The organism is Candidatus Pelagibacter sp. uisw_138 (genome assembly GCF_059512485.2).
The window spans coordinates 738,358-796,028 of the sequence record NZ_CM183453.2 but is presented as its reverse complement, the minus strand read 5'-3'; the positions used below and the strand labels follow the sequence as shown (position 1 = coordinate 796,028).

Here is a 57,671-nt window from a genome sequence, read left to right as displayed (position 1 = left end):
GATTATTCGGAATCTAAACAAACAAAATATAAGTGTGCTGAAGATATATTAAAAAATAATTACCCTGACGTAGCTGGTATTAAACAAGGTGACGCAATTATAGATATTAAAAAAGATTTAGTAGAAGAGTCAATTTTAGTAGTTAAAAAATTAAACTCTTCATTTTTGTTAGTACAAGGTCCGCCGGGCTCTGGAAAAACTTACACATCTGCTAAAATTATTTTAAGTTTACTTAAAGATAATAAAAAAGTTGGAATTACCAGTAATTCACATAAAGCGATTAATAATCTTTTAACTCAAATAGAAGATTTAGCTGAAGAAGAAAATTTTACATTTAAAGGTTTAAAAAAATCAAGCAAAGAAGAGCAAAGGTTAAATGGTAAAATCATTGAAGATGTAAGCGGTAGAATGAAAGAGTTTCCTAAAGATTATTTATTACATGCTGGAACAGCTTGGCTATTCTCAGACCCAAGATACGATTTAAAAATGGATTATTTATTTGTAGATGAAGCAGGTCAAGTAGCTCTTGCCAATACATTGGCTATTGCAACAAGTACAAAAAATATTATTCTTATTGGGGATCAAATGCAATTATCACAACCAATCCAAGGAATTCATTCTGGTAATTCAGGAAAGAGTGCTTTAGATTTTTTACTTGAAGGTGAAGACACCATACCAGTTTCTAGAGGTATATTTTTAAGTGAAACTAGAAGACTAAATAAAAATATTTGTGATTATATTTCATCAAGTTTTTACGATTTTCGTCTTAAGCCACACCCAGTAACTAGTGAAAGATCTTTAGAGTTAGATTTAAAAAATATTAAGAATGAAGGTATAGTTTTTCTTCCAACAGACCACAAAGACTGTACTCAAAAATCTGATGAAGAAGCAAAAATAATCAAAGATTATTATTCCAAGATTATTGGAAAGGATTCAATTGATGTTGGAAAAAATAAGAAAATAACTCAAGATGATATTATGGTTGTAACCCCATTTAATATGCAGGTTAATAACTTGAAAAAAATAATAAATCAAAATGAAGCAAAAATTGGTACAATAGACAAGTTCCAAGGACAGCAATCAAAAGTTGTGTTTATATCAATGACTTCGTCAGATCCTGAAAATTTACCAAGACATAAGGAATTTTTTTTTAGTAGAAATAGATTAAATGTTGGCATATCGCGTGCCCAGAGCTTAGCCATTATTCTATTTAACCCGAGTCTTTTACTCGCTAATTGCCAAAAAATAAATGAGATGAGACTAGTTAATAATTTTTGCAAACTTTTAAAATATAAAATTCAATAAATAATTATGACTGCTTTTTATTTTGATAAAATAGAAAATTTTCTTAAGAAAAATAATCTAGAGATAGTAGGAATTTTATCAGAAAAACAAACAAGAATTTTAGATTTAAATCCAAAAGAAATTAGCCACGGAAACTTCAAAATAAAAACTTAAATAAAGAATAAAAATTAAATCTTTAATTTGGGTAATCTTTTTACAAGTTCATTCGTTTCTAGTGAAACAGTAATTACTTTTTGTATTAGTTCTAATGGATAAGCAGGATTTTTCATAGTTTCATTAGCATAATCGTTAGGATCATTTATAATTCCAGTATCATCATCACGCATTATCATTTGTTTATCCATAACCCATTCAACAGCAGATTTTCCATTAATTTCATAATCATATGTGTCTAATGGAATATTTTCTAAAGTAATTAGATTATTATAAATTATTACTGTTCTATCAGTTACCTTTTTAACTTTTTTAAAATGCATTTTATTAACTCGAAATAGACTTTTTTTGTCTTTTATGTCCTTATCAAAGTTAACTATTTTACAAGGGTATTTTTTTTGGTTTTCAAAATTAATATGTAATTCTGAAAGTTTTTTGCCAATTTTAACAAAATTTTTAAAATCATCTAATATTTTAACATATAGTATACGAATACTTTTTTTTTTTAGATTGTTTGAAAAGTCATTAATAAATTCTTTTGAATGAAGTAAGCCATAAATGTAATAAAATATATCATGTTTACTTATTGTTTTATCTGAATAGAACTTTTTTACAAAAATAAGTTCTTTTTCATTAATATTATCTACTTTTTCAAAATTTGAGTGTTTTTCAAATTGATTGGAGAACAAGCCATCCTCTAAATTATTGTCGTTATAAGTATTTAATGAATAACATTGACTATTAAACATAACTTGAAAGTCTGGTAAATCATTTATCATTAATGCAGAAAAATCATTTTTATTTCCACTCCCTGCACAAGCAATAATGGGATTTAATTTATCATGTTTGTTAAAAATTTTGCCCAACTGATACTGAACTTCGTTTAAATCTTTATCAAAATACACATAAGTTTTTATAAATGGTCTATATTGAGAAATCATTATTTTACTTTCATCAAATATTAATCTTTTCTTTTTTTGAATTTTTTGAAATAAACCTCTTGACCAGCTTATTTTTTTTTTGTCATTACTTACCTCATTTTTAATCTGCTCTATATTTAAATTTTTATTTATAATTTTATTTAATTGTTGGTTGTAAAAATTAATAGTCAACTCTATGTTTTGTTTCAATTTTGTCTTTGAAAAATTATAACACCACTTATCTCTACTTGTAACTACTCCTGAGGATGTTATCTCAAAAATTTTATTTTTTTCATTTTTATCTTTAGATGATAAAAGTTTCAAATTATCATATTTATCATTCCCTTTATTTAACCAATCATTATTTTTATTAGGAATTATATTTTCAAATTTATTATTCTCTACAATAGTTTTGATACTTGAAAATTGTTTTATTTTGTTTAATTTTTGTTTTCGATCAAAATAATCTCCAATATCGTAATAAAATATTTCTCCCTTTTTTTTTGATTTGCTATTCTTTATTAAAAAAGTAATCGCTATAGGTGTTCTGCTACCAGACCCAAATATATTTCCACCTTCTTTTTTCCTTAATTCACCAGCTGTTCTAGCATTGCCTCTTAAATTTATTACATATATAGATGAAAATTCTTCAAATAAAGTTTTTCTAAAACCATCAGTAGCTTTATTATCTATCCAACTTGCATTAGTAATGTATGCAATTATTCCATCATCTGACAGTCTATCCGATGCCCAACGAAAACTTCTTATATAACTATCATATAAAGCACTTTGTCTTACAGCTTGGGAGTTTTTACCGTATGTGCTTCTAATTTTTTCATCCAAATTTAGATATTTTATATTTTGAGCATTATCATTTTCTGACTTCTGCCCAATAGAATACGGTGGATTAGATATAATTATTTTAATAGGACTTTTTTTTTGTCTTGTTCTTTTTTTTGAGTTATCTGGCAACAAGTCAGCAATTAAATCTCTTTCTTGTTCGTATAATTGAAAAGTATCTGTCAGTACAGATCCATTAAACGGTTGGTATTGATTACTTTTTATAATTGAATGATAAGTAGACTCAATATTTATTGTAGCAATATAATATGCCAAAAGAATTATTTCATTTGCATGAATTTCATTTTCATATTTATATTTTAGTTGAGTTGGATTGAAAATTTCAGAACTAAGCAGTCTATTTATGAAAGTTCCAGTTCCAGTAAATGGATCAAGAATGCTAACTTTTTTATCACTTAATTTCTTATTAAATTCAACATCTAATAGATATTGTGTTGATGAAATCATAAAATCTACAATCTCAATAGGGGTATAAACTATTCCAAGTTTTTGAGTAGTTAGTGGAAAAGCATTTTTAAAAAATCTCTCATAAAGTTCGTTAATTAATTTTGATTTACCCTTAGAAGTAATAATTCCACTTGATCGTCTTTTTACACTTTCATAAAAATTATTTAAAGTTGAGTCTTTTCCAACATCACCAGGTGAATATATTTTATCTACTGTAAATTGAATAGCTCTTGATATTGAATTTTCTTTGGTAAACTCGTTACCATCAAAGAGAATATCAAAGACAGGTTTAGTAATTATGTGTTGAGCAAGCATTTCAACAGCATCATTTTCAGAAATTTCTGGATTTAAATCATCTCTAATTTCTTTTAAAAAACTATCAAATACTTTTTTTTCTTTTGAATTTGATTTAACAATTATTGAATTAATATTATTAATATGTTCTTTGGCTATCTTAGCTATATCAGAAGACCAGTTTTCCCAATAGTCTCTAGTTCCACATTTTTGAACTATTTTAGCTTTTATAGCTTGTGATAAATCGTCAAGTTCAAATGACATTTGGTCTTCTGCTGAAGTTTTATCATCCTCTTGTTTTTCATCATTTTGATCAATATTAATAATTACATCCTCTTCTTTGTCTTTTTTTTGTTTTTTCTTTTTAACATCATCAACTTTTGCAGTGGTAGCATCTTGTTCTGCTGACATAGTTACAATTTCGATTTTATCTGATATGTCTTCGCCCAAACTCAACATATTTACTTTTCCATCTAATCTCTCGTCATGCGTTCGAAGTGCATTAACAATTTGCCAGACAACTTTATATTTTTCATTATCATTTAAAGCTTTTTCTGGTGAAACCCCAGGTGCTACGGTTACTGGGATAATTACATATCCTAATTTTTTACCCTCAGCCTTTCTCATTACTCTGCCAACTGCCTGTACTACATCAATCTGACTTTTTTTAGGATGTAAAAACATTATTGCATCAAGACTAGGAACATCCACACCTTCAGATAAACATTTTACATTTGAAAGAATCCTGCAGATATTATTTTCTGTGTCATCTTTTAACCAATTAAGATTATTATTTCTTTGATCTGCATTAAAAGTACCATCAATATGTTGAACCTCTACATTTAGATCGACTTTACTTTGTTCTTTAATATTTTCATTTTTTACATATTCACTAATTACTCTTGAAAATTCTTTTTGAAATATTTTTGAAATTTCTATACTTTGAGTAAAGGCAATAGCTTTCTTAATTGGTTTTAATTTTTCATTTTCATTTTTATCAAATCCTACTTTTGCTAAAGCTTTGTATACACCAATAATTTTTGTAGCATCAGTTAGATTAAGTTCACTTCCATCTTCTAGTGATTTTTGTAAATTTGAACTTACTAGACCTTCATCAACAGCAAGAATAACAACTTTATAATCACTTAAAAGGTTATTTTCTACAGCCCAATTAAACCCCCTATTAAAGAATTCCTTTCCATACTTATCTGGATCATCCATTGATGCAAGTTCAACTCTACCTTCATCTGCTTTTTTCTTTGCCTTATTACCAAATATTCTGGGTGTTGCTGTCATATATAATCTTTTTTTGCCCTCTACATATTTATCTTCATGAATTTTAACAAAATGTGACTCTTCCTGATCTTCAAATGTTGCACCAGTAGTTCTATGTGCCTCATCACAAATTATAAGATCAAACGAATTCATATTAAATTTTTTTTGAGCATCTGATATTACTTCGATTGATTGATACGTAGAAAAGACAACTATCATTTTATTTTTTTCAACGTTTAAAATTTCTTCTGCTAATTTTTTAGAGTCTGTAGTAGCTGGTATTGCTAATTCATTTAACTTTACTTGAATTAGATCGTTATCATTTTTTACCTTTCCAATTTTTTTGTCAGAACATGCAGAAAAAGCTATAAAATCTTCCTCACAATCATTTTTCCACTCTCTAATAGTTTGCGACATTAGAGCTAGTGAAGGAACCATATATAAAATAAATTTTTTATTAGCAATTGTCTCAGCAATTTTTAAGCTAGTGTAGGTTTTACCTGTTCCACACGCCATAATCATTTTTCCTCTAGAATTTGATGAATAATATTTTTTTGCTTCCTCAATAGCCTTTATTTGATGATCTCTAGGTTCTTTTTTATTTGATAAAATAATTTTATCGTTCTCAATATACTCCAACCAATCTATTCTAGAGTTTTCTAAATCATATTTTTGTATTCTTTGATATGTTTTGTTTAAGTTGTCGATCATACTTTTGGCATTAGGTCCAAGATCTTCATTTGAAGTATCAATTAGAATTAGCCTGGTAAAGATTTCACTAGACGATGCAGAAACAAAGGAGTCCAAATCTTCTTTTGTAATTTGATGGTCAGATCTAAAAAATTTACACTGAATTGCAGCAAGACCTTTATCATTTTTTAGTTCTCCAACGAGATCAATACCAATGTCAGTTTTTGAGAAGTTGAGATTTTCTTTAGCCCAGTCTTTATAGTGCCAAATTTTATTAAATTGTTGTTTTTGAATATCATCATTTTCAAAATATATTTTTGAGAGTTTTTCAAAAGCAGAACCTTGTTCAACTGTATTAGAAGATTTAGCTCTTATTTTTTCTAATGTTTTGTTAAAAATTGAAGACATATAAAAAAATAACACAAACTTTTTTAGTTTACTATTAGTTATTTAAATTCATAAACTCAACATTATTAGAGCAAATTTTAAACATACATCAATGATCTAAATAGAATCATGCATTGGATTTCATTCCTTTTTTTGCGTTTACGTTTTTTTTCCTTATATTCCTCTTTACGTAAACCTCTTGATATGAGAAGGGGTGAAACCATTACAAACTACAAATTACTTTCCCTTAAAAATACAACCAACAATAGGAGTTTTGATATATGGAAATAAACGGTATTAATAAATACTGTCATGTAAGCGCTTACATTGCTTATGATAACTGCAGCCCAGTTTACAAACAAACCTTCAAGTTTGAACTCAGTCCCAGCACCCATAACAGCATCATTTGGGAGAAAATAATCAAAATACTCAAGAAAAACGGAATAAATGTGGAGCTTAAATCATGAAGCGGTTCTTAATTTTTGTATCAGCTCACTTGTTTTTGTTTCTATTAGTCATTGCCTATCAAGCTCAAGCAGATCATGAAGAATGGACCATCGATCAATTTAACAGCTTAGCCTATGCCAGAGTATCAGGTGAAATTACTCATGGGGATTCATTGAATTTTTTTATTTCATCTGAAGATGATTGTGAAAAAGTTTATAATAACTTTACTTTTTATACCTATGAAAAACCTGGAGATATTAAGCAATTAATAGACAAAAACATTCCGATAAAGATTAACGGTGTAGATGTAACAGCAAATGTTATTAGTGTTTCACCTTTTTTAATGGGATACAGGGTATCGTTTAGTTTGGGTACATTTCCTATTAAAGAATACATGCATTTTTTAAAAGAATTCTATGATGAATTTCAGAAGTATGAAATTGAGATAGTAGATGGGGTCGATTTTAAAGCAGCTAAGTATTTTGACATAACAACTAATAACTGGAAATTAGATAAGCTTGTTCCATCCGTCTTAGAGGCCAATAAGCTATGTAAAACTCTTAATGATTTGGATAGTTAGATAATGTTAAGAATTATTTTACTAATCTTACTATTATTACCAACAACCTCTAACGCTGATCAAGGTTTGAAAATCTCATGCCTTGATATGAAATATGTAGTCATTGGAAGAAAGCATGACCCTTTAAAATTTACAATGCAAGCTGTAGGGCTTGAATACTTTGATAAAGAGAAGGGTGAATTTGTCATGATTGAAGCTAATAAATTAGATATTGGTGAAAACCAGATAACTGCAAGGTTTGCAGATTATGAGTTAGGGTTTCAAATGATTTTGCTTGATGGAGATACAAAACCTAGCATGACATTATCAAAGTATGATTATAAAAATAATAGGTTCTTAGAACATTATAAATGTGATGTTGAAACTACAAATATAGAATAAAAATAAATAAAAAAATTATTAAAAATCCCACGTTATCTTATTTAATTTTATAAAGTCCTATAGTCTCCCATGTAGTCCTATAAAATTTTGACATTTTTATTAAAAAAAATTGGTTATTAGTTTTTTTTTCTTACGTTCTATAAACGTTCTGTTGAATATTAAAGACAATAGGATATAAAGAAGTTCTTAGCGTTTTGCTATGCGCCCCGAATAAATATTATTCATAGAGGCAGTGCTTAAATAATTACTTATCTCACAAATAAGACCCATAAATTAAGGAAAAAAAATATGGCGTCATCCAAGCAAACTCTTGCTAATAAAAATAATGCAAGAAGGTCTACTGGACCTAAAACAAAGTTAGGTAAAGAAAAAGTATCAATGAATGCAATAAAACTTGGCATTTATGCAGAACATCATGTGATGGTTGGTGAAGATACAGAGCAATACAAAGGTTATGTAGATCTTATGTTTAAAACTTTTGAGGTCTTTGATGCAATCAGTGGCTTAATTATACAACAAATCATTAGTATAGGGTGGAGGTTACAACGAATACCTCAAATTGAATGTGGGGTGTTTGGTATAGAAATGTCTGAATATCATAGGAGTTATAACAGCCCTAGCTTTGTTAAAATTAAGCATAAGGAGTTTCATCAAACCATTAAAAAGGATCTAGATCGCAGAAGTGAATTAATGGGTGCAGCTTATGTTAAAGATTGCAGCGGTGGTGATCGGATGATGAAATTAAATACAATGGAGGGAAGATTGTTAAGCAGGCAATCAAACTTAATTAATCAGTATTTAAGATATAAAAAATCTAAAGGAAAGGAGACCTAATGGTAAAACGTAATACACCTGATTGGCAAATATCAGCTTTTGATAAAGATAATAATTCTTGTGTCAAAACAAAGCCATTTAATGAAAAGATAAAAGAACTGGAAGCGGCTTATGCAAAATCAGAAGAAACAAAGGCAAAAGTTGAAGATATTGATACGTCTACTTTTTATTTAAAAGATGAGCCTGTAAAAGAAGAGAAAGATGACAAGGTTGATGAACTTAAAGAATATCAAGAAATGAGAGACCGTCAGAGAAAAGAAGAGCTAGAAAAGTTGAGAAGAGATGAGAACAAGGTTGTCTTTACAAGCGTTCCTAGAAAAGATCCCAATCGAGGAATGCACTTTGTGAGTTGTTCTGAACCTATAAATAAAGGGAAACTTGGCTCATCTAGGTCTTTTATTAAAAAAAAAGATAAGGAATATTACTAAAAATAGAGTCGGTACATGAAGTTAACCGAGACTACCGTTAAGATAATAACGAGTAAGTAGAGAGATATATAATCTTTTGGAGTTAACATGATTTATAAATACTCTTATTGCTATGAACTTGCTAGTTTCTTTTTAGGATCGTAGAAAGGTTTTTCAGCAACCGTTGCTTTAATGATTTTGTCGTTCATTTTAACATCAAGTACCGTTCCAATTTCTGAATTGTTAATTGAAACCATTGCAAGGGCTATGTTTTGTTTTAATCTCGGTGAATAAACGGCAGAAGTAATTTTACCAACTTGTTGTTTGTCTTTTAAGATTTCCCAAAAGGTAGTGTTAGGTCCAGTTAAAGGATCACAGTCTAAGATCATTCCAACTTGTTTTCTTTTAATGCCATCTTGGTTTATTTTTTTTAAAGCATCTTTACCAATAAAATTTATACCAGTATCAAGGTTAACTAGTCTTCCTAAATTTAGTTCATAAGGGTTCGTGTTAATATCAGCATCTGCATGGTACGATAACATTCCACCTTCAATACGTCTAATCGATGATGTGTGACCTGGTTTTAATCCGTGAGGTTTACCAGCTGACATTATTTTTTCCCAAAGTTCATCTCCTTTAGAGCCATCTCTTAAATATAATTCGTAACCTAGTTCACTTGACCAACCTGTTCGAGAGACGACTAAAGGAATACCGTCTAAATCTAATTCACGTAACCAATAATATTTAAGATCATTAATACTTTCACCAAATAAAGCTTCCATAATTTTTCCAGAGTTTGGTCCTTGTAATTGAAGAGGGGAGACATCAGGTTCGATAATTTTAACATCAAGATTTGAATTTACCGCAACGCCTTGTGCCCATAATAAAACATCACTATCTGCAAGGGATAACCAATAATGGTTTTCTTTTAGCCTTAATAAAACTGGATCATTTAAAATTCCACCTTCATTATTAACTATTAAAACATATTTACATTGTCCAACTGAAAGTTTTGATAAATCCCTTGGTGTTAACAGTTGAATAAATTTTGTAGCATCTGGTCCAGTAATCTCTACTTGTCGCTCAACTGCAACATCACATAAAATTGCTTCATTAACTAAATTCCAAAAGTTTTGTTCAGGGGATCCAAAGTCACGAGGAATGTACATGTGATTATAAACTGAAAAACCCGTTGCACCCCATTTAACAGTTGAATTAAAGTAAGGAGATTTTCTAATCTGTGTTCCAAAGTTAAGATTTTTTTTATACACACTTAAATTCTATAAAAAAATTTTACATATATAAAGATGTTATTTATTACCCTCACACTCAATTGTAGCGAACTCTGTAAGTTGTTGAATTTCATCAGGCTCTTTACTGAAGACTTCATCTATTTCTTCGTCATTGAATTTTGCACTTAATTTATCAATTGTGCACTGGCAGTATATTTTAGCGCCATCTGTACCAAGGTATTGCTTAGAGTTAGTGTAGCAACCAATGTACAATTCTTTCTCATATTCAGGGCTTAGTGCGTAACTTTTAGAGGTAAAAAGAAGGATTAAGATTAGTAAATATTTATATTTTTTGATCATACTCGCCAACTTTTCCAGTTTTTTGTAAAAGGTCATCAATGAAATCAAAGATCTTTTTCTTTCTCTCATTCGATGTTGGGCTTTCAGTTACAATAACAAGAGATGGCTTATTTGATGAAGCTCTAATTAATCCCCATGAACCATCTTTAAAAGAAAATCTGATACCATTAACAGTTAGTACTTCGCTAATCTCCTGATCATCAATTTTAGTTTTATTATCTTTAATTACATTTACTTGCTTAACTAATTCTTCAACCACTTGATATTTCTCTTCATCTTTACAAAAGGGTGCCATCGTTGGTGTTTGAAAAGTGTTAGGGAGTTCTTTTATAATTTCATGCATAGATTTATTTTGGTTATCTAGTAAATGACACACATGAATTGCTGAATTAATTCCATCATCAAAACCAAAACCTAAAGGTTGATTAAAGAAAAAGTGTCCACTTTTCTCAAATCCAGCTAAAGCTTTTTCAGTATTAACTTTTCTTTTAATATGAGAGTGACCTGTCTTCCAGTAAATAGTTTCACAGTCATTTTTCGCTAAAACTTTATCAGTTGCGTACAATCCAGTTGATTTTACATCAACGATAAATTTTGAGCCTTTATGAGTTTTAGATAAATTTCTTGCAATCAATAATCCAATTTTATCTGAAAATATTTCTTCCCCTGTATTATCAATTACACCAACTCTATCGCCATCACCATCAAAACCAAAACCAATATCAGCATTATTATCTTTTACAGCTTTTGCTATTGCATGTAACATCTCTAAATCTTCTGGATTTGGATTGTATTTTGGAAAAGTCCAATCAAGATCACAATCAAGCTCTATTACTTCACAACCAATTCCTCTTAAAATTTCAGGGGCAAATATTCCAGCAGTACCATTACCGCATGCAACAACTGCTTTAATTTTTTTTGTTATTTTATTTTTATTTATTAAATCATCTTTATAAATTTGTTGAAAACCTTCTATTTGTTTTTCACTACCTTCACCTTTAATAAAATTTTCATTTAAAGTAATGTCTTTTAATTCTTTCATCTCTTCTGGTGCATGGGTTAAACCTTTTTTGATACCCATTTTAACTCCAGTCCAACCATTTTCGTTGTGACTAGCGGTTACCATTGCAACAGCATCTGCATCTAAATTAAATTGTGCAAAATAAACAGTAGGAGATAGAGATAAACCTATGTCTTCAATATTACATCCCGTTGAAAGCAGTCCTTTTTTAAGAGCAGATTTTATTTCTTCACTATAAGATCTATAATCATGACCCACAATTACTCTTGGATTCGTTTTTTTTGTATGTTTTATAATTTGAGTGCCCAAACCTTTACCTAGATTCTCTATTCCGAGTTGGTTTATGTCCTTCTCATACAACCACCTTGCGTCATACTCCCTGAAGCCATATGGATCTATTTTTAAATTTGTTGTCATTGCTAACCTTTCTTACATTCATTTTATTTTTTTATTGATATTTTTTTTCTATGTTCTATAAATGTTCTGTTGAATAACTATTTATATGGTGTATCAATGCTTTCAGCATACAACATGTAGTTGTTTTGTAAAAAAAAACTTATAAAATATTAAAATATGAACAAAATACTATCACAGGCACTTAAGAAAGCTGTCTCCGAATATAGCCCTGATAATAGCGAACTTTCAAAAAATAAAGGACCAGATTTATTTTCACTTAGTAATGACACTGAACTTTTTCAAAATGAAAAAGGCATCATTATTAAAATTGACAGAACAAGAGATTCTAAATTAACAGATTTTGGCAGAGCAACTTTAAAAGATAGATACTTAGGAAATAACGAATCTTACCAAGATTTATTTGCACGTGTTGCAAGTTCATATGCTGATGACAATTTACATGCACAAAGAATTTATAACTACATTAGTAATTTATGGTTCATGCCAGCAACTCCAGTTTTATCAAATGGTGGAACTAAAAGAGGTTTACCAATTTCATGTTTTTTAAATGAAGCATCAGACAGCTTAAATGGAATACTTGATCTATGGAGTGAGAACGTTTGGTTAGCTGCTAAGGGTGGTGGGATTGGAAGTTACTGGGGTAACCTTAGATCTATTGGAGAAAAAATTGGTAAAGTAGGTAAGACATCAGGAATTATTCCTTTCATTAAAGTAATGGACTCGTTGACGATGGCAATTAGCCAAGGTTCATTAAGAAGAGGATCTGCTGCTTGTTATCTTCCAATTGATCATCCTGAAATTGAAGAATTTATTGAAATGAGAAGACCAACAGGTGGAGATCCAAACAGAAAAGCTTTGAACCTTCATCATGGTATTTTAGTATCAGATGCATTCATGAGAGCTGTTGAAACAGATGAACAGTGGGCATTAAAAAGTCCTGCTGATGGAACTGTACAACAAACCATCTCTGCAAGAAATTTATGGATTAGATTGTTAACTGCAAGAATTGAAACAGGTGAACCTTATATTATCTATATCGATACAGTTAACAGACAAATTCCACAACACCACAAACTTGCTAACTTAACTGTTAAAACTTCTAATCTTTGTAGTGAGATAACATTACCTACTGGAATAGATAAAAATGGAAGAGATAGAACTGCTGTTTGTTGTTTGTCATCTTTAAATTTAGAAAAGTATGATGAGTGGAAAGACGATAACGTTATGATCAATGATGTTATGAGATTTTTAGATAATGTATTAACTGATTTTATTGAAAGAGCCCCAGAGCAATTTGATGATGCAAAATATTCTGCTGAAAAAGAAAGAAGTGTTGGCCTAGGTGTTATGGGTTTCCATTCTTATTTGCAGAAACACAGTATTCCACTTGAATCTGTTATGAGTAAAGTTTGGAATAAAAAGATATTTAAACATATTCAAGAACATGTAGATCAAGCCTCAAAAGATTTGGCTGATGAAAGAGGAGCTTGTCCAGATGCTGCTGATTATGGTTTTAATGAAAGGTTTTCAAATAAAACTGCTATTGCACCAACTGCATCGATTTCAATTATATGTGGTGGAGCGTCCCCTGGAGTAGAGCCAGTTGCAGCTAATAGCTACACTCACAAAACTCTTTCAGGATCTTTCAACGTTAGAAATAGATATTTAGTAAAATTATTAGAAAAACATGGGAAAAATAATGATGATGTTTGGTCTGGTATTACAACAAACGAAGGGTCTGTTTCTCATTTAGATTTTTTAACTGATTTAGAAAAAGATGTTTTTAAAACTGCCTTTGAGTTAGATCAAAAATGGATTATTGAATTAAGTGGAGATAGAACGCCTTTTATATCTCAAGCTCAATCAATTAACCTATTTGTACCAGCAGATATTCACAAAAGAGAACTACATAAAATTCATTTTGATGCTTGGAAAAAAGGTTTAAAGAGCCTTTATTACTGTAGATCAAAATCGATTCAACGTGCGGAAAATGTTAATGATACTAAAGCAACAGATGTTACTGCGAACGTTTACAAATCAAAACCACAAACAACCGAACAACCAGAATACGAGGAGTGCCTATCATGTCAGTAGAAAAAATGAATACTAAAATTATTCAACCACCAAAAGAAGAAATAGTTCAACCGCAAAAAATGGGACTATTAGTTGAAAACCCAGTTTACAAACCTTTCAGATATCCATGGTGTTATGATGCATGGTTAACTCAACAAAGAATTCATTGGCTACCAGAGGAAGTGCCACTTGGTGATGATGTTAGAGATTGGCAGAAAAATTTAACTCAGTCTGAAAAAAACTTATTAACGCAAATTTTTAGATTTTTTACTCAAGCTGATGTTGAAGTACAAAATTGTTATTTAAGACATTATACAACTGTATTCAAACCTACAGAAGTTTTGATGATGATGACTGCTTTTGCTTCAATGGAAACAGTTCACATAGCTGCTTACTCTCATTTACTTGATACTATTGGAATGCCTGAATCAGAATATTCTGCATTCATGAAATATAAAGAGATGAAAGATAAATACGACTACATGCAAAATTTTGACATGAGTTCAAAAAAAGATATTGCATTAACTGTAGCTGTATTTAGTGCATTCACTGAAGGCTTACAATTATTTGCAAGTTTTGCAATCTTACTTAACTTCCCAAGACACAACAAGATGAAGGGAATGGGCCAAATTGTTACTTGGTCAGTAAGAGATGAAACGTTGCACTGTAATTCTATGATTAGATTGTTTAAAGAGTTCATTCATGAGAACCCAGAAATCTGGAACCCTGAATTAAAAAAAGAACTTTATAAAGCATGTAGAACAATCATTGAGCATGAAGACGCTTTTATTGATTTAGCTTTTGAAATGGGTCCTATGGAAGGTCTTACAGCGCAAGATGTAAAACTTTACATAAGATTTATCGCTAACAGAAGATTGTCTCAACTTGGATTAGAGCCAATTTACGATGTGCAAAAAAATCCACTTACTTGGTTAGATTCTATGTTGAATGCAGTTGAACATATGAACTTCTTTGAAGGTCGTTCTACTGAATATTCTAAAGCATCTACGCAAGGAACTTGGACTGAAGCTTTTAGCTAGGTCACATTTTATCAAATTAAAATTTAAAAAAGGGATAGTTTTTACTGTCCCTTTTTTTTATCTGTATGAAAAATTAAATAGTCTTGAGATAAGTTTTTTAAAATTATCTTTGATTTAATTGAATAACTTTTCTGTGCTTACTACCTTTATAACTAGCAAGAGGTCTAATCAATTTATTAGCAGCATGCTGCTCCATAATATGAGCTGACCAACCAGTAATTCTTGAAATTACAAATATAGGTGTAAAGAAATCTGTATCAAAACCCATTAAATGGTAAGTTGGTCCAGTAGGGTAATCTACATTTGGGTAAATATTTTTTTCTTTAATCATTACCTTTTCAACAATGTCGTATATTTTTTCAAATGTTTTATCTTTTTTGATAATGGCAACTCTTTTGAAATACTCTCTCATTGTCGGAACTCTAGAGTCTCCACTTTTGTAAACTCTATGACCAAACCCCATTACAACATCTTTATTTTTCAAAGCGTTATTAATCCATTTTAAAGCATTTTCAGGTTTTTTAATTTTTTTCATCATGTGCATTACTTCTTCATTAGCACCACCATGAAGAGGCCCCTTTAGACTTGCAATAGCACCTGTTATTGCTCCATGAATATCAGATAAACTACTAGTAATTGTTCTGGCGGTAAAAGTTGATACGTTAAAACTATGTTCCGCGTATAAAATTAATGACACATCAAAAGCTTTTACAATTTCTTTATTTGGAACTTTTCCAAAACACATATGAAAAAAGTTCTCAGAAAAATTAAATTTTTTCTTTGGTGCTATGATTTTTTTCCCTTTTCTTAGTCTGTAAAAAGCAGCTAATGCAGTAGGTGTTTTTGCAAAAATTCTAATTGCTTTTCTTAAATTTGCTTTTGGAGAATTATCTTTAGTTTCTTTATCTTCAAGACCCATGACGCTAACAACAGTTCTTGCAACGTCCATCGGATGAGAATTTTTAGGTATTTTTTTTAAAATACTAATTAAATTTTTAGATAGATTTATTTCCTTAGATAATTCTTTCTTAAATTCTTTTATTTGTTTTTTATTAGGTAATTCTTTATTTAAAATTAAGTATGCAACCTCTTCAAAATCACATCTCGCACATAAATCTTGAGCTGCATAACCTCTATAAGTTAGAGAATTAATTTCAGGCATAACTTTTGAAATTTCAGTCTCATCGACAATTATCCCCAGTAAACCTTTTTTGATATCATCACTCATTATTCATGTCCTTCCGTACTAAAGTTATAAATCTTTTCATCTAACGAATTATATTTCTCATACTCAACTAACTCGTAAAGTCTTTTTCTAGTTTGCATTTTATCAATAATATTGTTCTGATGTCCATCCACAAAGATGTCTCTAAGGCCATCTTCTACATTTTTCATGGCTAATCTTTGTGTTGTTACTGGATAAATCACAATATTATATCCAAAATTTTCTAACTCTTTATAATTGAATAGCTTAGATTTTCCAAACTCAGTCATATTAGCTAACAAATAACACGACAGTTCTTTTCTAACTTTTTCAAAATCTTTTTCATCTTGTAAAGCTTCTGGAAAAATTATTTCAGCTCCAGCATCAATATACGCCTTACATCTATCAATCATTTTATCTATTCCCTCAACTCCTTTAGCATCAGATCTTGCTATAATTTTAAAATTTTCATCTTGTTTAGCTGCTACGCATTCTTTAATTTTCTTAACCATTTCTTCAGTTGAAATTAATTCTTTGTTATCTAAGTGACCACATCTTTTACGCTCTACTTGGTCTTCTAAGTGTACAGCTGACACACCAAACTCTTCAAAAGTTTTAATAGTCTCCTCACAAGACTTAAAGCCAGTGTCTATATCAACAATTGTTGGTAAACTTGTTACTCTTGATATTAAATAAGATCTAGTACTAACATCTTGAAGGGTAGTTAAACCGATATCTGGAAACCCCAAGTCATTTGCCATAACTCCACCTGATACGTAAACAGCGTCATAACCAATTTCTTCAATTAATTTTGCAGTTAGTGGATTATAAGCACCCGGAACTCTTAAAATTTTATTTGATTTTAGTTTACTGACAAAGTCAGCTCTTTTTTGACCGGGCTCTTTATCTACAAAATGCACTAAAAAATTCCTTGTTTTGTATTTTTCTTTATTTGACTTCTTTTAACCTGGATATTTAATTTATTTAACTCACCAGCTTTCAATTTTTGAAGGTTTTGAATAACTTTTAAGAAACGAGCACTTTCCTTCTTATCTAAAATACCATCTGTTAAGGTTAGGAACTTATTTATATAATTCTGTCTTTTAAATGGACGTGCTCCATATGGATGAGCATCGGCTCTATCTAATTGTTCCATAATTTTATTGCCATTATTTAAAGTAACTATAACTTTTGCACCAAATGATTTATTTTTTGGATTAGGATCGTGATATTTTTTAGTCCATTTTTTATCTTCAAAAGTAGTAATTGATTTCCAAATTTTTATAGTACTTTTTTTATTAGCTCTTTGTTTTGTATATGATTTAATATGGTGCCAATCAGCATCCTCAAGTGCTACTGCAAAAATATACATAATAGAGTGATCTAGTGTTTCTCTACTTGCATTAGGATCCATTTTTTGTGGATCATTTGCACCAGTACCGATTACGTAATGAGTGTGATGACTTGTGTGAATATCAATTTTTTTGATTTGATTTAAATTTGGAATTTTTTTATTAAGTTTTTTAGCAATATCTATTAGTGCCTGGGACTGGTATTCTGCTGAGTATTCTTTTGTATAGGTCTCTAGTATCGCTTTCTTAGATTCTTTTTTCTTTGGAAGAGGCACATTATATAAAGCTTTCTTACCATCTAATATTCTAGCTATAACACTGTCTTCACCTTCATAAATTGGACTTGGAGCACCTTCACCACGCATTGCTCTATCAACTGCTTCGATTGCAAGTTTACCAGCATGAGCAGGGGCGTAAGCTTTCCAGCTAGAGATTTCACCCTTTCTAGATTGTCTTGTAGAAACTGTTGTATGTAATGCTTGTTGAACTGCTTGGTAAATTGTTTCAGTATTTAACTTTAACATTGTTCCTAAACCTGCTGCTACACTTGGTCCTAAGTGTGCAATGTGATCAATCTTATGTTTATGTAAACAAATTCCTTTAACTAAATTAACTTGAACTTCATAACCTGTAATAATTCCTCTTAATAAATCTAGCCCACTTTTTTTAGTTTGTTGAGCAACACTTAAAATAGGTGGAATATTATCTCCAGGGTGACTGTAGTCTTCTGCTAAGAAAGTATCATGGAAATCAAGCTCTCTAACAGCCGTTCCATTTGACCAAGCAGCCCACTCACAATCAAATTTTAATTTTGAATCAATACCAAATAAATTTGCACCATTTTTTCTAGGGTGTTTTAGTGCCATTTCTCTTGAAGAGATAACAGCTTTTCTATTTAATGAAGCAATAGCAACTGAAGCGTTATCAATTATTCTATTAATAACCATTTCAATAGCTGGCTTATCTAATTTTGCATTATCAGAAGCTATTTCAGCAATTTTCCACGCTAATTGATTTTTTTTAGGTAGATGAATTTTTGATGGGTAAACTTTAACTTTGTGCGAAATCATTAGGCCTCCTTAATTATGCAGCCCTATTAATAGTAAGAAAAAAAATTAAATCAATCTTTTAAGTAAATTGAAACTATCTTTTCAACACCAATAAAGTCTTTTATCAAATGATTATGGTAAATTTCATTGGAATTTTTTTCTGTATAACCATTTTCTAATAAAATAACAGGAACAGAGGCAGCTTTTGCAGCATTTGCATCAGTTTCACTATCACCAACCATTAGAGATTTTTTTACATCACCACCGATGATTTCAATTATACTTGTTATGTGTCTTGGATCAGGTTTGCAGTAATCAAAAGTATCTGATCCAGCAACATACTCAAAGTAATCATAAATCCCAATTTTTTTTAAAAGGTCGATTGCTAAGTGCTCTTGTTTGTTAGTACAAACTGCCATTGAAATTTTTTTTTCTTTACACCACTTTAAAAACTCTTTTACACCATTAATAAGTGTGCTTTCTTTAATAATATTTTTTCCATAGAAATTAACAAAATCCTTAACCATTTCAGCTTTAACTTTTTGATCATCAATCTTACCAAACTCTTTTTTAGCCTGTCCCCATATAGACCTACCAATCATTGCCCCAGCTCCTTGTCCAACTAGATTTCGAATATCTGCAGTAGATTTTGTTGGATAGCCATATTTTTTCATTACATGATTATGGGCATTCATTAAATCAGGTGCGGTATCGACCAATGTTCCATCTAGGTCAAATAAAATTGAGTATTTTTGAGTCATTAATAAAGTATTTTTAAGAAATAAATTGTGAATTAAGTTATCTATACACTTAATATAAAAATATTTCTAGATGAAACAAATAAATTCTAATATTGACCAAGAAAAATTACGTAAATTTTTTGTAAAGTCAGGTGTAAAAATGATTGGACCAGAAACTATTTTTTTTTCAAAAGATACAAAGATTGGAAAAAATGTTACCATTAATCCATATGTTGTCATTGGGCCAAAAGTTAAGATTGGTAATAATGTAATTGTAAATTCGTTTTCTCATCTAGAAGATTGCAAAATAAGAAATAAAGTTGAAGTAGGTCCTTATGCAAGGTTAAGACCAGGTACCATTCTTGAAGAAGGATCAAAAATTGGAAACTTTGTTGAAGTTAAGAAAAGCACAATTGGGAAAAAATCAAAAGTTAATCATTTATCATATATTGGTGATAGTCAATTAGGAAGAAATGTTAATGTTGGAGCTGGAACAATTACTTGTAATTATGACGGTGTTAATAAAAATAAAACAAAAATCAAAGATAATGTATTTATAGGATCTAATTCATCACTAGTTGCACCCATTACTCTTGAAGAGAATAGTATTGTTGGTGCTGGTTCAGTGATTACAAGAAAAGTTAAAAAAAATTCATTGGCTTTAACTAGAAGTTCTCAAAATGAAGTTAAAAATTATAAAAGAAAAATAAAATAATATGTGTGGAATTATAGGGATAGTTAGTAATAAATCAGTGTCATCTGCAATCATGAACTCTCTTAGAAAGTTAGAGTATAGAGGGTATGACTCTTCAGGAATTGCTACACTATCAAATGGAATTGTAAGTGAGGCAAAATCAGAGGGAAGAGTAGATGTTTTGGAAAAAAACCTTGCTGTTAAGAATATGTCAGGCGTAATTGGAATTGGACATGTTAGATGGGCAACTCACGGTATTCCAAATACTATTAATGCACATCCTCATTCATCAGAAAGTGTATCTGTAGTACACAATGGTATTATTGAGAATTCTACCATTCTAAAAAAGCATTTAATTAACAAAGGTCATGTATTTAAATCTCAGACAGATACAGAGGTAATTGTTCATTTAATAACAGAATATTTAAAAGAACTTAATTTAAAAGATGCAATTATTAAAACCCTTAAACAGCTCCATGGAAGTTTTGCTTTAGGTATAATCTTTAAAGATCAACCCGATCTTATAGTGGGCGCAAGAAGAGGATCGCCATTAGCGGTTGGTTATGGTCCTAACGAAAATTATCTAGGATCAGACTCTTATGCTTTAAAATCTATGACTAATAAAATTTCATATTTAAATGATGGAGAATTTTGCATTATAAAAAAAGACCAAGTTGAGTTTTTTGATCAAGAGGGCTTAAAAGTTAATAAAAAAGTTTTAGAATTATCTTCTAAAGAACAAAATTATGACAAAGGTGATTTTAAACACTTTATGGCTAAAGAAATTGAAGAGCAGCCAACAACGTTAAAGAACTGCATAAACGAGTATGTTGATACAATTAACAACGATATTAATATCTATAATTTCCCCTGGGATATAAAAGAGATTTCCTCTGTTACCTTAATCGGTTGTGGAACAGCTTATCATTCTTGTTTAATGGCAAAGTATTGGTTTGAAGAAAATACTACACTTGATGTAACAATTGATATTGCCTCTGAGTTTAGATACCGAAAAAATAGATTTAAAAGTGATAATTTATACATTTTTGTTTCTCAATCTGGTGAAACAGCAGATACCTATGCCGCTTTAGACTTATGTAATAAAAATGATATGAAAACCTGCAGTGTGGTTAATGTTATAGAAAGTTCTATTGCAAGAGATTCCAACTTTGTTTTACCAATTCATTGTGGACCAGAAATTGGTGTAGCATCTACAAAAGCTTTCATGGGCCAAATGCTAGTTCTTTATATTTTAGTACTAAAATTAGGAATTTTAAGAAAAGATTTAGATAAAGATTTATATTTAAGTAAAATTAAAGATTTAAAAGCATTACCGAAGTTAGTTGAACTAACTTTACTAACAGAGAGTAAAATCCAAACAGTTTCTAGTTCATTTACTGATGCAAAAGGTTCGATGTTTTTAGGGAGAGGTTTCTCTTATCCAATTGCATTAGAAGGGGCCTTAAAGTTAAAAGAATTAGCTTATGTTCATGCAGAAGGGTATCCTGCTGGTGAGATGAAGCACGGTCCATTAGCCTTAATTGAAGATGGAATGCCAGTTATTGTCTTAGCTCCAAGAGATAATTATTATAAAAAAACAATTTCTAATATGCAGGAAGTAATAGCAAGAGGTGCTAAAGTTTTATTGATCACCAACAAAAGTAAAGATGAAGTTTTTTCAGAAAATATTTGGGAAACAATTTTAGTTGAAAGTGCTAATAATGATTTGTTACCATTTTTATTAACGGTTCCTTTGCAAAAATTAGCTTATTATTCAGCTCTTAAAAAAGGATATGATATTGATAAGCCTCGAAATTTAGCAAAATCAGTCACAGTTGAATAATAATTAAACTCTGCTACAACACCCCTAGGTTGAATATGAAAAATTGGAAAATAAATAGCTGGAGAAATTATCCTGTAAAACACATTCCTGAATATCCTGATCAGAAAGGTTTAGATGATGTTTTAAATAAAATTAAAAATTTTCCTCCATTAGTTTTTGCTGGTGAGACGAGACATTTAAAAGAACAACTTGCAGATGTTGTTGATGGAAAAGCTTTTTTATTACAAGGTGGAGATTGTGCAGAAAGTTTTGCAGAATTTCACCCTGACAATATTAGAGATACATTTAAGCTAATACTTCAAATGTCACTTGTACTTACTTACTCTGCTTCATTACCGGTTATTAAACTTGGAAGAATTGCTGGCCAATTTTCAAAACCAAGAAGTTCTCCTGTTGAAAATATTGATGGTGTTGAACTACCTAGTTACTTAGGAGATAATATTAACGGAATGGAATTTAATGAAAAATCAAGAGTTCCAGACCCTGAGAGGCTATTTAAAGCATATTCTCAGTCTGCATCTACACTTAACCTTATAAGAGCTTTTTCACACGGTGGTTTTGCTGACCTTAAAAAAGTACATACTTGGAATTTAAGTTTTATCAAAAAAACACCTGCAGGCAAAAGATTTAAAGAGTTAGAAGACAGAATAACAGATGCCCTAGCATTCATGGATGCATGTGGAATTAATTCTGATTTTAATAGAAGATTAAAAACAGTAAATTTTTGGACTTCACATGAAGCTTTACTTCTTCCATTTGAGCAAGCAATGACAAGAGTAGATTCAACTACAGGTGAATATCATGATACGTCAGCTCACTTTGTTTGGATAGGAGATAGAACTAGACAGTTAGATGGCGGACATGTTGAGTTTTGTAGGGGAGTTGAAAATCCAATTGGAATTAAATGTGGCCCAACATTAAAAGCTGAAGACCTAATAAATCTTTGTAATAAGATTAATCCAAAAAATGAAAAAGGTAAAATAACTTTAATTTCTAGATTTGGATATGAGAATGTTTCTAAATTTTTACCAAAGTTAATTAGAGCAATTACAAAAGAAGGTTTAAATGTAATATGGTCATGTGACCCTTGTCATGGAAATACAATTAAAGCTACAACTGGATTTAAAACAAGACCATTTAATAGTGTAGTTAAAGAAGTAAAAAATGTTTTTGAATGTCATCAAAGTGAAGGAAGTTATGCGGGTGGACTGCATATTGAAATGACAGGTCAAGATGTTACAGAATGTACAGGTGGTGCTCAGAAAATTTCTGACCAAGATTTATCTAGCCGTTACCATACTCATTGTGATCCAAGACTTAATGCAAATCAAGCATTGGAATTAGCTTTTTTAATTTCCGATGAGATTAAAAAAAATGCAGCATATTCTAAAAAAAATATTAAAGCGGCATCTTAAAGCATTGTATTAAATACAATTTCGTTTAAATTTTAGACAATGGAACCATTAGAAAAAGCACAATTTATAAGCAACTGGATTAAAGATTACGTAGAAAAGATGCCAAGTAAGGCTCAATCTTTGATTATTGGAATTTCTGGAGGAATAGATTCTTCTGTATCAAGCACATTGAGTGCAATGACGGGTATAAAAACAATTGTTTTATCGATGCCTATTAAGCAAAAATCATCACAACATGATTTAAGTTTAAAACATCAAGAATGGCTTGTTAAAAATTTTAATAATGTTGAAGCTCACACGCTAAATTTAGATAAATTATTTGAAACATTTGAGAGTACGTTGTCTAATTTTGATAGTGAGCTTGGGATGGCAAATTCTAGAGCAAGGATTAGAATGACTACTCTTTATCAAGTAGCTACTGAAAAAAAAGGTATTGTAGTGGGTACTGGAAATAAAGTTGAAGATTTTGGAGTAGGGTTTTATACAAAATACGGAGATGGCGGAGTAGACATATCTCCTATTGCAGATTGCAATAAATCAGAAGTATGGGAAATAGGTAAATCTATTAATATACTGCAAGAGATAATTAATGCTGCCCCAACAGATGGATTATGGGACGATGGTAGAACTGATGAAGGTCAATTAGGTCTTAAATATGAAGAATTAGAAGAAGCAATGAACAATGTTAATTCGATAAATCGTGAAAAATACGAAAAAATAAGAAAGATGAACTTGCATAAAATCGAACCAATTCCAGTTTGTAAGATTCCCAACTAATCTTAAAGATTCACAAATCTATAATTAAAGTATAATTCTAAGGTAATGAATAAGGATATTTTTTTAACAAACAATCTAAGTAACAAAAAAGAAAAATTTGTTCCACTAGATAAAGAAAACATTGGAATGTATGTTTGTGGTCCAACAGTTTATGACAGCCCACACATTGGTAACGCAAGACCTCTTGTTATTTTTGATATTTTGTACAAAATTTTGAAATCAAAATATGGGTATGACAAAATAAATTATATAAGAAATATTACTGATGTTGATGATAAAATAATTAAATCAGCAAAAGAGAAAAATGTTTCAATATCTGAGTTAACTAATGGTGTCATTAAAGGTTTTGATGATGATTGTAATTATTTAAATTTAGATAATCCAAAACAACAACCCAAAGCTACAGATCATATTGATCTAATGATTGAAATGATATCATCTTTAATAGAAAAAGATTTTGCCTATGAGGTAAATAATCATGTTTATTTTGAAGTGAGTAAATTTGAGGATTATGGAAAACTATCAAATAAAAAACTAGAAGATTTAATTGCAGGATCTAGAGTTGAAGTATCAGAGAATAAAAAAAAATCTGAAGATTTTGTTTTATGGAAGCCCTCTAAAGAGGATGAACCTTCTTGGAATTCACCCTGGGGCAAAGGAAGACCTGGTTGGCATTTAGAATGCTCTGCAATGTCTAAGAAATATCTGGGAGATGTATTTGATATTCATGGCGGAGGAATTGATTTAATTTTTCCTCATCATGAAAACGAAGTTGCACAATCAAGATGTGCTAATGATAGTAAAGTTTTTGCAAATTATTGGATCCATAACGCATTTATCACTATGTCCAATGAAAAAATGGCTAAATCAACTGGTAACATTTTAAAGATTAAAGATTTTAAAGAAAGTGTTGATGGACAAGTTTTAAAACTTGCTCTTATTAGTGCTCACTATAGGCAACCTTTAGACTGGAATGAAAAGCTTTTAGAGGATTGCAAAAATACTATTGATAAATGGTATGAAGTTTATTTACCTACAAATGACAAAATAGTTTTAGATGAAGATATTTTATCTCCGTTATATGATGATTTGAATACACCTGGTTACATTGCAAATCTTCACCAACTTTATGACAAAGCTTTAAAGAGTGATAATAAGGCGAAAGGTTTATTTGTATTAGCTTGTAATTTTATTGGTATTTTAAATAAAACAAAAGAAGAATGGATTGAATTTAAAAAGAAAAAATCATCTATTAATGAAGATGAAATTTTAGAAATGATTGAACTTCGAAATAAAGCAAGAGAAGACAATAATTATAAAGAAGCTGATATCATTAGAAATAAGCTTTTAGATAAAGGGGTTTTAATAGAAGACAAAGATGGTAAAACAATTTGGAAGATAAAATGAGCAAAGAACAACTTTTTATATTTGATACAACACTAAGAGATGGTGCACAAACACAAGGTGTAGACTTTTCTGTAGATGATAAAATGAAGGTTGCTCTAGCTTTAGATAATTTAGGTGTTGACTATATTGAAGGTGGGTGGCCAGGAGCAAACCCTACAGATACTGAATTTTTTCAAAAAAAACATTCATTTAATAATGCTAAACTAACTTCTTTTGGTATGACTAAAAAAACTGGTCGTAGTGCAGATAATGATCCAGGATTATCAGCACTTTTAAATTCAAACACACCAGCAGTTTGTATTGTGGGCAAATCTTGGGATTTTCATGTTGATATTGCTCTTGGTATTTCTAATGAAGAAAACTTAGAAAACATAAAAGAAACAGCAAAACATTTTGTTAAAGAGAATAAAGAATTCATGTTTGATGCAGAACATTTCTTTGATGGGTACAAGGCCAATCCAAATTATGCTTTATCATGTCTTAAAGTAGCATTCGATGAAGGAGCAAGGTGGATTGTTTTATGCGATACTAATGGAGGAACCTTACCTCATGAAGTTACAAAAATTGTAACAGAAGTTTCTAAAACTATACCTGGAAAAAATTTAGGCATACATGCTCACAATGATACAGGTAATGCAGTTGCTAATTCTTTAGCTGCAGTTTGGGCTGGGGTTAGACAAGTGCAAGGAACCATCAATGGCTTAGGTGAAAGATGTGGTAATGCTAATTTAATGTCATTAATTCCAACATTTTTTTTAAAGGAAGATTTTGCTGCTAAATTTCAATTACAAATTAAACCAAACAATATTAAGAAATTAACGGAATGCTCTAGATTATTAGATGAAATTTTAAATAGAAAACCTAACAAACATCTTCCATATGTTGGTGCTGCTGCTTTTTCTCATAAAGGGGGTCTTCACGTATCAGCTGTTCAAAAAGATCCAAAAACGTATGAACATATTAACCCTGAAGAAGTTGGAAATTCTAGAAATATTGTAGTTTCAGATCAGTCTGGAAAATCCAATATAATTTCAAGATTAAAAACTATTGGTATTGAAATAGAAGAGAGCGATCCCAAAATTAAAAAACTTTTAGATGAAGTAAAAGATAGAGAGTTTATTGGTTATAGTTATGACGGTGCTGATGCATCATTTGAATTATTAGCTAGAAGAATTATCAGTAAAATACCAAGATATATATTGATTAAAGAATATGATGTCTCTGTTAAAAAAGACTCATCAGGAGTAATTGTTTCTTCTGCTAAAGCACAGCTTGAAGTTGATGGTGAAAAAATTATGTGTACGGGCGAAGGAAATGGTCCTGTTAATGCATTAGATAATGCTATTAGACAAAATGTGGATCGATTAAATAAATACTCTAAATATTTAAAAGATCTAAAATTAGTAGATTATAAAGTTAGAATCTTAAACACTGGTACTGAGGCGATCACTAGAGTTTCAATTGAAAGCACAGACTCAAAAGGTAAAAATTGGTTCACCATTGGTGTTTCGGCAAATATAATTGATGCTTCATTTAAAGCGTTGGTTGATAGTTTAGATTATAAATTATTTAAAGATAATGCCCCTGCAAGTCTTTAATGTCCTTTAATAATATCTCATTTATCTTACATCACCCTCAGTTATCAGAAAATATTGGAGCTTGTGCTAGAGCTATAAAAAACTTTAACTTTAAAAAACTAGTCATTGTTAAACCAAAACCAATTTTTCCAAATGATAAAATTCTAGCAACCTCAGTTGGTGCGAAAGATCTAATCGTTAATGCTAAAGTGCATGAAACTTTAGAATCTGCTGTAAAAAAGGTAGATTATGTTATTGCAACATCTGCAAGATTTAGAAATAAAAATATTAAACACATTAATCTGGAAGATTTAAAAAAAATCGATTTTAATAAAAAGATAGCTTTTTTATTTGGTTCAGAAGCATCTGGCTTATCTAATAATGAGATTAGTTATGCTAATTATACTATGCAAATACCAACTAACCCTGATTTTAAATCTTTAAACTTATCTCACAGTGTTATTATTATTGCTCACACAGTGGCGAGCATCATTAATCTAAAAGGTGCAAAGTACACTAAATCAAAAAAAGTAACATTAGCTAGCAAGAAGGATATTCAAGCAATGACCAACTTATGCATCAAAAAATTAGAGGAAAAACACTTTTTTAAGCCTTTAGAGAAGAGACCTATTATGCTTGAAAACTTAAGAAGCATTTTTTCTAAAATGGAGCTTTCTGAGAAGGAAACGCGTATTTTATCAAGTGTATTCGCAAGTTTATCCAAAAAAGGTTGATTGACAAAATAACGAGTAAGTTTATAAACCCTCTTATCAAATGACAAAAAGAATAAGTGCTAAACATAAAATAGACAGAAGGTTAAAAATTAACCTATGGGGCAGACCTAAAAGTCCTTTTAATAAAAGAGATTATGGTCCTGGCCAGCATGGTCAAGGAAGAAAAGGAAAACCATCTGATTATGGAATTCAGCTACAAGCTAAGCAAAAATTAAAAGGTTACTACGGTAACATTAACGAAAGACAATTCAGAAATATTTACAAAAAAGCTACCATGTTAAAAGGGGATACTGGTGAAAATTTAATTGGATTACTTGAAAGAAGATTAGATTCAGTAGTTTATAGAGCAAGATTTTCAACAACGGTATTTTCAGCAAGACAACTTATTAACCATGGTCACGTAAGAGTTAATGGTAAAAAAGTTAATATTTCTAGCTATATGGTTAAAGAAGAAGATATAATTGAAATTAGAGACAAATCTAAACAGTTAGCTTTCATTGATATTGCTTTAGCAAACAAAGAAAGAGAAACTCCAGAATATATTCACCTAGATGAAAAGAATAAAAAAGTTACTTTTGTTAGAACACCTAAGTTTGACGAAGTTCCTTACCCGGTAGTAATGGAACCAAATCTAGTAATTGAATATTACTCTAGATAATAAATATCCATCTTTTAAAACAGTTTATCTAATTTTACTGTTAAAATTCCAATAAAATCGAAAAATAATCTAGAGTGTATTTTATATAAATTTATTATACATTTTGCTTATGAAAAAATTTTTTATGAAAGTTTAAATGCAACTTGCAAGATATTTAGATAAATTGTTCCAGAAAGATGGTTTTCTATTAATTGATGCAAATTCAAATAAATATATCATAGGTACACCAAAAAATAACAACCCAATTACAGTTAAGATTTTAGATAAGAATCTCCATTATAAATTATTTTTTCGTCCAGATTTATATTTTGGAGAAGCTTATTCTAATGGAGATATACAAATCGAAAATGGAAGTTTGACTGATTTTTTAGATATAGCGCTTATGAATATAGGAAGAGGCGAATTAAATATTTTTAGCATGCTGATAAATAAATTTTATGGTTCTTATAGATATTTAACAAACTTTAATTTTATAAAAAAATCTAAAATGAATGTTGCTCATCATTATGATCTTTCAGATGATTTATACAGTTTATTTTTGGATCCTAAAAAACAATACTCTTGTGGATATTTTAAAAATGAAAATGATACTCTAGAAGAAGCTCAAAATAATAAGATACAGCACATAATAAAAAAACTTAATATAAAGCCAAATCAAAAAGTTCTTGATATAGGTTGTGGCTGGGGATCTTTAGCTATAGATATTGCAAAAAGTACTAATTGTGAAGTTACTGGAATTACTCTATCTGAAAATCAGTTTAACTACTGTGTTAAAAAAGCAAAAGAGCTTAATTTAGAAAATCAAGTTACCTTTAAACTAATAGATTACCGTCAGTTAGATGAAAAATTTGATAGAATTGTAAGTGTTGGAATGTTTGAGCATGTGGGTAGAAAGTTTTATAAAAATTTTTTTAAGAAAATCGATAAGTTGCTTAATGATGATGGTATTTCTTTAGTACACACTATTGGTTCAGTTAACCCTCCTAGAGAGCCACATCCCTGGATAACTAAGTATATCTTTCCAGGTGGTTACACACCTAGTCTGAGTGAAGTAGTAACACCCATAGAGAAAGCTGGATTAATAGTATCTGATATAGAAGTTCTAAAATTGCATTATTCTCAAACCCTAAGACACTGGAAAGAAAATTGCATAAAAAACAAAATCCAAATAATCGATATGTTTGATGAAAAATTTTTTAGGATGTGGGAGTTTTATTTAGCTAGTTGTGAAAGTGCTTTTAAATGGGGAGACCAAGTTGTTTATCAATTCCAACTAACAAAAAACTATATCTCAACACCCACTACTAGAGATTATATTTATAAGTAATAAATTATTTCTTAAAATTAATTCCTTTATCTTCAAGTACTTTCTTGAGTTCACCGTTTTCATACATTTCTTTAAAGATGTCACAGCCACCAACAAATTCACCCTTGATGTAAACTTGTGGAATAGTAGGCCAGTCACTAAATTCTTTTATACCTTCTCTTAAAGCTTGAGATTCTAGAACGTTGATCCCTTTATAATTTACTTCTAAAATCTTTAACATGTTTGATGTAGCCATAGAAAATCCACACTGAGGAGCATCGGGCGTTCCTTTCATAAATAAACATACTTCGTTGGTATCTATATGACTTTGAATTAAATTTTTTGTGCTATCGTCCATTATTGCTCCTTTGTTTTAATTGCTAATGCGTGAAGTTCGTTACCCATTTTCCCTTTTAAAGAATTATATACCATCTTGTGTTGTTCAATTTTGCTTTTTCCAGAAAATTTACTTGAAGTAATTGTTGCTGAGTAGTGATTACTATCTCCTGCTAAGTCCTGAATTTCTATTATAGCATCTGGTAAAGCTTCTTTAATAAGTGTTTCAACTTCTTTTATATCCATTGCCATTTTAATTTTCCATATAGTTAGTTAGCCAATTTGTATGTGATTTAATCAAATCGTCAATTGATACTTTTGTCTTATCGTCAATTATTAAACAATCGTCATTTACCGATCCAAGTTCATCAAAATGTACTGAGTTTTCTTGAAGTATCTTAGTAGCACTTTCAAGATCAATTTTACTAATTTCAATAATGTATCTTCCTTGGTCTTCACCAAATAAGTATTCAAACTGATTAATTAAATAATTAGGCTTTTTAAGAGTAGCACCTTTTTTACCTTTAATACACATTTTAGAAAGAGCTGTGATTATACCTCCTAATGAGACATCGTGTGCAGATTTTATAAATTTTTTATCAATAAGTTTTAATATTGTTTCACCATTATTTTTTTCATTAAAAAGATTAATTTCAGGTGGAGGTCCATTTTTTTCGTTTAAAATATCTCTTGCAAATATGCTTTGATCTAGATGACCTTCAGTTTTACCCACAACTAAAAGTATATTATCTGCTTCTTTTAAATCCATCGTAACCATGTTTTGATAATCTTTAATTAAACCAATACCTCCAATTGCTGGTGTGGGCTTAATACCAATATCTTTAGTTTGATTGTAGAAAGAAACATTTCCAGACACTACTGGGAAATCTAAATAAGCACTTGCTTCACCTAATCCTTGAACACATTCAACAAACTCACCCATATTTTCTTCATTTTCAGGACTACCGAAATTTAAACAGTTAGTAATTGCGATTGGTTCTGCACCAACTGAAATTAAATTTCTCCAACTTTCACAAACAATTTGTTTTCCACCACTTAAAGGATGAGCCCAACAATATACAGCAGATGAATCTACAGATGCTGCAACAGCTTTATTAGTACCATGAACTCTAACGACACCTGCGTCTCCACCTGGTTTTTGAATAGTGTCACCCATGACAGTGTGATCATACTGTTGCCAAATCCATTCTTTACTGCATACATTTGGGTTGGATAATATTTTGCTTAAAACATTTTTTACTTTTAAAGTTTTAAATAGTTCTTTCTCAATTTTAATCTTTTTAGGTAGTTTAGCTTTTTTCCATTTTCGGTCATACATAGGTGAGTTTTCAACCAATGTATTAACAGGAATGTCTGCTACTTTTTCTTCATCAAAATAAAGTTCAATTTTTTTACTTTTTGTTGTTTTGCCAATTACTGCAAAATCTAAATTCCATTTATCAAATATTTTTTTAGCCATTTCTTCCTTGCCTTTTTCTAGAACAATAAGCATTCGCTCTTGGCTTTCTGATAACATAATTTCATAAGGAGTCATGCTTGCTTCTCTGCAAGGAACTTTGTTTAAATGGATTTCAATTCCTAAATTTCCTTTTGAAGCCATTTCAATACTTGAAGAGGTTAGACCTGCAGCGCCCATGTCTTGAATTGCTATTATTGAATCTCCTGCCATTAACTCTAAACATGCTTCTAATAATAATTTTTCTGTAAAGGGATCTCCAACTTGAACGGTTGGTTTTTTTTCTTCAATTTTATCATCAAATGAAGCTGACGCCATGCTAGCACCATGTATTCCATCACGACCTGTTTTTGATCCAACATAAATTACAGGTTTTCCTAAACCCGCAGCTTTTGAATAAAAAATCTTATCTTTTTTGACAAGACCTAGAGTCATGGCATTTACTAAAATATTACCATTATAAGACTCGTCAAAACTAGTTTGACCAGCAATTGTCGGTACCCCCATGCAATTACCATATCCACCTATCCCATGAACAACTCCACGCAATAAATTCTTAGTTTTTTTATGCTGAGGTGAGCCAAAATGAATTGAGTTCAAGTTAGCTATTGGTCTTGCACCCATTGTAAAGACATCTCTCATAATTCCACCAACACCAGTTGCTGCACCTTGGTACGGTTCAATAAATGAAGGGTGATTATGACTTTCGATTTTAAATACAATTGCATCATCGTCACCAATATCAATAACACCAGCATTTTCACCAGGCCCTTGAATTACATTTTTTCCTTTAGTGGGTAAGTTTTTAAGATGAAATCTTGAAGATTTATAAGAACAGTGCTCATTCCACATTGCTGAAAAAATTCCTAATTCTGTAATATTGGGAACTCTTTTTAATAAATCGCAGATTTTTTTATATTCGTCTTTTTTTAAACCATGATCAATTGCAAGTTGCTCGTTAACTATCATTATCTTAAATTATTAATTAAGTTTTTAAAAAATATTGAACCATCTTCACCTGATAAAGCAGGATCTATCATTCTTTCAGGATGAGGCATCATTCCTAAAACATTTTTTTGCCTGTTAAATACACCAGCTATATTTTGCAATGACCCGTTTGGATTAGATTGTTCATTAACATTCCCATTTTCATCTGAGTAAAATAAAGCTATTTGGTTATTATCATTAATTTCTTTAATTTGCTCATTAGAGCAAAAATAATTTCCCTCATTATGAGCTACATGAAACTCATAGACGTTTTTTTTACCATCTTTAAAATAAGAGTTGTCTTTATTGTTAGCTTTAACAAAAACATTTTTGCAAATAAATTCTAGATATTTATTTCTAAGTAGCACACCTGGCAACAAGCCAGATTCAACTAAAATTTGAAAACCATTACAGATCCCCATAACTTTACCACCACCCTGCGCAAAGTTTAGAACCGATTTCATAATTTTTGATTTTGAGGCCATACTTCCACACCTAAGATAATCCCCATATGAAAAACCACCTGGTAAAACTACTAGATCACTTTTTGGAAGCTCAACATCATCGTGCCAAACCATTTTATTTTTAAAGCCAAATTTTTTTAAAGCGACATCCATGTCTCTGTCACAATTAGATCCAGGAAAGGTTATTACAGATGAATGCATTATTTATTATTGTGATCCAATAATTTTAAAGTCTTCTATTACTAAATTTGCCAAAAGTTTTTCACACATTTCTTCTACTTTTGCTTCAGCTTTTTTTTTATCATTTTCTTTTGTATCAATTTCAAAAAATTTTCCTTGTCTTACTTCATTGATACCCTCAAATCCCATACCGTCTAAGGTTTGATGGATAACTTTACCCTGAGGATCTAAAACATCTTTCTTAAGGGTTATAACTACAGATATTTTCATATTATTTTCTTTTTTTAATTGATCTTAATTTTGTAACATTGACAGCACTTAAGTTTGATTGTTCATGCAATATACCAAGTCTTTTAGCAACCTCAGTGTAAGCTGGAATTAAATCACCTAAGTCTTTCCGAAATCTGTCTTTATCAAGCTTTTTATCAGTAATGCTATCCCACAATCTACAAGTGTCAGGGCTAATCTCATCAGCTAAAATAACCTCATTTTTCCCATTTTCTTTAAGTCTTCCAAACTCAAGTTTAAAATCAATTAGTTTAATTCCAACACCTCTAAACATTCCAATCATAAAATCATTAATTCTAAGGATCATTTTCTTAACTTTTTCTAATTCAGATTTTGTAGCCCAATCAAAAGCTAGAATATGCTCTTCTGCAATAAGTGGATCACCTAAATTATCATCTTTTAAACAATATTCTAATAGAGGCTGCTTTAAAACTGTTCCATCCTCAATGCCAAGTCTTTTAGTAATAGAACCTGTTGCAACATTACGAACAATAAACTCAATAGGAATAATCTCTACCAATTTAATAATTTGCTCTCTCATATTTAGTCTTTTAACTAAATGATTTTTAATCCCAATTTGAGTTAGGTTTGATAAAATATGCTCAGATATTCTATTATTTAAAACACCCTTACCTTCAATAGTTGATTTTTTTAAATTATTAAAAGCAGTTGCGTCATCTTTAAAATATTGGATGACTAAATTCTTGTCAGATGTTGCATAAATTATTTTAGCCTTACCTTCGTATAACTTTTTACCTTTTTTCATTATTTAAAAACTCTTCTAAAAATTAAATCTATATTTTTAAAATGCGATGAATAATCAAATATAGCCTTCAATCTTTTTGAGGAAATTTTAGCCATTATGAATTCATCATTTGAAATAACATCGAATAAATTTAGATTTTCTGCAAAACATTTTTTTGCATAGTTTTGGACCATTTTGTAAGATTGCTCTCTACTTAATCCTGATTTTGTTAACTCTAGCATTACTTCTTGTGAAAAAATTAAACCTTTAGTTATATTTAAATTTTCAACCATCTTTTTTGGATAGACAATCATTTTATCTAAAATATTACTAAGTCTAGCTAAAGCAAAATCTAAAGTTATGTTAGCATCTGGACCAATATTTCTTTCAACACTTGAGTGAGAAATATCTCTTTCATGCCATAGTGCAATATTTTCTAGGGCAGGGATAACCGCACTTCGAACCATTCTTGCAAGACCTGTTAAATTTTCACTTAGTATTGGATTTTTTTTATGAGGCATTGCAGACGAACCTTTTTGATCTTTTGAAAAAAATTCTTGTACTTCATAAACTTCAGTTCTTTGTAAATGTCTAATTTCAATTGCAACTCTTTCAACTGATCCTGCAATAATTCCAAGAATAGAAAAATAAAAAGCATGTCTATCTCTTGGTATTACTTGAGTTGATATAGGTTCAACTTTTAAGCCAAGTTTTTTTGCTACATGTTTTTCAACATTAGGATTAATATTTGCAAATGTTCCAACTGCGCCAGAAATTGCACATGTTGAAATTTCATCAATTGCATCAACTAATCTTTTTCTATTTCTCTTAAACTCCTCATAAAATGAAGCTAATTTTAAACCAAAAGTTATAGGTTCAGCATGAATTCCATGACTTCTACCCATACATGGTGTGTATTTGTATTTTTTGGCTCGTTTCTTCAAAACCTTTAGAATTTGATCAATATCACCAAGTAGAATTTTACCTGATTGAACTAATTGAATATTTAAACTCGTATCTAAAACGTCAGAAGACGTCATACCTTGATGAAGGTATCTTGCTTTAATTCCTGCTTTTTCAGTAACAGAGGTTAAAAATGCTATGACATCGTGTTTAACTTTACTCTCGATTTGATGAATTCTTTTGACATTTATTTTAGCTTTTTTTCTAACTACAGAAGCAACGCCTTTAGGGATTTGACCTAATTTTTCCATTGCTTCGGCTGCTGCAACCTCTACATCGAGCCAAATTTGGTATTTATTTTCTTCTGACCATATGTCAGTAAGCTGTTTTCTAGAATATCTTTCAATCATTAATTATAAGTAAGGGGGCTTAGAATAACCTTTAACAGATTTTGTAAAGATTTCATAACCATTTTCAGTAATACCTAACGTATGCTCAAATTGTGCTGATAAAGATTTGTCTTTGGTAACAGCTGTCCAGCCATCTTTTAGCATTTTTACATCCCACTCACCAGTATTTATCATAGGTTCAATTGTAAAGGTCATACCTGGTCTAAGCTCCATCCCTGTGTTTCTTCTTCCATAATGTAAAACATTTGGTGGTTCGTGAAATGTTGTGCTTATTCCGTGACCACAAAAATCTCTAACAACAGAATAACCTTTTTTTTCAACAAAAGATTGTATTTCATATCCAATGTCACCTAATTTTAATCCTGGCTTTAGTAAATCTATTGCTCTCATCATCGACTCATATGTAGCATCAATTAAGTTATTGACCTTAATAGAAGTTTTGCCAATACAGAACATTCTACTAGTGTCACCATAATGCTCATCAACTATAGCTGTCACGTCAACATTTAAGGCATCACCTTCAACTAAAACTCTGTCAGAGGGTATACCGTGACAGACAACATGGTTTAAAGATGTACATAATGATTTTACAAAACCTCTATAAAAAAGTGGAGCTGAGTATCCACCATTGTCTCTAATAAATTCATAACCTAATTGATCTATGTAGCCCGTTGTTACACCAGGCTTAATATAATCTGTAAGCATATCAAGGGTTTTAGCAGCTAAATTACCTGCTACTTTCATTTTTTTGAATTTTTCTAAATATTCGATCATGTCTAATGTTAAATATCTTGGTTATTAATTATTAAAATTTCTGATAGAACATTTACACCTATATCCTGATAATGAAAAAAAATAAATTAAATATTTTAGACTGCACTTTAAGAGATGGTGGATACTATAATAACTGGCATTTTGAAAAAGACCTAATTAATGAATATCTCAAAGTAATGGATATTATCAAGGTTGATTACGTAGAAATAGGGTTTAGATTTATAGATAAAGTTAAAACGAAAGGTCCCACCGCATATTCACAGGAAAAGTTTTTGAAAAGCTTAAAAATTCCTAAGAATCTAAAGATTGGTGTAATGGTAAATGCAGCAGATTTTATAAATCAGCACAATATAATAGATTTAGCAAAAGATAACTTTGTACCAAAAAAAAAATCAATAATTTCATTGGTAAGAATTGCCTGTCATTATTATGAGGTGAAACAAATTATACCATTGATAAATTGGCTTAAAAAATCTGGTTATAAGGTTGGTGTTAATATCATGCAAATACCAGAACTATCAATGAAAGAAATTAAAAATACAGTTTTGCAGGTCAAAAAATCAAAAGCAGAGGTTTTATATTTTGCAGATAGTTTGGGAAGTCTTAATGCCATCAAAACAAAAAAAATAATTAAAACTATCAAAAAAAACTGGAAAGATTCTACAGGAATTCACACTCATGATAATATGGGCAAAGCTTTAGAAAACTCAATTGAAGCAATCAAAAACTCTGTAAACTGGATTGATTGTACAGTCACAGGGATGGGTAGAGGCCCTGGGAATACTAAAACTGAATATTTAATCCTTGAATTAAAAAGAAAAAATGAAAAGAGTGAAAATCTTGTTCATTTATTAAACTTAATTAAGAATTATTTTGAACCCCTTAAAGAAAAATATAAATGGGGATCTAACCCATTTTACTATTTTGCAGGACTTAACTCTATACACCCTAGCTTTGTACAGGGTATGTTGAGTGATGATAGTTTTCAACCAGAAGATATTTATTCAAATCTCAATTATTTAAATACAGTGGGAGGAAAAAAATTTAGCAATGAACTTATTACTCTTGGAAAAAATTTTTATAAAGACGTTAAAAAAGGTAGCTGGAAACCAAATGAGTCACTTAAAGATAAAGATGTTCTTATAATAGGACCAGGTAAATCAACAGCATTACATAAGAAAAGAATAATTCGATTTATTGAAAAGTATAAACCTGCTGTATTTGTTTTAAATATAAATGAACAAATTCCAAAAAAATACATTAATGCACATATTGTTTGTCACCCTCTAAGATTACTATCAGATTTAGATAAACATAAAAAATTTAATAACTATTTAATAGCACCCTACTCAAGCTTCTCTAAAAATATTAAATCTAAAATTCATACAAAAAATATTTTAGATTTTGGCTTACAGGTAAAAAATAAAAGGTTTAAATTTGAAAATAACTATACTGTTTTACCTAATTCTTTAGCAATATCTTATGCTTTAGGTGTATGTACTAGTGGTGATGTAAAAAGAATCTTTTTAGCTGGACTTGATGGATATACAGAAAATAGTCCAAAAAAATTTGAGATGGATGAGTTATTTCAACGTTATAAATTAGAAAAAAAAGCAAAAAAAATATTTTCATTAACTCCAACAAATTATAAAATAAAAACTATTAGAAAAATTTAATGAAAGATTTTTTATTAGTAATACCAGCAAGATATAAATCAAAAAGATTACCTGGTAAGGCTTTACTAGATATAAATGGTATACCCATGATAATCAGAACATTTAATCAATGTAATAAAGCTGTACCTAGATCAAAAATTTTAGTTGCAACAGATGATAAGAAAATCCAAAAACTGTGTAATGAAAATAACATTAATACATTAATGACCTCAACAAAATGTTTAACTGGCACAGATAGAATTGCTGAGGTAGCAAGAAAAATTAAAAAAGATTTTTATATTAATGTTCAAGGTGACGAACCCATTTGCAATCCATCAGATATTATAAAGTTAATAGATAATGCAAAAAAATTTCCTAATGAAATTATTAATGGCTATACAGAAATTACAGATAAAAAATTATTTTTTTCACCTCACATTCCAAAAGTCGTTTTCAGAAAAGACGGTAGACTTCTATATCAGTCAAGAGCACCAATACCTTTTAATAAAAAAAAAGTTTTCATAAAAGCATGGAGGCAAGTTTGTATTTACTCATTTCCATATAATTCATTAAAAAATTTTTCATCATTAAAAAATAAAACTCCTATTGAAAAAATAGAAGATATAGAATTAATAAGATTTTTAGAAATGGGTATAGAAGTAAAAATGATTAAAATGTCAAATAAGTCAATTTCAATTGATACAAAAGAAGATTTAGTAAAAATAAGAAAACTACTAATAAAAAAAGCTTAAATAATACTAAGTAATTATTTTCAATTTTTTTACAATTTTAATTTCTTTTAGGTTTATTTTGCATTGATAAGCTAAAAAAATAACTCCAGCTTTTTTTGCAAGTAAATAATTTTCATAATATTCTTTGTCAATATCTTTTGCTATTTTAAAATTATCAACTCCTTGTATTTGAACTAAGAATAACAGATAGGATTTATAACCTTTTTTAATTGCCTCAATAAGAGTTTTTAAATGTTTTGAACCTCTAGTGGTAACTGCATCTGGGAATTCTGCAGTTTTTTCTTCTCTAAATAAAGTAACGTTTTTAACTTCTACAAATATTTTTTGTTTATTTTTTTCAATTAGAAAATCAAAACGTGTTTCTTTATCAAAAAATACCTCAGGCTTAATACTATCATTGTTTGAAACTTCTTTAATTAAATTATTTGAAAAACCATGGAAGGCAATTTTGTTTGCAAAATGGGTATTAACACCTATTAAATTTTTTTTAACTTTAATTATTTCAAGAGTATATTTTAACTTTCTTTTAGGGTCGTCATTTTTAGATACATAAACCTCATTTCCCTTATCCAATAAGCCCATCATGGATCCAGTATTAGGACAATGTGCTATAACAATTTCTTTACCAATTTCAACATCTGTAAAAAATCTCTTATAACGTTTGATAAGTTTGCCTTTTATTAAAGCTTTGGTAAATTCCATATTTAAATTATATATTTAATAATGAAGCAAAATACAAAATTTAATGCTGCGATACTTATTATTGGTAATGAAATCCTCTCTGGAAGAACACAAGATACCAATACTAACACAATTGCTCAATGGTTGAACTTAATTGGTGTAAAAGTTAACGAGGTTAGGGTTATTCCAGATATCGAAAATACAATTGTTGAGACTGTTAATCATTTAAGAAAGATTAATAACTATGTATTTACTACTGGCGGTATTGGCCCAACACATGATGATATTACCGCTCAATCTATTTCAAAAGCATTTAATCTTAAGTACGAAATGCACAAAGAAGCTTTTAAAATATTAGAAGCTTATTACAAAGTAGGTGAGTTTAACGAGGGTAGACAAAAAATGGTATGGATGCCACGTAATGCTAATCTAATATTAAATCCAACAAGTGGTGCACCAGGATTTAATATAGAAAATGTTTTTTGCTTACCAGGAGTTCCTTCAATCTTAAAATCAATGTTGGGAGGGTTGAAAAATAAGATAGTAGGGGGAGATCCAATATTAAGCCATACAATAAGTTTAAAAACTGTTGAAAGTGAAATTGCAAAATCTTTAACTAACGTCCAGGATGATAATAAGGATGTTGAAATTGGGAGTTACCCTTTTTTTCAAGCAGGCAAACTAGGCGTATCAATAGTAATACGATCTGAAAACCAGCTTAAAATTGATAAGTGTAGTTCTGAAATATTAGAGTTTGTTAATCAAAAAAAAATAGAAGTAGTAGCTAGATAGTTAAATGCTTTATTTCGCTTACGGGAGTAATCTAAATCATTTCCAAATGAAAAGAAGATGTAAAGACAGTGTTTTTTTAAAGAAAATCAATCTAACTAATTTTAAATTAACTTTTAGAAGTAAATATAGAGCTGCTGATATAGAGCCTAAAAAAAACTCAATTGTTCCGGGAGCTTTATTTGAAATATCTAAAAGTGATGAAAAGAAATTAGATGGCTATGAAGATTATCCAGTTTTATATAAAAAATATTATTTTACTTATTATGGCAATAAAATAATGACTTACACCATGACTAAAAAAACTTTATTTGCATATCCAACAGAGCGATATTTGAATGTTATAAAGAGAGGTTATAAAGATTGTAATTTAGACAATCATATTCTTAAAAATGCATTAAAATTTTAAATAAAATAAGAATATGAAAAACTAAGAAAAAAATGTTGTATTATAAATAAAATTTAGGTAACAATTAAATTATTGACGTCATTAACTATTAAAAGATTTAAGTAATTATGCTTACTCAAAAAACAAGAAACTTAAGGATGTTATTCTCAATAGAAGTTTCATGTTTTAAAAGTATATTTACATTTGTGGTACAGTGCATCAAAATTTAAATTTAAAAAAATATGTCAACGAGAAGACATTAGAAATTTATTTTGATAGGCTGTATAAAATTTGTAGAAGTATACTTGGTAAAGGATTTAGAGAGAGTCTTGATATCATAGGTGAAATAGTAGATTTAAATAAAAAAGAGGTTAAATCTGGTACAAAGGTTTTAGATTGGACAGTTCCAAATGAATGGAATATAAATGACGCTTATATAGTAACTCCATCAGGTAAAAAAATTGCTAAATTCAAAGATCACAATCTACATGTTGTTCAATATTCAGCACCAATTAACAAGATCTTAAGTCTAAAACAATTAAAAGAAAAAATTCACACAATTGAATCGTTGCCAAACGCAATACCATATGTTGCTAGTTATTATAAAAAAGATTGGGGGTTTTGTTTAAAATATAAAGATTTCAAAAAATTAAAAAAAGGAAATTATAAAGTATTTATTGATTCGGAGTTAAAGCCAGGAAAATTAGTATATTCTGACACTTTAATTAAAGGAAAAAGCAAAAAAGAAATTCTTATATCAACATATTTATGCCATCCTCAAATGGCCAATCATGAACTTTCAGGCCCATTGTTATGGTCTTCATTATATAAGATTCTTAAAGAAACAGGTCCCCATAAATATTCCTACAGGTTTTTAATTGTACCAGAAAACATTGGTTCTGCTACTTTTTTACATTATTCAAAAAAAAATATAAAAAATATTATTGCTGGATATATTATTAATTGTGTTGGAAATGGAACGGAATTTAATTATAAAAAATCTCGAATTGGTAATAGTATCTCAGATAAAGCTGCTTTAAATGTTTTAGAAAATTCAAAACGTAAATATAATATTATTGATTTTTATCCAGATGGAAGTGATGAAAGACAATTTTGTTCCCCAGGATTTAATTTGCCGATTGGATTATTGATGAGAAAAAGATCTGGTGGATTTAAAGAATACCACACATCATTAGATGATAAAAAGTTTATATCTTTTAAAACAATTATTGAAACTCTATCAGTGTATTATAAAATTTTATTAACGATAGAAAATGACTTTATTCCATTGGGAAAAGTTTTATATGGAACACCACAATTATCTAAAAGCAATATAAAATTATATAGTGAATTGATGAACTTTAGAACTAAAGGTAAAAGTTCTTCGGATGACTTTGTTTTACAAGTTATTAATTTAGCTGAAGGGAAAAAAAGCCTTATAGATATATGTAATGAAAAAAAATTCAGCTTAATAGAACAAATAAATACTATAAATAATTTGGTAAAATCAGGATATATAAGAAAAAAGAATTGATAAATTAAAATGAATAACCTGTCATAGTTGTGGATGATTTATATAGGGATCAATTAGATTAATTTAATACAAAACTTAGTTTGAAGTATAAAATAATTAATTCAACTAATAATGGGGCTTAAGTCAATATATTATAGGTTATTTTTTTTAGATAAAGTCTTGAGTTATAAATAAAAAGAGTTAAACAAATGAAAATAATATATGCCCTCGTGGTGAAATTGGTAGACACAACGGACTTAAAATCCGTGCCTTTTTGGAGTGCCAGTTCGAGTCTGGCCGAGGGCACCATTATATGAAAGCCAATGTCTTTCTAGTATTTGATAAAACTAAAGACTCTTTAAAAATCAAATCACTCCTAATAAAAAAAATTAATATTAGAAGTTTAAGAAAATCTAACATTATAATTGTTTTAGGTGGAGATGGTTTTATGCTTCAAACTTTAAAAAAATTACACAAATATAAAAAACCTTTTTATGGAATTAATTCTGGAAACTATGGTTTTTTGATGAATAAGTTTTCTAATAAAAACATTATTAAAAATTTGAATACCTCCAACAGTATAAAAATTTATCCTCTACAAATGACTGTTATTAATAAAAATAATCAAACAAAAAAATCAATAGCTATTAATGAGATTTCTATTTTAAGACAAAGTAAACAGGCATCATCAATTTCTATTACAGCTAATAAAAAAAATATTATTAAAAACCTTATCTCTGATGGGGTGTTAGTTTCAACACCAGCAGGAAGTACAGCTTATAATTTATCAGCACATGGACCAATTCTAAATTTAGATTCAAGAAAATTAGCAGTTACACCTATTAGTCCTTTTAGACCTAGACGATGGAAGGGTACAGTAGTTAGCGATAAATCTAAAATTTTAATAAAAAATTTGGATACAAATAAAAGACCCATAAGTGCTGTTGCAGATAATTTTGAGGTGAGAAATGCAAAGACAATTAAAATTCAAGCTAATAAGCAAATTAGCTTTGAATTATTGTATGATAAAAATAATAGTCTTCATAAAAAAATAAAGATAGAACAAACACGAAAAGAAACATCAAATAACTAATCAATCTATATAAATAGGAAACAAAAAAAAACGGAAGAAAATTCTTTGTAAAAAATAAACCTAAACTATTATTGATATATATAATTTTTTTTAACTATGATCAAATTACTATATACAGTTTTAAAATAATTAAGTATTAATTACAGTTATGAATGAAATTTTGATTATAATTAAAGAATTAATAAATAATGATTCAATCAGTATTGATGAGAACACCTCATTAATTGGAGAAGATAGTCCCCTTGATTCTATGAATATAGTTAACCTTTGTCTACGATTAGAAGATTTAGCAAAAACGCAAGGATTTGATTTTGACTGGTCAGGAGAAACTATGTCTAAATCAAAAAGTATGTTTAGATCTGTTACCTTTCTTTCTGAAGAATTTTTAAAACAAAAAAAATCAAAAACGAAAAATTTATAATGTATGTCGTTTCTGGTGCTAGTAGAGGTATTGGAAAATATATCTTTGATGAATTAAAGTCTAAAAAAATTAATGCGATTGGTCTTGCTACAAAGTCTGATCTTGATAAGAACATATTAGAATGTGATATCAGTAATTTTGCCTCCATTAAATTAGCTCACGATATTATTAAAAAAAAGCATGATAAAATTTATGCTTTGATAAATGTTGCTGGTATTGCTTCAATGAATTTGGCAATTGCTATGCCAGAAGATATTACAAGAAAAATTATAAATACAAACCTACTTGGTACAATATTTTTAAATCAAATATTTTCACCAATGTTAATTAGAAATAAAACAGGAAGAATAATTAATTTTTCTACTGTTGCAGTCAAGTTGGCAATAAAAGGTGAATCAGTTTACACTGCATCGAAAGCTGGAGTTGAATCTTATAGTAGGACATTAGCCAAAGAACTCTCTAGTTTTAATATTACTGTAAACTGCATAGCACCAGGGCCTATAAAAACAGATTTAACAGCTGGTGTTACTGACAAACAATTAGAAAACATTATTAGTCAACAAATCATCCAAAAACAACTACATCCATCTGATGTAATGGACCAAGTTGAGTTATTACTTTCAGAAAAAGCAAAGAATATAACAGGTGAAGTCATTGCCATTGGTGGAGTTTGATGTTATTTTTTAATTCATAAAAATTCTATGAGTTTTGATTACACTTTAGATAAATCTCCATTTGTTAATTCATACTTCTATGAAAATTTAAAAAAAATATATGGTATAAATGAATTTACTAAATATTCTGACAAACTTTCTAGCGAAGGGTATTGTATTGTTGATCTTAATGTAGATCCAAAATTAATTGATGAAGCTAATGATGATATCAATAATGCTATTAATAAAAATAGTTATAAAAAGAATTCTGATGCATATCATTACAACGAAAACCCAAGAATAGTAGAAGGATGGAAATTTAGTAAGGCCATTAAAAATTTGGCTACAAACAGTAAGTTAATTTCTTTATTACAATACTGTTATCAAAGTAAACCAATACCATTTTCTACAATTAATTTTATAAAAGGCACCGAACAACCTCTACATAGTGATGAATTTCACTTCGGTTCATTACCACATGGGTACACAACTGGTGTTTGGATAGCACTAGAAGATATTCATAAAGATAGCGGGCCACTTTCAATTGCAAAAAAATCACATAAGTTACCCTTATTTAGTTTTGAAAAAATAGGTCTTTCAATTCCAAAAAGTGAGAAAGAATTTAAAAAATTTTATACCATTTATGAGGAGTGGGTTAGAGAAATGATTAAAACTAATGATCTTGAAGTGATTGCACCTTTGCTTAAAAAAGGACAATGCTTAATATGGAGTTCTAATTTACTTCATGGGGCATATGAAATAAAGAATAAGAACCTATCGAGGAAAAGTTTAGTTGTCCACTTTCATTATGAAAAATGCGAGAAAATTTTTTTTCCTAGTCATAGTAACATTGAAAAAGGAAAATTAATTGAAAGAAATCTTAAAGATTTAGGTTTTACAAATTAATAGATAATAATTATTGTATAATTACCAAAATTAATTTTATGGATATTTTTAAAAATATTGAAATTAGAAGATCTAATAATAATCCATTATTAATAGATAAAAAAAAAATTGTTTATTTGTCAGATATTATTAAATCTGAGCGTAGTTTTTTAAAGAATATTCGCTCTGGAGATGTTGTTATATTAATAGGTGACTATGATGAACTATCAATCTCTACATTTTTATATTTAATAAATATTAAAGCTATAATTGCTCCACTTACAAAGGCTAATATTACAGATATTAAGCGTAATATTGAAACGACTAAAGCAGATTACATTATTGAGCAATATAAAGTAACAAAATTAAGAAAAAAAAGTACCTCAAATAATTTAATTGAAGATCTAAAAAAAAAAGAAATCCTGGTTTAATTTTTTTTTCTACAGGAACAACTGGTAAGCCCAAAGCTATTCTACATGACACGACTCTACTGTTTAAAAGATTTGAAACATCAAGGCCTGCTTTAAAAGCAATCAACTTTCTAATGTTTGATCATATGGGTGGAATAAATACTTTACTTCATATAATTTTTAATGGGGGCACTATCATTAACCCTGAAAAACGAAATCCAAAATATATATTAGAACTAATAAGTAAATACAGTATTGAATTACTTCCCACAACTCCAACATTTTTACGAATGCTTTTGATGAGTGGCATGATACCAAAAGATGTTCCTCAATGTCTAAAAATTATCACTTATGGTTCAGAACAAATGGACGAGGTAACACTTCAAACCTTATCCAATTTACTACCAAGTATCGATTTTAGGCAAACTTACGGTCTCACGGAATTTTCTGTTCTTAGAGTAAAAAGCAAATCAAAAAATAGCTTATTTTTTAAAATAGGTGGAGAAGGATTAGAAACAAAAATAATAGAAAATACCCTTCATATAAAAAGTAAATTTAGAATGATGGGTTATTTAAATGCGCCAGACCCTTTTGATCAAGATGGTTGGTATAACACCAAAGATATAGTAGAACATGATGGAGAATATATTAAGATAGTTGGTAGGGACACAGATATTGTTAATGTAGGCGGGCTAAAATTTATGTTATCTGAAGTAGAAAGTGTAGCCTTTAAGTTTCCTAAAGTTTTCAATGTAAAAAGTATTGCTAAATCAAATCCAATTACAGGTCAACATGTTGAAATATTAATTGAGATGATCGAAAAAACAGATAAAGATTTACTTAACCTTCAATTGTACTTCAAAGAAAATCTACCAAGTCATATGAGACCTCAAAAAATTAAAATTGGACAAATTAAAGTGAATCATCGATTCAAAAAAATTAATTGATTATATACTCTAATGATTGTTGATAAAAATTTCAAAACTGTAGTAGAGATGTTTAAATCTCAATTAAATCAAAATAGTACATACGGCGCTGCTTTTGCAGTTTATAAAAATGGAAAAGCCCTTATTGATATCTATGGTGGATACCAAAACAAAAATATTTTGTGGAATAAAAATACTATTGTAAATGTTCACTCGACTGGTAAAGGAATAGTTCTTATGTGTATCTCTATGCTAATTGATAAAGGCATTCTAAATATAAATGAGTACGTCCATAATTATTGGCCCGAATTTAGACAAGAAGATAAACAAAAAATTAAAGTTAGACATTTACTTCAGCATCAAAGTGGCCTTTATGGTTGGAGGAAAAAAATGAAAGTATCAGACCTGCTTAATAGCAACTATTGTAGCAAACTGATTGCTGAACAAGAAGCTTTTCATAATCCTAGTGAGGAAACATGTTATCACGCAATGACTATAGGATATATTATTAACAAATTATTTGAAAATTTGACTAATATGACTGTGGGTAAATACATCAAAAATAATTTAGTTAGAAATTCAAATATTAATTGTTTTATAGGAACACCAAAAAACGTATTTAACAACATAGCAAAAACAATAAAAATAAAATCTCTTAAAGAAAAAAAACCAAAAAATAATGATATCTATCATAAAAGAGCTTTTCAAAATCCTGAAGTAAATATCAGTGATACTAATAAAAAAAAGTGGATAGCTGCAGAAATACCAGCATTAAATTGTCACAGTAATGCTTCCTCGTTAGCTAGACTATATGATAAATTTAATGTTAGAGGGAAAGTAATTTCTTATAAGACATTTAAAAAAATCACTAAAATAGAAAATTATGGTATGGATTATGTTTTGAGAATGCCAATAAAATGGAGTTCCATAGGGTATATAATTGATGGGGGAAGATTATTTGGAAATAGTAAAAAATCTTATGGACATACAGGCTCTGGAGGATCACTTGCTTTTTCAGATCCTGATATGAATATCAGTGTAGCATATACACCAAACTATCTCTTAGAGAGTAATTTAAATGATGACAGAGCAATAAAGTTAATAGAGCAGGTATATAAAAATTTATAATTAATTTAAATAATGAATAAAATTAATAAAACAATATTATCAACTAATCATTTTTATCTTAAAGAGTTAACTGAAGAACATATCAATGATAATTATTTAAATTGGCTTAAAGACAAGGATATAACAAATTTTTTTGCAACCACATTTAAAGATTATACTTTAGAGGATCTAATGAATTATTATAAATCATTCTATAAAAATGATTCAAAATACTTATTTGGTGTTTTTACAAAAATTGATCATATTCATATTGGGAACACCTCCGTAAGTGCAATTAATAAAACACATGAAACTTGTACATGGGGTTATTTAATTGGAAATAAGAATTATTGGGGAATGAGTGCTGGTATAGATACAATTCACCTTACATTAAAATTTTGTTTTGATATATTAAATATAAGAAAAGTATTCGGTACCATATATTCAAATCATGTTTCAGCACAATTTAATTTACTAAAATGTGGATTTAAGGAAGAAGCAACTCTAACCGAAAAATTTAGACATGAAGATAAGCTTGTGGATGAATTGATTTATTCTATGACAAGAGAAAAGTGGAAAAAAATAAAAATTAATATTAATCTGGATTAAATATGGTGCCCCCGCACGGAGTCGAACCGCGGACCTATTGATTACAAATCAATTGCTCGCGCAGCGCTGCTCGCTGGGATTGCTTACTTAATTCACATATAAGATTGGATAAACCAAATCCCACCGCACTATGACCGCAACATAGGAGAAAAAATGGCGACAATCTTAAAGAAGTTTGGTAAATGGCAAGTATCAATTCGAAGATCATTTCACAAACCATTATACAAAACATTTATAATAAAACAGGATGCTCAACGTTGGGGGAGAGAGACAGAACGTTTGATCGAGATTGGACAATATCAAGATTTGTCCGAAGCAAACAAGACTACGCTGAAACAATTACTTGAACGTTATGAAAGAGAAGTTTCACCAAAGAAACGAACCAAAGCAGATCATCAATATATAAAAAATATCATGAAGCATGATTTTGTTAATAAGGTTTTAGCCCATATATCTAGTTCTGATATTGCATCATTTAGAGATGAACGTTTAAAAACTATCAGTGGTAGTTCTGTCAATAGAGAGCTCTCAATCATTTCTGATTGTATAAAAAAAGCGACAACTGAATGGTCTTGTTTTATTAATGAAAATCCTGTTAAGGCTGGTTTAAGGTGTGAAGAAAACCCTAGACGTGTAAGAAGATTGGAACCAGGAGAATATGAAAAGTTAATGACCAGCTGTAAAAGTAATAGAGCCTTCTGGGGCCCCATAATAGACTTTGCAATTCATACAGCGATGAGACGTGGAGAGTTGTTGGAGATTACTTGGGATATGGTCCACCTAGATAAGAAATATATAACTCTACCAGAAGAGATAACTAAATCTAAACGAATTAGAAATGTTCCACTCCAACCAAGATCATTAGAGATATTAAGGTCTATTCCTAGAAGTTTAAATGGCAAAGTTTTTCCTATTGGAATAAAGAATTTTGAGCGTTCTTGGACAGCTATATGTAGAAGGTCTGCTGTTAAAGGTTTAAGATTTCATGATCTTAAACGAGAGGCTATTTCTAGGTTATTTGAAAAGGGATTATCTGTATCAGAGGTTCAGTTGTTTTGTGGTAATTCACTATCAAGTTTATCAGTTTACACTCAACACAATTCAACAACGTTAGCGGATAAGTTGGCTCTCTAATTCTTACTATACGTACTTGAGACTTTGAGACTTAATATATTATTATATGTCTCATCATTTCACACATATATAAAAAAGACTGACAAGACTTTCCTAAATGAAAAGAGGCCGTTCAAGTCACGGTCTTTTCATAGTTGAAGTCCGCTGCCCCCGACCCACTGTACGGAATGTACGATGAATTAATTGTTGGTAGCGGCTCGTTAATGAATCATGATCATTGTTTTTTATTTTCTATGTTCTATTAAAGTTCTAGTGAAATAATTTGACGTACAGATTCATCGTGATGTATAATAGTTATGTTATCCTTGAAAAAGATAACTCGAGATTAATTTTAAAAGTTATTTAAATCTGACACAGTCAAAAACTTTTAGGCAGTAGTAGCAAGTCTTCATACCTGGACAAAGTTCAATTAATAGTCGGACAATTAATATTATTAATCTACTGTTATTGAAGTCTGTTCCAAGACGTTATATATTCCATTTAGATTAGTAATATTCAAATTAACGAACCCGTTGATTGTGTCCGCAATTGGCGGGTTTTTTATTTCTTGAAAGGAAATATTTGAATATGAAAATAACAATCAAAAAAGAAATAGAGAATATCTATTCTCTATTTAACACGACACCTAAACTTAACGTAAAGTCAAATTTAAGACATACGATAGATAAGGTTCAAACTAAGAAACAATGCGCCTTCTGTAATAGATCCGCTGCCGACGTTCAATCATCTTTAGTCAATAATTCGTATGAAGATGAATACAGAATTTCTTCTCTTTGTGGTTCATGCCAAGATAAAACATTTGTGGGACCTCAGTATTTAAAGGAGGTGCAATAATGAAAATATTTAAAGCATTACCTGGCAAAGGTGATCTATCTGAAAAAGAAAATATCATTAAGTTAGCTTCTGATTATACAGATCCTTACGATGCAGTTATGGACCTCATGCCTGACTTAATGGACTCATTAAAATCTCAATGGGAAGAAATGAAAGAGGAAGGCTATTCAGGCAGTTTTTCTGAATTTCTGAAATCTGAAATTGATCTAAAGAAGAAATATAGAGCAGGAGGCAGAGTTAAATAATGGAAAAGAATATTACTAGTATTACTCCAGAGAACATAACTACGTTTAGAAATTATGGTTTTGCTTTAACACCTGTCAAAATGGATAAATCACCAGCTACAAAAAATGGTAGCTGGTGCAAAGATTGGTCTGATACAGAATTACTTAATGCTAAACGTATTGGTGTATTTCATAAAGATAGTGGCATTCAAGATGTAGACTTTGATGATAAGAATTTTATTGCTCATAAGTTTATTGATATGCTCCCACCTACTTTGACTGTTGGTAAGTATGTTGATGGTGTTGTTATTGGAACCCATAAGACTTACAAAATTCCGAATGGTGAAGAGGCTAACAGATATAGTTTTCCATCATCTGTAAACAAAGGTGATAAAATAATTGAAGTCTTAACTTCAACTCAAACAATCATAGCGGGTGTTGATAGAGTTATTATTAATAACGTTGAGCCAATTGAGATTAATCCTACAGAATTACAAATGCATTGTAGATTGATAGCAGCGTTTTCTGAACTTTATTTGCATTGGCCAAAACCAGATAGCAAAATGCGTGATGAAGCATTTCTCAAACTTGCTGGAGCACTAACAAGAGAAACTGATATTCCAACACATATAAAAGAAAAGTATGTTGAAAAACTTTGTCACTTAACTGGTGATGAGGAAGTTAGGAGTAGAGTTAATAAAGTTAAATACCAAGAGAAGAAGTACAAAGAAGACCCTGATCAAGTTGCAGGTATTAAATCTTTGTCTCAATATCTAGGTGACATAAACCTAAAAGCGTTTGATGAAATTAAACGTGCAGAAACAGCAGAGCCATTAAAATCAAAGGAGTACAATAAGGTTGCCAAAGGTTTGGTAGTTAAAAGATGTGATCATTTTCTAGCTCAAAACTTTCCTAAACCCAACTATATACTCTACCCAATAATTGCAACGAACCAGATACGTCAAGTCTTTGCAAAAGCTGGAACAGGTAAAACTTTATATAGTTTACATGAAGCAGCAGCTATCGCTAGTGGCTATGATTTTCTAGACTTTAAAAATCATGATAATCAAAAACATCCTGTACTTTATGTTGAAGCTGAAATGGATAGTAGTTCAATTCAAGATCGTTTGTATGATATTGAGGAGGCATTTGAAAGAGAAGGTAAAATTCTTAATAAAGAATTTATGTTCTTTGCAACATTAGCCAATCAAGAAGATATGCACTTTGAAAGTTTAACAGCAGAAGTTGGTAGACAAAACGTAGAAATATCAGCTCAACGTGTATTTGAAGAGACAGGTTTAAAACCTATCATCTATTTAGATAACATTACTGCATTAACAATTATGCAAGAAAAAGAAGGTGAAGAGTGGGTTGAATTGATGCAATGGTTAAGTCGTTTAAGAAATCAGGGTTATCACGTAACCTTCTTACACCACCCAACTAAACAAGGAAAAACTGCTTCAGGTTCTAATGTTAAAGAACGATCAATAGATATCGATATGAAGTTATCAGTACCAGATGAAAAAGTTGCAGTTCCTAACAAAGGCGAAGGTTATACCCAAATACAATTAGAGTGGTTGAAATGGCGTGAGCATATGAACACTTCTGCTTCAAGACCACGTATAGCAGTAATCCAACGCTCCACTAATAGTTGGCAAATGTTTCCGCTGTTCGACCAGACTAAACGTAAGATAGCAACATTATTAGCGAAAGGAAAAACACCAGATGAAATAATGAAAGCTAATAAAGACGTAAAGGGTTTTAGTAAAGCCAACGTTTATAAATTAGTTGAACAACTTAAAGATCCAAAAATAAAGGAGGAAAAAAAAGATGCAGTTAATAAACAAGACACTAACGGAAATGCAGAAGACGTTTTCTAGAATATATGTAGAAAACCATTACGGCAATTCTACTTTAACAAACACACAGGTAGCAATGAAAGCAGGTTATTCACCTGACAGCGCCTATCAACGTGCATATGAATTATTAAACCCAAGAATATGTCCGCATGTTGTTAAATACATTGGGGAATTAAAAGAAGACTTTAGAATTAAGAATAATATCGATCCAGACAAACATATGGCTAGACTTAATTATTTAGGTCAAGTTGCAGAAGAAAATAAAATGGTTGGAGTAGCTTTACGTGCAGAGGAATTGCGAGGTAAGGTTGCTGGTTATTATATTGATAAACAAATAATCAAAAGTGTAGACAGCATTGACAATCTTTCAACAGAAGAGTTGCAGCAAAAAATGAAACAGATTCTTGAAGACAACAGACATTTTATAGAAGGCAAAGATAATGATTAAAAAAGATAATGATAGAGTTGTAACATATGATCCCAAAACAGGAACTTATACTAACAGCAGCAATACAATTAAAATTAAAAATGTTTATGATGCTAGAGCTTATAATAAATTATTAAACGAACCTACCGCAACACCTACTCAAATTAATGCTATGGCTAAACGTTTAGAAAACTCACGACAGTATGGAGGAGAAAAACTATTTGAAAATATATTCGATAAAAATGGATTAAGAGTAAATAGTAAAAAAACAATAACCCCAAAGATGAAATCTAACAGAGAAGTAATTAAATCTATTCAGCCAATTAATGTAGATGAGTATATAAAAATTAGAACTGCAGAACCTGTTCTTTCTGAACGTATAGAACCAATCAGACAGGAAGACCCTGATATGAAGCAAGGAATTGGTGCACTTTATAAACCTATATAAAAGCCCTAGAAACATACCTAATACATCAAATGACTCTGTATCTGAAATCAGCTATCATTAAGTATGGCATTAAAACCGTGTAGAGAATGTAAGAAGAAAGTTTCAACAGAAGCTGTAACTTGTCCTAATTGTGGGGTTCCCAATCCAACTCAAAAAAAAACCACTGTTAAGCCCTGGGGTGAGTCACGTGATTTTAATCTTGAAAAAATAGCGAACGCAAGGTCATATCGTTTAAATAAAAATAAAATAATATCCAAAACTAATGATTCTTCACAAACAAACAATAACTCTACCTCAAAAGAAACTGGCTTTGGAGCATTTGTAGATGGTGATTTAGATTTAACAGTTTCATTTTGGCTTTATGGAATAGTAGGCTCAATTATAATTGGAGTTGTTACAGGATACTTGTCAGGTACATATGATCCTACTTGGGGAGTGCTATACGTTATTGCTGTTATAATTATTCTAATTGGAGTTTGGAGATCTGCTAATAAGTATACGAAAGTTAAGATTAGCCAAAACAAATCATCAATATGGGGTGGAATGGCGAAAGCTTTTTGTATTGTATCAGCGTTGGGACTTTTAAAATTTCTAGTAGATTTAGTAGCATTATTAGAAAAATAAATTATGAAAAAACTTTTAAGGTTTTAATATGAGAAATAATTATGGAGAAGCAGTAGACTCAGTAGGTTTTGGTGAAGCGATTGGTGTTTGTTTTAAAAAGTATTTTGTATTTCAGGGTAGGGCAAAACCAAGTGAGTATTGGTACTTTATTTTGTTTTGTATTATTCTTTCTCTCATTGGTATTTATTTATCGTCTATTGGATCTATACCATTATCGATTTTAGGACTGGTATTATCTTATGGAACTCTCATACCTCAAATTTCTGTGAGTGTTAGAAGAATGCACGATACTAATCGATCAGGATGGTATCTGTGGATACCTATTTACAATTTAATTATCATTATGTTTTTTGACTCATCATCCGAAGTTAGTACGTCAAAATCAAATATAAATAGATCTAGTGGATCTAAGGTTACTATAAAAAATGATTTAACAGATGAATTAGAAGAGCTTCAAGAATTATATGAAGATGGAACACTTTCAGAAGAACAGTTTAAAAAAGCTAAAAATAAATTGCTTAAATAGAGTAAATGAATTTTTTTAAAAAACCTAAGCTAATTTTATCAATAGTTGTAATTTTTGTAGTCTTAATACAACTATCCCAAACAAATAAACTTCCAAACGTATTTCAAAAAATATTTGATTTTATAAATCTTTTTCTAGTTGGTCCAATTTTTCTACTTTTATTCATATGTTTAGTGATTTACGGAATACTAATTTTTTATAAAAACGTTCTTCCCAATCCTACAGATGCTGAAATGAGGGCTATTAAAAGAAAGATAAAGAATAAATCTAACTTTAATAACTCAATGAATAATAAAGAAAATATAAAAAAAGATACAAAAACATTAGTAGAAAAAATTAGAAAATTAAAAGAATTATATAAGAGTGGCACGTTAACCAAAGCTGAATTCGAGAAAGCAAAGAATAAATTATTAACTTAAAGGCAAACACTTATGGAAGATATGTGGATAATGATATTAATTGTTTTCTGTATCTCTGTATTTATTGTTTTTCTTGGTAATAAGGAAATTTCCAATGACCGAAAAAAACGAGAAGAATCTTGTGTTCAAAAAGAAGAAAGCTCACCTCCAGAAAGTATTAAAGATGATATTTCAAAATATGATTTAGGAGATAGCCTTAAAAGGCTAAAGAAGATGTATAGTGATGGCCATTTAACTAAAGTTGAATTTGAACAAGCTAAAAACAAACTGTTAAAATGAAAAATATTATAATAACAATTTTATTTCTCTTCATCTCGTCAAATTGCTATTCAGCAGGCCCTCAAAAAATAAATTACCCTATAGATGGAATTAAAGTTGGTGATAGCCTTAAAGAATTATTTTCAGATTCAGAAATAAAAGAATTTGAAATACAGGAAATTAAAGATGGTAAATATTACTTATTAGCTAGGTTTCCAAGTGAAGCTATGGCTAATGCGTTTAGTGTTATTCAATTCGCCGTTAAAGAGGGAGATCCAGATATGTACGTATATGCTGTTGCTGCAATAAGATTACATCCAAATGATATCAACGGATGTCTTGATTCAAAAAAAAGCTTAATTGAAAATGTCATAAAAAAAGATTTTAAATATATTAAAGACCTTGATAGTGAAATGTCACATCCTACTAATGAAGGTAAGGTATATCAGTCAGAATTTTTACTAGACTACGGTAATAAAGTTAGGGTTTACTGTGTTAACTTTAAAAATGATAATGTTATGAACGATCATTTAAGATTTGAAATATTGAATAAAGATTACGATAGTTGGTATAATAAATAGTATGAAAAAACTATTTTCAACGATTTTGGTTCTGGGTTTGTTGTTCAGTGGGAATGCTTATGCTGAATTAATTAAAGCAGAAGATTTAATGAAGGAAAATTATCAATGTAAAAATATTATCAATCAAAATGAATGGACTTTTTCTTTTTCTAAAATTTCAAACAAAAATTATCATATTAAAGCATCTAATAACTCAGCAGGACAACTGTTTGCTAAATTAACAACACCTAATGATTTAATATGGTATCAAATAATTGAACCAGAAGGAGACGGTTCCTTGATATTGAATATATTAAATCTACGTCCAGAAAACGAGAACCAACCAAATTTTATGTCATTTTTAATATTTTTTGAAGCTGATTATACAAGAGAAGATTTCAAAAAATTGGTAAATTCCTATAATCTTTCTGAACAAGCGTTTTACGATCAGGCTGCAAACTTCGTTAAGACTAAGCTTAAATTTGGAAAAGAAAGTTACGACAAGGGTAATTGGATAAACCTTGATAGAGGCATATGTAAATCTAACTACAAATCAAAAATCGATACAAATCAAACAAGTACTGAAAAATTTAAAGACTTACAAAAAAAGATTGAATCACTTAATAAAGATAAAAAAGATAAAACTAAAAAATTTGATCGTAAAAAGGTTATAAAACTAAAAAAAGAGTAAGCTTAAGTGAAAATATTAAGAAATATAATTTTGGCTATAATAGTTATTCAATGTTTAGGGTTATTTTATAATAAAGTGTTTAAAAATAGTAATCTTTATAAAGAAATTATAAGTCACGATAATTCAGGGATTACAAAATAAATAAATGAGAATTTTTATATTATGAAAAAGCTTCTATCGATAATTATTAATATTTTATGCTGAATATCATCATATATTTTATTGGTCTAGTTTTACTCTGGAAACATTACAATAGTTTTGTAAATTTTTATATTCCAGAACCTGAAAAAAAAACAAAGAAAAATATGGTTAAATATTATGATAATATTAATGAAAATAAAAGTTCACAAAATTTCTTTGGTTGGGCATTATTAATTTATATTTTGTTTGGCTTTTTTGCAATTAGTGATGGAGGTGGAGAGTGTGTTCCAAATAGTGGCTGGTTCGGTGTCTGTTGATTTAATGAAAAAACTTATAGTTCTAGGTTTTTTGATTTGCATTATTTCTAGGAGGTGGACTCGCAGTTTGAGATTTGTTAGAGTTGAATCGTGAAATTTTATTTACAAATGGCATGTTTTTTAAGTTCGTTTGGAGCTTTAATGTTTACAGTTGTACTTTATGGTAAAGGACTATCTTGGCCGCGTATATGGAATGAAACATTTATTCTATGGTTAATAACTTTAATAATTTTCATAGTTTATTTTATAAAATTTTCGAAAAAAGACAAAAAATAGGATTTGATTAAATGAAAAAAATAATAACTTTATCACTGTTATTAATTTTATATTCACAAAATGCTTTTTCTAAAATAATTATTTTTAATTGTTCAGATATACTGGGTGATTTTTATCATACGTTTAGAATTGATATGAATAAAAAGATCGTTGATGGTGATCTTGAATTTGACAAAGGATCAACAGAGAATGTTGTTTACGCTGCCTCTTATGAAGAAATAGAGGATTCTACTTATATAGGACGACTTCATGAGCTTCGATTAGAGGAAAAAATTAGCTATTTACATCTTAGAGACTCAATAAAAAAACGTGAAATTATCCTTTCAAGAAATAATATTCATCAACTTTTTAAAACAGATGACACAGTTTCTTATGAATTAAAATGTAGTAGCTAAAATTGTGAAAAATTTAAATGAAAAGATTTGAATATAAAATATTAGATGCTGCTGTGATTGAACCTGATCTAACTAAAAGTGATTTTCCCCATATACATTTTGAAGAAGCTAGAGAAAAAATGTTAAATCAATATGGAAAAAAAGGGTGGGAGCTTGTTACGATTGATACACACCCAATTAATGGTATCAAATATATTTTCAAAAGAGAATAT

Annotated in this window: 61 protein-coding genes and 1 tRNA gene (2 of these 62 only partly in view); 45 read left to right on the top strand and 17 right to left on the bottom strand. The window is 29.6% G+C overall.

Annotated features, from left to right (window positions below; translation table 11 throughout):
• A protein-coding gene (locus tag AC5YGC_RS04290; protein ID WP_496139027.1) for a TM0106 family RecB-like putative nuclease crosses the window boundary here: on the top strand, positions 1 to 1,305 show its final stretch. The gene continues 2,085 nt to the left of window position 1, outside the view; the window shows 1,305 of its 3,390 coding nt (coding positions 2,086–3,390); its start codon lies off the left edge, out of view; the stop codon is at positions 1,303 to 1,305.
• Between the two features lie 6 nt (positions 1,306 to 1,311).
• Positions 1,312 to 1,458 carry a hypothetical protein gene (locus AC5YGC_RS04285; protein WP_496139026.1) on the top strand — a complete coding sequence of 49 codons (147 nt, stop codon included), beginning with the start codon at positions 1,312 to 1,314 and terminating at the stop codon, positions 1,456 to 1,458.
• 14 nt (positions 1,459 to 1,472) lie between these two features.
• Here AC5YGC_RS04285 and AC5YGC_RS04280 read toward each other — a convergent pair whose 3' ends face one another.
• Positions 1,473 to 6,353 carry a type ISP restriction/modification enzyme gene (locus tag AC5YGC_RS04280; protein ID WP_496139025.1) on the bottom strand — a complete coding sequence of 1,627 codons (4,881 nt, stop codon included), beginning with the start codon at positions 6,351 to 6,353 and terminating at the stop codon, positions 1,473 to 1,475.
• A gap of 442 nt (positions 6,354 to 6,795) precedes the next feature.
• Between AC5YGC_RS04280 and AC5YGC_RS04275 the strand changes: the two genes are divergently transcribed.
• The 4 genes from AC5YGC_RS04275 (at position 6,796) to AC5YGC_RS04260 (ending at position 9,002) form a co-directional block, all read left to right on the top strand.
• Positions 6,796 to 7,359, top strand: coding sequence for a hypothetical protein (locus AC5YGC_RS04275; protein WP_415277758.1), 564 nt, complete (start codon positions 6,796 to 6,798; stop codon positions 7,357 to 7,359).
• 3 nt (positions 7,360 to 7,362) lie between these two features.
• A complete protein-coding gene (locus AC5YGC_RS04270) occupies positions 7,363 to 7,740 on the top strand; it encodes a hypothetical protein (protein WP_496139024.1) in 378 nt (125 codons plus the stop codon).
• A gap of 288 nt (positions 7,741 to 8,028) precedes the next feature.
• Positions 8,029 to 8,574, top strand: coding sequence for a hypothetical protein (locus AC5YGC_RS04265; RefSeq protein ID WP_496139023.1), 546 nt, complete (start codon positions 8,029 to 8,031; stop codon positions 8,572 to 8,574).
• The gene (locus tag AC5YGC_RS04260; protein WP_502313996.1) at positions 8,574 to 9,002 is read left to right on the top strand and encodes a hypothetical protein; all 429 of its coding nucleotides are present in this window, start codon (positions 8,574 to 8,576) and stop codon (positions 9,000 to 9,002) included. The genes AC5YGC_RS04265 and AC5YGC_RS04260 overlap by 1 nt, the downstream gene beginning before the upstream one ends.
• 110 nt (positions 9,003 to 9,112) lie before the next feature.
• Here the strand turns inward: AC5YGC_RS04260 and AC5YGC_RS04255 are convergent, their stop codons facing one another.
• Genes AC5YGC_RS04255 through AC5YGC_RS04245 form a run of 3 tightly spaced genes read right to left on the bottom strand, consistent with a single transcriptional unit; the run spans position 9,113 to position 12,011 of the window.
• Positions 9,113 to 10,252, bottom strand: coding sequence for a glycine cleavage T C-terminal barrel domain-containing protein (locus AC5YGC_RS04255; RefSeq protein ID WP_496139021.1), 1,140 nt, complete (start codon positions 10,250 to 10,252; stop codon positions 9,113 to 9,115).
• Between the two features lie 39 nt (positions 10,253 to 10,291).
• Entirely contained in the window at positions 10,292 to 10,573 is a 282-nt protein-coding gene (locus AC5YGC_RS04250) for a hypothetical protein (protein WP_496139020.1), read from the bottom strand.
• A complete protein-coding gene (locus AC5YGC_RS04245) occupies positions 10,557 to 12,011 on the bottom strand; it encodes a phosphomannomutase/phosphoglucomutase (protein ID WP_496139019.1) in 1,455 nt (484 codons plus the stop codon). Before AC5YGC_RS04245 ends, AC5YGC_RS04250 begins: the two co-directional genes overlap by 17 nt.
• A 156-nt stretch (positions 12,012 to 12,167) precedes the next feature.
• On the opposite strand from AC5YGC_RS04245, the gene AC5YGC_RS04240 reads away from it, so the two are divergent.
• The gene (locus AC5YGC_RS04240) at positions 12,168 to 14,105 is read left to right on the top strand and encodes a ribonucleoside-diphosphate reductase subunit alpha (protein ID WP_496139018.1); all 1,938 of its coding nucleotides are present in this window, start codon (positions 12,168 to 12,170) and stop codon (positions 14,103 to 14,105) included.
• A 5-nt stretch (positions 14,106 to 14,110) separates the two neighbouring features.
• Positions 14,111 to 15,124, top strand: a complete 1,014-nt coding sequence (locus AC5YGC_RS04235; protein WP_496140311.1) for a ribonucleotide-diphosphate reductase subunit beta — start codon at positions 14,111 to 14,113, stop codon at positions 15,122 to 15,124.
• Positions 15,125 to 15,227: 103 nt separating this feature from the next.
• On the opposite strand, the gene AC5YGC_RS04230 is transcribed toward AC5YGC_RS04235, so the two are convergent.
• From AC5YGC_RS04230 to AC5YGC_RS04215, 4 genes are read right to left on the bottom strand one after another with little or no spacing between them, the layout of a single operon-like run.
• Positions 15,228 to 16,352 (bottom strand): bifunctional 2-methylcitrate synthase/citrate synthase, encoded by a 1,125-nt coding sequence (locus tag AC5YGC_RS04230; protein ID WP_496139017.1) that lies wholly within the window; start codon positions 16,350 to 16,352, stop codon positions 15,228 to 15,230.
• Positions 16,352 to 17,248 (bottom strand): methylisocitrate lyase, encoded by an 897-nt coding sequence (prpB, locus tag AC5YGC_RS04225; protein WP_496139016.1) that lies wholly within the window; start codon positions 17,246 to 17,248, stop codon positions 16,352 to 16,354. The genes AC5YGC_RS04230 and prpB overlap by 1 nt, the downstream gene beginning before the upstream one ends.
• On the bottom strand, positions 17,248 to 18,750 hold the full coding sequence (locus AC5YGC_RS04220; protein ID WP_496139015.1) for an MmgE/PrpD family protein: 1,503 nt from the start codon (positions 18,748 to 18,750) through the stop codon (positions 17,248 to 17,250). The genes prpB and AC5YGC_RS04220 overlap by 1 nt, the downstream gene beginning before the upstream one ends.
• A gap of 50 nt (positions 18,751 to 18,800) precedes the next feature.
• Complete coding sequence (locus AC5YGC_RS04215; protein ID WP_496139014.1) at positions 18,801 to 19,490, bottom strand: HAD-IA family hydrolase; 690 nt, start codon at positions 19,488 to 19,490, stop codon at positions 18,801 to 18,803.
• A gap of 70 nt (positions 19,491 to 19,560) precedes the next feature.
• Here AC5YGC_RS04215 and AC5YGC_RS04210 point away from each other — a divergent pair, with 70 nt between their 5' ends.
• The 9 genes from AC5YGC_RS04210 to AC5YGC_RS04170 all read left to right on the top strand — a co-directional run bounded on the left by AC5YGC_RS04210 (position 19,561) and on the right by AC5YGC_RS04170 (position 29,901).
• A complete protein-coding gene (locus AC5YGC_RS04210; protein ID WP_496139013.1) occupies positions 19,561 to 20,184 on the top strand; it encodes a DapH/DapD/GlmU-related protein in 624 nt (207 codons plus the stop codon).
• A 1-nt stretch (position 20,185) separates the two neighbouring features.
• Entirely contained in the window at positions 20,186 to 22,006 is a 1,821-nt protein-coding gene (glmS, locus tag AC5YGC_RS04205; RefSeq protein WP_496139012.1) for a glutamine--fructose-6-phosphate transaminase (isomerizing), read from the top strand.
• 35 nt (positions 22,007 to 22,041) lie between these two features.
• Positions 22,042 to 23,421 carry a class II 3-deoxy-7-phosphoheptulonate synthase gene (locus tag AC5YGC_RS04200; RefSeq protein ID WP_496139011.1) on the top strand — a complete coding sequence of 460 codons (1,380 nt, stop codon included), beginning with the start codon at positions 22,042 to 22,044 and terminating at the stop codon, positions 23,419 to 23,421.
• A 39-nt stretch (positions 23,422 to 23,460) separates the two neighbouring features.
• Positions 23,461 to 24,198, top strand: a complete 738-nt coding sequence (gene nadE, locus AC5YGC_RS04195) for an NAD(+) synthase (protein ID WP_496139010.1) — start codon at positions 23,461 to 23,463, stop codon at positions 24,196 to 24,198.
• Between the two features lie 45 nt (positions 24,199 to 24,243).
• Positions 24,244 to 25,605 (top strand): cysteine--tRNA ligase, encoded by a 1,362-nt coding sequence (gene cysS, locus AC5YGC_RS04190; RefSeq protein ID WP_496139009.1) that lies wholly within the window; start codon positions 24,244 to 24,246, stop codon positions 25,603 to 25,605.
• Positions 25,602 to 27,203: a citramalate synthase gene (gene cimA, locus AC5YGC_RS04185; protein WP_496139008.1), complete on the top strand. Its 1,602-nt coding sequence runs from the start codon at positions 25,602 to 25,604 to the stop codon at positions 27,201 to 27,203. The genes cysS and cimA overlap by 4 nt, the downstream gene beginning before the upstream one ends.
• Complete coding sequence (locus tag AC5YGC_RS04180; protein WP_496139007.1) at positions 27,203 to 27,916, top strand: TrmH family RNA methyltransferase; 714 nt, start codon at positions 27,203 to 27,205, stop codon at positions 27,914 to 27,916. Before cimA ends, AC5YGC_RS04180 begins: the two co-directional genes overlap by 1 nt.
• A 40-nt stretch (positions 27,917 to 27,956) precedes the next feature.
• Positions 27,957 to 28,574, top strand: coding sequence for a 30S ribosomal protein S4 (gene rpsD, locus AC5YGC_RS04175; protein WP_415277731.1), 618 nt, complete (start codon positions 27,957 to 27,959; stop codon positions 28,572 to 28,574).
• A gap of 136 nt (positions 28,575 to 28,710) precedes the next feature.
• Complete coding sequence (locus AC5YGC_RS04170; RefSeq protein WP_496139006.1) at positions 28,711 to 29,901, top strand: class I SAM-dependent methyltransferase; 1,191 nt, start codon at positions 28,711 to 28,713, stop codon at positions 29,899 to 29,901.
• Positions 29,902 to 29,905: 4 nt separating this feature from the next.
• On the opposite strand, the gene grxD is transcribed toward AC5YGC_RS04170, so the two are convergent.
• From grxD to map, 8 genes are read right to left on the bottom strand one after another with little or no spacing between them, the layout of a single operon-like run.
• The gene (gene grxD / locus AC5YGC_RS04165) at positions 29,906 to 30,238 is read right to left on the bottom strand and encodes a Grx4 family monothiol glutaredoxin (RefSeq protein WP_415277729.1); all 333 of its coding nucleotides are present in this window, start codon (positions 30,236 to 30,238) and stop codon (positions 29,906 to 29,908) included.
• The gene (locus AC5YGC_RS04160) at positions 30,238 to 30,468 is read right to left on the bottom strand and encodes a BolA/IbaG family iron-sulfur metabolism protein (RefSeq protein ID WP_168606144.1); all 231 of its coding nucleotides are present in this window, start codon (positions 30,466 to 30,468) and stop codon (positions 30,238 to 30,240) included. The genes grxD and AC5YGC_RS04160 overlap by 1 nt, the downstream gene beginning before the upstream one ends.
• A 1-nt stretch (position 30,469) precedes the next feature.
• A complete protein-coding gene (gene purL / locus AC5YGC_RS04155; RefSeq protein WP_496139005.1) occupies positions 30,470 to 32,662 on the bottom strand; it encodes a phosphoribosylformylglycinamidine synthase subunit PurL in 2,193 nt (730 codons plus the stop codon).
• Positions 32,662 to 33,345, bottom strand: coding sequence for a phosphoribosylformylglycinamidine synthase I (gene purQ / locus AC5YGC_RS04150; protein ID WP_496139004.1), 684 nt, complete (start codon positions 33,343 to 33,345; stop codon positions 32,662 to 32,664). The genes purL and purQ overlap by 1 nt, the downstream gene beginning before the upstream one ends.
• Positions 33,346 to 33,351: 6 nt before the next feature.
• Positions 33,352 to 33,594, bottom strand: a complete 243-nt coding sequence (gene purS, locus AC5YGC_RS04145; RefSeq protein WP_496139003.1) for a phosphoribosylformylglycinamidine synthase subunit PurS — start codon at positions 33,592 to 33,594, stop codon at positions 33,352 to 33,354.
• Between the two features lies 1 nt (position 33,595).
• Positions 33,596 to 34,378, bottom strand: a complete 783-nt coding sequence (gene purC / locus AC5YGC_RS04140; RefSeq protein WP_415285169.1) for a phosphoribosylaminoimidazolesuccinocarboxamide synthase — start codon at positions 34,376 to 34,378, stop codon at positions 33,596 to 33,598.
• The gene (purB, locus tag AC5YGC_RS04135; protein ID WP_496139002.1) at positions 34,378 to 35,670 is read right to left on the bottom strand and encodes an adenylosuccinate lyase; all 1,293 of its coding nucleotides are present in this window, start codon (positions 35,668 to 35,670) and stop codon (positions 34,378 to 34,380) included. Before purB ends, purC begins: the two co-directional genes overlap by 1 nt.
• Before the next feature lie 3 nt (positions 35,671 to 35,673).
• On the bottom strand, positions 35,674 to 36,444 hold the full coding sequence (map, locus tag AC5YGC_RS04130) for a type I methionyl aminopeptidase (protein ID WP_496139001.1): 771 nt from the start codon (positions 36,442 to 36,444) through the stop codon (positions 35,674 to 35,676).
• 71 nt (positions 36,445 to 36,515) lie between these two features.
• Here map and AC5YGC_RS04125 point away from each other — a divergent pair, with 71 nt between their 5' ends.
• Both AC5YGC_RS04125 and kdsB read left to right on the top strand, forming a co-directional pair.
• Positions 36,516 to 38,120 (top strand): hydroxymethylglutaryl-CoA lyase-like TIM-barrel protein, encoded by a 1,605-nt coding sequence (locus tag AC5YGC_RS04125; RefSeq protein WP_496139000.1) that lies wholly within the window; start codon positions 36,516 to 36,518, stop codon positions 38,118 to 38,120.
• Complete coding sequence (gene kdsB, locus AC5YGC_RS04120) at positions 38,120 to 38,851, top strand: 3-deoxy-manno-octulosonate cytidylyltransferase (protein ID WP_496138999.1); 732 nt, start codon at positions 38,120 to 38,122, stop codon at positions 38,849 to 38,851. The genes AC5YGC_RS04125 and kdsB overlap by 1 nt, the downstream gene beginning before the upstream one ends.
• Before the next feature lie 6 nt (positions 38,852 to 38,857).
• Here the strand turns inward: kdsB and sfsA are convergent, their stop codons facing one another.
• Positions 38,858 to 39,553 carry a DNA/RNA nuclease SfsA gene (gene sfsA, locus AC5YGC_RS04115; protein ID WP_496138998.1) on the bottom strand — a complete coding sequence of 232 codons (696 nt, stop codon included), beginning with the start codon at positions 39,551 to 39,553 and terminating at the stop codon, positions 38,858 to 38,860.
• 21 nt (positions 39,554 to 39,574) lie between these two features.
• Here sfsA and AC5YGC_RS04110 point away from each other — a divergent pair, with 21 nt between their 5' ends.
• The 26 genes from AC5YGC_RS04110 to AC5YGC_RS03985 form a co-directional block, all read left to right on the top strand.
• Entirely contained in the window at positions 39,575 to 40,324 is a 750-nt protein-coding gene (locus AC5YGC_RS04110; RefSeq protein WP_496138997.1) for a molybdopterin-binding protein, read from the top strand.
• Between the two features lie 4 nt (positions 40,325 to 40,328).
• Positions 40,329 to 40,730, top strand: a complete 402-nt coding sequence (locus AC5YGC_RS04105; protein ID WP_496138996.1) for a gamma-glutamylcyclotransferase — start codon at positions 40,329 to 40,331, stop codon at positions 40,728 to 40,730.
• A gap of 193 nt (positions 40,731 to 40,923) precedes the next feature.
• Complete coding sequence (locus AC5YGC_RS04100; protein ID WP_496138995.1) at positions 40,924 to 42,243, top strand: DUF4910 domain-containing protein; 1,320 nt, start codon at positions 40,924 to 40,926, stop codon at positions 42,241 to 42,243.
• Positions 42,244 to 42,446: 203 nt separating this feature from the next.
• Positions 42,447 to 42,531, top strand: a tRNA-Leu gene (locus tag AC5YGC_RS04095).
• Positions 42,532 to 42,535: 4 nt separating this feature from the next.
• A complete protein-coding gene (locus tag AC5YGC_RS04090) occupies positions 42,536 to 43,315 on the top strand; it encodes an NAD kinase (protein ID WP_496138994.1) in 780 nt (259 codons plus the stop codon).
• 148 nt (positions 43,316 to 43,463) lie between these two features.
• The gene (locus AC5YGC_RS04085) at positions 43,464 to 43,736 is read left to right on the top strand and encodes an acyl carrier protein (RefSeq protein ID WP_496138993.1); all 273 of its coding nucleotides are present in this window, start codon (positions 43,464 to 43,466) and stop codon (positions 43,734 to 43,736) included.
• The gene (locus tag AC5YGC_RS04080) at positions 43,736 to 44,410 is read left to right on the top strand and encodes an SDR family oxidoreductase (RefSeq protein WP_496138992.1); all 675 of its coding nucleotides are present in this window, start codon (positions 43,736 to 43,738) and stop codon (positions 44,408 to 44,410) included. The genes AC5YGC_RS04085 and AC5YGC_RS04080 overlap by 1 nt, the downstream gene beginning before the upstream one ends.
• 27 nt (positions 44,411 to 44,437) lie before the next feature.
• Positions 44,438 to 45,295: a phytanoyl-CoA dioxygenase family protein gene (locus AC5YGC_RS04075; RefSeq protein ID WP_496138991.1), complete on the top strand. Its 858-nt coding sequence runs from the start codon at positions 44,438 to 44,440 to the stop codon at positions 45,293 to 45,295.
• 38 nt (positions 45,296 to 45,333) lie between these two features.
• Positions 45,334 to 45,705, top strand: a complete 372-nt coding sequence (locus tag AC5YGC_RS04070; protein WP_502313995.1) for a hypothetical protein — start codon at positions 45,334 to 45,336, stop codon at positions 45,703 to 45,705.
• Positions 45,705 to 46,631, top strand: coding sequence for an AMP-binding protein (locus AC5YGC_RS04065; RefSeq protein ID WP_496140310.1), 927 nt, complete (start codon positions 45,705 to 45,707; stop codon positions 46,629 to 46,631). Before AC5YGC_RS04070 ends, AC5YGC_RS04065 begins: the two co-directional genes overlap by 1 nt.
• A gap of 12 nt (positions 46,632 to 46,643) precedes the next feature.
• Entirely contained in the window at positions 46,644 to 47,738 is a 1,095-nt protein-coding gene (locus AC5YGC_RS04060; protein WP_496138989.1) for a serine hydrolase, read from the top strand.
• Positions 47,739 to 47,750: 12 nt separating this feature from the next.
• Positions 47,751 to 48,326 (top strand): GNAT family N-acetyltransferase, encoded by a 576-nt coding sequence (locus AC5YGC_RS04055; RefSeq protein ID WP_496138988.1) that lies wholly within the window; start codon positions 47,751 to 47,753, stop codon positions 48,324 to 48,326.
• Positions 48,327 to 48,479: 153 nt separating this feature from the next.
• Complete coding sequence (locus AC5YGC_RS04050; RefSeq protein WP_496138987.1) at positions 48,480 to 49,460, top strand: tyrosine-type recombinase/integrase; 981 nt, start codon at positions 48,480 to 48,482, stop codon at positions 49,458 to 49,460.
• 833 nt (positions 49,461 to 50,293) lie between these two features.
• A complete protein-coding gene (locus AC5YGC_RS04045) occupies positions 50,294 to 50,539 on the top strand; it encodes a hypothetical protein (RefSeq protein WP_496138986.1) in 246 nt (81 codons plus the stop codon).
• The gene (locus AC5YGC_RS04040) at positions 50,539 to 52,398 is read left to right on the top strand and encodes an AAA family ATPase (protein WP_496138985.1); all 1,860 of its coding nucleotides are present in this window, start codon (positions 50,539 to 50,541) and stop codon (positions 52,396 to 52,398) included. Before AC5YGC_RS04045 ends, AC5YGC_RS04040 begins: the two co-directional genes overlap by 1 nt.
• A complete protein-coding gene (locus AC5YGC_RS04035) occupies positions 52,379 to 52,825 on the top strand; it encodes a terminase small subunit (protein ID WP_496138984.1) in 447 nt (148 codons plus the stop codon). Before AC5YGC_RS04040 ends, AC5YGC_RS04035 begins: the two co-directional genes overlap by 20 nt.
• Entirely contained in the window at positions 52,818 to 53,252 is a 435-nt protein-coding gene (locus AC5YGC_RS04030) for a hypothetical protein (protein ID WP_496138983.1), read from the top strand. Before AC5YGC_RS04035 ends, AC5YGC_RS04030 begins: the two co-directional genes overlap by 8 nt.
• A 63-nt stretch (positions 53,253 to 53,315) precedes the next feature.
• The gene (locus AC5YGC_RS04025) at positions 53,316 to 53,876 is read left to right on the top strand and encodes a hypothetical protein (RefSeq protein ID WP_496138982.1); all 561 of its coding nucleotides are present in this window, start codon (positions 53,316 to 53,318) and stop codon (positions 53,874 to 53,876) included.
• A 28-nt stretch (positions 53,877 to 53,904) separates the two neighbouring features.
• Entirely contained in the window at positions 53,905 to 54,402 is a 498-nt protein-coding gene (locus AC5YGC_RS04020; protein ID WP_496138981.1) for a DUF805 domain-containing protein, read from the top strand.
• Positions 54,403 to 54,407: 5 nt separating this feature from the next.
• The gene (locus AC5YGC_RS04015) at positions 54,408 to 54,821 is read left to right on the top strand and encodes an SHOCT domain-containing protein (RefSeq protein ID WP_496138980.1); all 414 of its coding nucleotides are present in this window, start codon (positions 54,408 to 54,410) and stop codon (positions 54,819 to 54,821) included.
• Positions 54,822 to 54,851: 30 nt separating this feature from the next.
• Positions 54,852 to 55,100: an SHOCT domain-containing protein gene (locus tag AC5YGC_RS04010; RefSeq protein ID WP_496138979.1), complete on the top strand. Its 249-nt coding sequence runs from the start codon at positions 54,852 to 54,854 to the stop codon at positions 55,098 to 55,100.
• The gene (locus AC5YGC_RS04005) at positions 55,097 to 55,660 is read left to right on the top strand and encodes a hypothetical protein (protein WP_496138978.1); all 564 of its coding nucleotides are present in this window, start codon (positions 55,097 to 55,099) and stop codon (positions 55,658 to 55,660) included. Before AC5YGC_RS04010 ends, AC5YGC_RS04005 begins: the two co-directional genes overlap by 4 nt.
• 1 nt (position 55,661) lies before the next feature.
• Positions 55,662 to 56,330, top strand: a complete 669-nt coding sequence (locus tag AC5YGC_RS04000; RefSeq protein ID WP_496138977.1) for a hypothetical protein — start codon at positions 55,662 to 55,664, stop codon at positions 56,328 to 56,330.
• Between the two features lie 197 nt (positions 56,331 to 56,527).
• The gene (locus AC5YGC_RS03995; RefSeq protein WP_496138976.1) at positions 56,528 to 56,788 is read left to right on the top strand and encodes a hypothetical protein; all 261 of its coding nucleotides are present in this window, start codon (positions 56,528 to 56,530) and stop codon (positions 56,786 to 56,788) included.
• Positions 56,789 to 57,075: 287 nt separating this feature from the next.
• Complete coding sequence (locus tag AC5YGC_RS03990; protein ID WP_496138975.1) at positions 57,076 to 57,459, top strand: hypothetical protein; 384 nt, start codon at positions 57,076 to 57,078, stop codon at positions 57,457 to 57,459.
• A 17-nt stretch (positions 57,460 to 57,476) separates the two neighbouring features.
• On the top strand, positions 57,477 to 57,671 hold the 5' portion of the coding sequence (locus AC5YGC_RS03985) for a DUF4177 domain-containing protein (protein WP_496138974.1). 18 nt of this gene lie beyond the right edge of the window; the window shows 195 of its 213 coding nt (coding positions 1–195); the start codon lies at positions 57,477 to 57,479; its stop codon lies off the right edge, out of view.

Coding starts and splice junctions, on each gene's coding strand:
- AC5YGC_RS04285 (WP_496139026.1), top strand. CDS start 1,312: ATGACTGCTTTTTATTTTGATAAAATAGAAAATTTTCTTAAGAAAAAT.
- AC5YGC_RS04280 (WP_496139025.1), bottom strand. CDS start 6,353: ATGTCTTCAATTTTTAACAAAACATTAGAAAAAATAAGAGCTAAATCT.
- AC5YGC_RS04275 (WP_415277758.1), top strand. CDS start 6,796: ATGAAGCGGTTCTTAATTTTTGTATCAGCTCACTTGTTTTTGTTTCTA.
- AC5YGC_RS04270 (WP_496139024.1), top strand. CDS start 7,363: ATGTTAAGAATTATTTTACTAATCTTACTATTATTACCAACAACCTCT.
- AC5YGC_RS04265 (WP_496139023.1), top strand. CDS start 8,029: ATGGCGTCATCCAAGCAAACTCTTGCTAATAAAAATAATGCAAGAAGG.
- AC5YGC_RS04260 (WP_502313996.1), top strand. CDS start 8,574: ATGGTAAAACGTAATACACCTGATTGGCAAATATCAGCTTTTGATAAA.
- AC5YGC_RS04250 (WP_496139020.1), bottom strand. CDS start 10,573: ATGATCAAAAAATATAAATATTTACTAATCTTAATCCTTCTTTTTACC.
- AC5YGC_RS04245 (WP_496139019.1), bottom strand. CDS start 12,011: ATGACAACAAATTTAAAAATAGATCCATATGGCTTCAGGGAGTATGAC.
- AC5YGC_RS04240 (WP_496139018.1), top strand. CDS start 12,168: ATGAACAAAATACTATCACAGGCACTTAAGAAAGCTGTCTCCGAATAT.
- AC5YGC_RS04235 (WP_496140311.1), top strand. CDS start 14,111: ATGAATACTAAAATTATTCAACCACCAAAAGAAGAAATAGTTCAACCG.
- AC5YGC_RS04230 (WP_496139017.1), bottom strand. CDS start 16,352: ATGAGTGATGATATCAAAAAAGGTTTACTGGGGATAATTGTCGATGAG.
- AC5YGC_RS04220 (WP_496139015.1), bottom strand. CDS start 18,750: ATGATTTCGCACAAAGTTAAAGTTTACCCATCAAAAATTCATCTACCT.
- AC5YGC_RS04215 (WP_496139014.1), bottom strand. CDS start 19,490: ATGACTCAAAAATACTCAATTTTATTTGACCTAGATGGAACATTGGTC.
- AC5YGC_RS04210 (WP_496139013.1), top strand. CDS start 19,561: ATGAAACAAATAAATTCTAATATTGACCAAGAAAAATTACGTAAATTT.
- glmS (WP_496139012.1), top strand. CDS start 20,186: ATGTGTGGAATTATAGGGATAGTTAGTAATAAATCAGTGTCATCTGCA.
- AC5YGC_RS04200 (WP_496139011.1), top strand. CDS start 22,042: ATGAAAAATTGGAAAATAAATAGCTGGAGAAATTATCCTGTAAAACAC.
- nadE (WP_496139010.1), top strand. CDS start 23,461: ATGGAACCATTAGAAAAAGCACAATTTATAAGCAACTGGATTAAAGAT.
- cysS (WP_496139009.1), top strand. CDS start 24,244: ATGAATAAGGATATTTTTTTAACAAACAATCTAAGTAACAAAAAAGAA.
- cimA (WP_496139008.1), top strand. CDS start 25,602: ATGAGCAAAGAACAACTTTTTATATTTGATACAACACTAAGAGATGGT.
- AC5YGC_RS04180 (WP_496139007.1), top strand. CDS start 27,203: ATGTCCTTTAATAATATCTCATTTATCTTACATCACCCTCAGTTATCA.
- rpsD (WP_415277731.1), top strand. CDS start 27,957: ATGACAAAAAGAATAAGTGCTAAACATAAAATAGACAGAAGGTTAAAA.
- AC5YGC_RS04170 (WP_496139006.1), top strand. CDS start 28,711: ATGCAACTTGCAAGATATTTAGATAAATTGTTCCAGAAAGATGGTTTT.
- grxD (WP_415277729.1), bottom strand. CDS start 30,238: ATGGACGATAGCACAAAAAATTTAATTCAAAGTCATATAGATACCAAC.
- AC5YGC_RS04160 (WP_168606144.1), bottom strand. CDS start 30,468: ATGGCAATGGATATAAAAGAAGTTGAAACACTTATTAAAGAAGCTTTA.
- purL (WP_496139005.1), bottom strand. CDS start 32,662: ATGATAGTTAACGAGCAACTTGCAATTGATCATGGTTTAAAAAAAGAC.
- purQ (WP_496139004.1), bottom strand. CDS start 33,345: ATGCATTCATCTGTAATAACCTTTCCTGGATCTAATTGTGACAGAGAC.
- purS (WP_496139003.1), bottom strand. CDS start 33,594: ATGAAAATATCTGTAGTTATAACCCTTAAGAAAGATGTTTTAGATCCT.
- purC (WP_415285169.1), bottom strand. CDS start 34,378: ATGAAAAAAGGTAAAAAGTTATACGAAGGTAAGGCTAAAATAATTTAT.
- purB (WP_496139002.1), bottom strand. CDS start 35,670: ATGATTGAAAGATATTCTAGAAAACAGCTTACTGACATATGGTCAGAA.
- map (WP_496139001.1), bottom strand. CDS start 36,444: ATGATCGAATATTTAGAAAAATTCAAAAAAATGAAAGTAGCAGGTAAT.
- AC5YGC_RS04125 (WP_496139000.1), top strand. CDS start 36,516: ATGAAAAAAAATAAATTAAATATTTTAGACTGCACTTTAAGAGATGGT.
- kdsB (WP_496138999.1), top strand. CDS start 38,120: ATGAAAGATTTTTTATTAGTAATACCAGCAAGATATAAATCAAAAAGA.
- sfsA (WP_496138998.1), bottom strand. CDS start 39,553: ATGGAATTTACCAAAGCTTTAATAAAAGGCAAACTTATCAAACGTTAT.
- AC5YGC_RS04110 (WP_496138997.1), top strand. CDS start 39,575: ATGAAGCAAAATACAAAATTTAATGCTGCGATACTTATTATTGGTAAT.
- AC5YGC_RS04105 (WP_496138996.1), top strand. CDS start 40,329: ATGCTTTATTTCGCTTACGGGAGTAATCTAAATCATTTCCAAATGAAA.
- AC5YGC_RS04090 (WP_496138994.1), top strand. CDS start 42,536: ATGAAAGCCAATGTCTTTCTAGTATTTGATAAAACTAAAGACTCTTTA.
- AC5YGC_RS04085 (WP_496138993.1), top strand. CDS start 43,464: ATGAATGAAATTTTGATTATAATTAAAGAATTAATAAATAATGATTCA.
- AC5YGC_RS04080 (WP_496138992.1), top strand. CDS start 43,736: ATGTATGTCGTTTCTGGTGCTAGTAGAGGTATTGGAAAATATATCTTT.
- AC5YGC_RS04075 (WP_496138991.1), top strand. CDS start 44,438: ATGAGTTTTGATTACACTTTAGATAAATCTCCATTTGTTAATTCATAC.
- AC5YGC_RS04070 (WP_502313995.1), top strand. CDS start 45,334: ATGGATATTTTTAAAAATATTGAAATTAGAAGATCTAATAATAATCCA.
- AC5YGC_RS04060 (WP_496138989.1), top strand. CDS start 46,644: ATGATTGTTGATAAAAATTTCAAAACTGTAGTAGAGATGTTTAAATCT.
- AC5YGC_RS04055 (WP_496138988.1), top strand. CDS start 47,751: ATGAATAAAATTAATAAAACAATATTATCAACTAATCATTTTTATCTT.
- AC5YGC_RS04050 (WP_496138987.1), top strand. CDS start 48,480: ATGGCGACAATCTTAAAGAAGTTTGGTAAATGGCAAGTATCAATTCGA.
- AC5YGC_RS04045 (WP_496138986.1), top strand. CDS start 50,294: ATGAAAATATTTAAAGCATTACCTGGCAAAGGTGATCTATCTGAAAAA.
- AC5YGC_RS04040 (WP_496138985.1), top strand. CDS start 50,539: ATGGAAAAGAATATTACTAGTATTACTCCAGAGAACATAACTACGTTT.
- AC5YGC_RS04035 (WP_496138984.1), top strand. CDS start 52,379: ATGCAGAAGACGTTTTCTAGAATATATGTAGAAAACCATTACGGCAAT.
- AC5YGC_RS04030 (WP_496138983.1), top strand. CDS start 52,818: ATGATTAAAAAAGATAATGATAGAGTTGTAACATATGATCCCAAAACA.
- AC5YGC_RS04025 (WP_496138982.1), top strand. CDS start 53,316: ATGGCATTAAAACCGTGTAGAGAATGTAAGAAGAAAGTTTCAACAGAA.
- AC5YGC_RS04020 (WP_496138981.1), top strand. CDS start 53,905: ATGAGAAATAATTATGGAGAAGCAGTAGACTCAGTAGGTTTTGGTGAA.
- AC5YGC_RS04015 (WP_496138980.1), top strand. CDS start 54,408: ATGAATTTTTTTAAAAAACCTAAGCTAATTTTATCAATAGTTGTAATT.
- AC5YGC_RS04010 (WP_496138979.1), top strand. CDS start 54,852: ATGATATTAATTGTTTTCTGTATCTCTGTATTTATTGTTTTTCTTGGT.
- AC5YGC_RS04005 (WP_496138978.1), top strand. CDS start 55,097: ATGAAAAATATTATAATAACAATTTTATTTCTCTTCATCTCGTCAAAT.
- AC5YGC_RS04000 (WP_496138977.1), top strand. CDS start 55,662: ATGAAAAAACTATTTTCAACGATTTTGGTTCTGGGTTTGTTGTTCAGT.
- AC5YGC_RS03995 (WP_496138976.1), top strand. CDS start 56,528: ATGCTGAATATCATCATATATTTTATTGGTCTAGTTTTACTCTGGAAA.
- AC5YGC_RS03990 (WP_496138975.1), top strand. CDS start 57,076: ATGAAAAAAATAATAACTTTATCACTGTTATTAATTTTATATTCACAA.